The sequence below is a fragment of the Solwaraspora sp. WMMA2065 genome, assembly GCF_030345075.1.
Lineage (GTDB): Bacteria > Actinomycetota > Actinomycetes > Mycobacteriales > Micromonosporaceae > Micromonospora_E.
Window position 1 is genome coordinate 1,089,769 of the sequence record NZ_CP128361.1, and the last position, 56,308, is coordinate 1,146,076.

The 56,308-nt window shown below is 71.5% G+C and carries 58 protein-coding genes, 1 pseudogene and 1 riboswitch (2 of these 60 running past the window's edge); of the genes and pseudogenes, 36 read left to right on the plus strand and 23 right to left on the minus strand.

The window, feature by feature from the left end; all coding sequences use genetic code 11:
• On the plus strand, positions 1 to 226 hold the 3' end of the coding sequence (locus O7610_RS05025) for a hypothetical protein (RefSeq protein ID WP_281554573.1). 1,049 nt of this gene lie to the left of the window's left edge; only the last 226 of its 1,275 coding nucleotides appear in the window; its start codon lies off the left edge, out of view; the stop codon is at positions 224 to 226.
• Between the two features lie 45 nt (positions 227 to 271).
• Here O7610_RS05025 and O7610_RS05030 read toward each other — a convergent pair whose 3' ends face one another.
• Positions 272 to 760 carry a DUF5980 family protein gene (locus O7610_RS05030; RefSeq protein WP_289212738.1) on the minus strand — a complete coding sequence of 163 codons (489 nt, stop codon included), beginning with the start codon at positions 758 to 760 and terminating at the stop codon, positions 272 to 274.
• 202 nt (positions 761 to 962) lie between these two features.
• On the opposite strand from O7610_RS05030, the gene O7610_RS05035 reads away from it, so the two are divergent.
• A complete protein-coding gene (locus O7610_RS05035; protein ID WP_289212739.1) occupies positions 963 to 2,768 on the plus strand; it encodes a GNAT family N-acetyltransferase in 1,806 nt (601 codons plus the stop codon).
• A gap of 41 nt (positions 2,769 to 2,809) precedes the next feature.
• Here O7610_RS05035 and O7610_RS05040 read toward each other — a convergent pair whose 3' ends face one another.
• Both O7610_RS05040 and O7610_RS05045 read right to left on the minus strand, forming a co-directional pair.
• The gene (locus O7610_RS05040; protein ID WP_281554575.1) at positions 2,810 to 4,093 is read right to left on the minus strand and encodes a low temperature requirement protein A; all 1,284 of its coding nucleotides are present in this window, start codon (positions 4,091 to 4,093) and stop codon (positions 2,810 to 2,812) included.
• Positions 4,094 to 4,203: 110 nt separating this feature from the next.
• A complete protein-coding gene (locus O7610_RS05045; protein WP_281554576.1) occupies positions 4,204 to 5,082 on the minus strand; it encodes a LysR family transcriptional regulator in 879 nt (292 codons plus the stop codon).
• 132 nt (positions 5,083 to 5,214) lie between these two features.
• Between O7610_RS05045 and O7610_RS05050 the strand changes: the two genes are divergently transcribed.
• The 3 genes and pseudogenes from O7610_RS05050 to cas6 all read left to right on the plus strand — a co-directional run.
• Entirely contained in the window at positions 5,215 to 6,078 is an 864-nt protein-coding gene (locus O7610_RS05050; protein WP_289212740.1) for an aldo/keto reductase, read from the plus strand.
• 185 nt (positions 6,079 to 6,263) lie between these two features.
• A complete protein-coding gene (locus O7610_RS05055) occupies positions 6,264 to 6,521 on the plus strand; it encodes a hypothetical protein (protein ID WP_289212741.1) in 258 nt (85 codons plus the stop codon).
• Positions 6,522 to 6,560: 39 nt separating this feature from the next.
• Positions 6,561 to 6,926, plus strand: a pseudogene (gene cas6, locus O7610_RS30550) (CRISPR system precrRNA processing endoribonuclease RAMP protein Cas6); the annotation flags it as partial.
• 100 nt (positions 6,927 to 7,026) lie between these two features.
• Here the strand turns inward: cas6 and uppS are convergent.
• From uppS to O7610_RS30555, 5 genes are all read right to left on the minus strand, one after another.
• Positions 7,027 to 7,803 carry a polyprenyl diphosphate synthase gene (gene uppS, locus O7610_RS05065; RefSeq protein WP_289212742.1) on the minus strand — a complete coding sequence of 259 codons (777 nt, stop codon included), beginning with the start codon at positions 7,801 to 7,803 and terminating at the stop codon, positions 7,027 to 7,029.
• Between the two features lie 442 nt (positions 7,804 to 8,245).
• A complete protein-coding gene (locus O7610_RS05070) occupies positions 8,246 to 11,848 on the minus strand; it encodes an MMPL family transporter (RefSeq protein WP_281567360.1) in 3,603 nt (1,200 codons plus the stop codon).
• Positions 11,849 to 11,982: 134 nt separating this feature from the next.
• Positions 11,983 to 13,470 (minus strand): sensor histidine kinase, encoded by a 1,488-nt coding sequence (locus O7610_RS05075; RefSeq protein ID WP_281554582.1) that lies wholly within the window; start codon positions 13,468 to 13,470, stop codon positions 11,983 to 11,985.
• Positions 13,467 to 14,162 carry a response regulator transcription factor gene (locus tag O7610_RS05080; RefSeq protein ID WP_281554583.1) on the minus strand — a complete coding sequence of 232 codons (696 nt, stop codon included), beginning with the start codon at positions 14,160 to 14,162 and terminating at the stop codon, positions 13,467 to 13,469. The genes O7610_RS05075 and O7610_RS05080 overlap by 4 nt, the downstream gene beginning before the upstream one ends.
• Positions 14,163 to 14,703: 541 nt before the next feature.
• The gene (locus O7610_RS30555; RefSeq protein ID WP_353850370.1) at positions 14,704 to 15,105 is read right to left on the minus strand and encodes an SMI1/KNR4 family protein; all 402 of its coding nucleotides are present in this window, start codon (positions 15,103 to 15,105) and stop codon (positions 14,704 to 14,706) included.
• A 407-nt stretch (positions 15,106 to 15,512) separates the two neighbouring features.
• Between O7610_RS30555 and O7610_RS05085 the strand changes: the two genes are divergently transcribed.
• Both O7610_RS05085 and O7610_RS05090 read left to right on the plus strand, forming a co-directional pair.
• Entirely contained in the window at positions 15,513 to 16,133 is a 621-nt protein-coding gene (locus tag O7610_RS05085) for a DUF6518 family protein (protein ID WP_281554584.1), read from the plus strand.
• 90 nt (positions 16,134 to 16,223) lie between these two features.
• Positions 16,224 to 16,946 (plus strand): DJ-1/PfpI family protein, encoded by a 723-nt coding sequence (locus O7610_RS05090; protein ID WP_281554585.1) that lies wholly within the window; start codon positions 16,224 to 16,226, stop codon positions 16,944 to 16,946.
• A 29-nt stretch (positions 16,947 to 16,975) separates the two neighbouring features.
• Here the strand turns inward: O7610_RS05090 and O7610_RS05095 are convergent, their stop codons facing one another.
• The 3 genes from O7610_RS05095 to O7610_RS05105 all read right to left on the minus strand — a co-directional run bounded on the left by O7610_RS05095 (position 16,976) and on the right by O7610_RS05105 (position 18,629).
• Complete coding sequence (locus tag O7610_RS05095) at positions 16,976 to 17,533, minus strand: Uma2 family endonuclease (protein ID WP_281554586.1); 558 nt, start codon at positions 17,531 to 17,533, stop codon at positions 16,976 to 16,978.
• A 77-nt stretch (positions 17,534 to 17,610) separates the two neighbouring features.
• Complete coding sequence (locus O7610_RS05100; RefSeq protein ID WP_281554587.1) at positions 17,611 to 17,805, minus strand: DUF397 domain-containing protein; 195 nt, start codon at positions 17,803 to 17,805, stop codon at positions 17,611 to 17,613.
• On the minus strand, positions 17,802 to 18,629 hold the full coding sequence (locus O7610_RS05105) for a DUF5753 domain-containing protein (RefSeq protein WP_281554588.1): 828 nt from the start codon (positions 18,627 to 18,629) through the stop codon (positions 17,802 to 17,804). Before O7610_RS05105 ends, O7610_RS05100 begins: the two co-directional genes overlap by 4 nt.
• Positions 18,630 to 18,838: 209 nt before the next feature.
• On the opposite strand from O7610_RS05105, the gene O7610_RS05110 reads away from it, so the two are divergent.
• Complete coding sequence (locus O7610_RS05110; RefSeq protein WP_289212743.1) at positions 18,839 to 19,201, plus strand: hypothetical protein; 363 nt, start codon at positions 18,839 to 18,841, stop codon at positions 19,199 to 19,201.
• A gap of 66 nt (positions 19,202 to 19,267) precedes the next feature.
• Here the strand turns inward: O7610_RS05110 and O7610_RS05115 are convergent, their stop codons facing one another.
• From O7610_RS05115 to O7610_RS05160, 10 genes are all read right to left on the minus strand, one after another.
• Positions 19,268 to 19,900 (minus strand): ABC-2 membrane transporter-related protein, encoded by a 633-nt coding sequence (locus tag O7610_RS05115; protein ID WP_289212744.1) that lies wholly within the window; start codon positions 19,898 to 19,900, stop codon positions 19,268 to 19,270.
• Positions 19,897 to 20,847: an ABC transporter ATP-binding protein gene (locus tag O7610_RS05120; RefSeq protein WP_281554591.1), complete on the minus strand. Its 951-nt coding sequence runs from the start codon at positions 20,845 to 20,847 to the stop codon at positions 19,897 to 19,899. Before O7610_RS05120 ends, O7610_RS05115 begins: the two co-directional genes overlap by 4 nt.
• On the minus strand, positions 20,844 to 21,260 hold the full coding sequence (locus O7610_RS05125) for a GntR family transcriptional regulator (RefSeq protein ID WP_281554592.1): 417 nt from the start codon (positions 21,258 to 21,260) through the stop codon (positions 20,844 to 20,846). Before O7610_RS05125 ends, O7610_RS05120 begins: the two co-directional genes overlap by 4 nt.
• A gap of 81 nt (positions 21,261 to 21,341) precedes the next feature.
• Positions 21,342 to 22,247, minus strand: a complete 906-nt coding sequence (locus O7610_RS05130; RefSeq protein WP_281554593.1) for a septum formation family protein — start codon at positions 22,245 to 22,247, stop codon at positions 21,342 to 21,344.
• Positions 22,248 to 22,261: 14 nt separating this feature from the next.
• Entirely contained in the window at positions 22,262 to 23,188 is a 927-nt protein-coding gene (locus O7610_RS05135; RefSeq protein ID WP_281554594.1) for a septum formation family protein, read from the minus strand.
• A 96-nt stretch (positions 23,189 to 23,284) separates the two neighbouring features.
• Complete coding sequence (locus O7610_RS05140; RefSeq protein WP_281554595.1) at positions 23,285 to 24,307, minus strand: polyprenyl synthetase family protein; 1,023 nt, start codon at positions 24,305 to 24,307, stop codon at positions 23,285 to 23,287.
• Complete coding sequence (locus O7610_RS05145) at positions 24,304 to 25,362, minus strand: terpene synthase family protein (protein WP_281554596.1); 1,059 nt, start codon at positions 25,360 to 25,362, stop codon at positions 24,304 to 24,306. Before O7610_RS05145 ends, O7610_RS05140 begins: the two co-directional genes overlap by 4 nt.
• On the minus strand, positions 25,359 to 26,750 hold the full coding sequence (locus O7610_RS05150; protein WP_289212745.1) for a cytochrome P450: 1,392 nt from the start codon (positions 26,748 to 26,750) through the stop codon (positions 25,359 to 25,361). Before O7610_RS05150 ends, O7610_RS05145 begins: the two co-directional genes overlap by 4 nt.
• Positions 26,751 to 26,804: 54 nt before the next feature.
• Positions 26,805 to 28,202, minus strand: a complete 1,398-nt coding sequence (locus tag O7610_RS05155; RefSeq protein ID WP_348651193.1) for a cytochrome P450 — start codon at positions 28,200 to 28,202, stop codon at positions 26,805 to 26,807.
• 120 nt (positions 28,203 to 28,322) lie between these two features.
• Entirely contained in the window at positions 28,323 to 28,520 is a 198-nt protein-coding gene (locus tag O7610_RS05160; RefSeq protein ID WP_281554597.1) for a hypothetical protein, read from the minus strand.
• 17 nt (positions 28,521 to 28,537) lie between these two features.
• Between O7610_RS05160 and rpe the strand changes: the two genes are divergently transcribed.
• The 19 genes from rpe to O7610_RS05255 all read left to right on the plus strand — a co-directional run bounded on the left by rpe (position 28,538) and on the right by O7610_RS05255 (position 47,166).
• A complete protein-coding gene (gene rpe / locus O7610_RS05165; RefSeq protein ID WP_281554598.1) occupies positions 28,538 to 29,218 on the plus strand; it encodes a ribulose-phosphate 3-epimerase in 681 nt (226 codons plus the stop codon).
• Positions 29,212 to 30,177 (plus strand): GGDEF domain-containing response regulator, encoded by a 966-nt coding sequence (locus O7610_RS05170; protein WP_281554599.1) that lies wholly within the window; start codon positions 29,212 to 29,214, stop codon positions 30,175 to 30,177. Before rpe ends, O7610_RS05170 begins: the two co-directional genes overlap by 7 nt.
• A 115-nt stretch (positions 30,178 to 30,292) precedes the next feature.
• Positions 30,293 to 30,484, plus strand: a riboswitch (FMN riboswitch).
• 186 nt (positions 30,485 to 30,670) lie between these two features.
• Positions 30,671 to 31,732: a bifunctional diaminohydroxyphosphoribosylaminopyrimidine deaminase/5-amino-6-(5-phosphoribosylamino)uracil reductase RibD gene (gene ribD / locus O7610_RS05175; protein WP_281554600.1), complete on the plus strand. Its 1,062-nt coding sequence runs from the start codon at positions 30,671 to 30,673 to the stop codon at positions 31,730 to 31,732.
• A gap of 4 nt (positions 31,733 to 31,736) precedes the next feature.
• Positions 31,737 to 32,399 (plus strand): riboflavin synthase, encoded by a 663-nt coding sequence (locus O7610_RS05180; protein WP_281554601.1) that lies wholly within the window; start codon positions 31,737 to 31,739, stop codon positions 32,397 to 32,399.
• Positions 32,396 to 33,703: a bifunctional 3,4-dihydroxy-2-butanone-4-phosphate synthase/GTP cyclohydrolase II gene (locus tag O7610_RS05185; RefSeq protein ID WP_281554602.1), complete on the plus strand. Its 1,308-nt coding sequence runs from the start codon at positions 32,396 to 32,398 to the stop codon at positions 33,701 to 33,703. Before O7610_RS05180 ends, O7610_RS05185 begins: the two co-directional genes overlap by 4 nt.
• Positions 33,703 to 34,188 carry a 6,7-dimethyl-8-ribityllumazine synthase gene (gene ribH, locus O7610_RS05190; RefSeq protein ID WP_281554603.1) on the plus strand — a complete coding sequence of 162 codons (486 nt, stop codon included), beginning with the start codon at positions 33,703 to 33,705 and terminating at the stop codon, positions 34,186 to 34,188. Before O7610_RS05185 ends, ribH begins: the two co-directional genes overlap by 1 nt.
• Positions 34,189 to 34,278: 90 nt before the next feature.
• Entirely contained in the window at positions 34,279 to 34,845 is a 567-nt protein-coding gene (locus tag O7610_RS05195) for a SigE family RNA polymerase sigma factor (RefSeq protein WP_281554604.1), read from the plus strand.
• Complete coding sequence (locus O7610_RS05200) at positions 34,845 to 35,969, plus strand: Gmad2 immunoglobulin-like domain-containing protein (RefSeq protein WP_281554605.1); 1,125 nt, start codon at positions 34,845 to 34,847, stop codon at positions 35,967 to 35,969. The genes O7610_RS05195 and O7610_RS05200 overlap by 1 nt, the downstream gene beginning before the upstream one ends.
• A 67-nt stretch (positions 35,970 to 36,036) precedes the next feature.
• Positions 36,037 to 36,300 (plus strand): phosphoribosyl-ATP diphosphatase, encoded by a 264-nt coding sequence (locus O7610_RS05205; protein ID WP_281554606.1) that lies wholly within the window; start codon positions 36,037 to 36,039, stop codon positions 36,298 to 36,300.
• 67 nt (positions 36,301 to 36,367) lie between these two features.
• A complete protein-coding gene (hisG, locus tag O7610_RS05210; RefSeq protein ID WP_278168769.1) occupies positions 36,368 to 37,216 on the plus strand; it encodes an ATP phosphoribosyltransferase in 849 nt (282 codons plus the stop codon).
• 388 nt (positions 37,217 to 37,604) lie between these two features.
• Positions 37,605 to 39,065, plus strand: coding sequence for a benzaldehyde dehydrogenase (locus O7610_RS05215; protein ID WP_281554607.1), 1,461 nt, complete (start codon positions 37,605 to 37,607; stop codon positions 39,063 to 39,065).
• 96 nt (positions 39,066 to 39,161) lie between these two features.
• Positions 39,162 to 40,229 carry a DMT family transporter gene (locus tag O7610_RS05220; protein WP_281554608.1) on the plus strand — a complete coding sequence of 356 codons (1,068 nt, stop codon included), beginning with the start codon at positions 39,162 to 39,164 and terminating at the stop codon, positions 40,227 to 40,229.
• Between the two features lie 38 nt (positions 40,230 to 40,267).
• The gene (locus O7610_RS05225) at positions 40,268 to 40,681 is read left to right on the plus strand and encodes a PH domain-containing protein (RefSeq protein ID WP_281555563.1); all 414 of its coding nucleotides are present in this window, start codon (positions 40,268 to 40,270) and stop codon (positions 40,679 to 40,681) included.
• Positions 40,682 to 41,080: 399 nt separating this feature from the next.
• Positions 41,081 to 41,701 carry a translation initiation factor IF-3 gene (infC, locus tag O7610_RS05230; RefSeq protein ID WP_281554609.1) on the plus strand — a complete coding sequence of 207 codons (621 nt, stop codon included), beginning with the start codon at positions 41,081 to 41,083 and terminating at the stop codon, positions 41,699 to 41,701.
• Positions 41,702 to 41,720: 19 nt separating this feature from the next.
• Positions 41,721 to 41,915: a 50S ribosomal protein L35 gene (gene rpmI, locus O7610_RS05235; protein ID WP_123601271.1), complete on the plus strand. Its 195-nt coding sequence runs from the start codon at positions 41,721 to 41,723 to the stop codon at positions 41,913 to 41,915.
• A gap of 31 nt (positions 41,916 to 41,946) precedes the next feature.
• Entirely contained in the window at positions 41,947 to 42,339 is a 393-nt protein-coding gene (gene rplT, locus O7610_RS05240) for a 50S ribosomal protein L20 (RefSeq protein WP_123601272.1), read from the plus strand.
• Between the two features lie 47 nt (positions 42,340 to 42,386).
• Complete coding sequence (locus O7610_RS05245; protein WP_281554610.1) at positions 42,387 to 43,280, plus strand: TrmH family RNA methyltransferase; 894 nt, start codon at positions 42,387 to 42,389, stop codon at positions 43,278 to 43,280.
• A gap of 241 nt (positions 43,281 to 43,521) precedes the next feature.
• Positions 43,522 to 44,583: a phenylalanine--tRNA ligase subunit alpha gene (locus O7610_RS05250; protein WP_281554611.1), complete on the plus strand. Its 1,062-nt coding sequence runs from the start codon at positions 43,522 to 43,524 to the stop codon at positions 44,581 to 44,583.
• A 3-nt stretch (positions 44,584 to 44,586) separates the two neighbouring features.
• On the plus strand, positions 44,587 to 47,166 hold the full coding sequence (locus O7610_RS05255; protein ID WP_281554612.1) for a phenylalanine--tRNA ligase subunit beta: 2,580 nt from the start codon (positions 44,587 to 44,589) through the stop codon (positions 47,164 to 47,166).
• Positions 47,167 to 47,242: 76 nt separating this feature from the next.
• On the opposite strand, the gene O7610_RS05260 is transcribed toward O7610_RS05255, so the two are convergent.
• Positions 47,243 to 48,586, minus strand: coding sequence for an SGNH/GDSL hydrolase family protein (locus O7610_RS05260; protein ID WP_289212746.1), 1,344 nt, complete (start codon positions 48,584 to 48,586; stop codon positions 47,243 to 47,245).
• A 170-nt stretch (positions 48,587 to 48,756) separates the two neighbouring features.
• Here O7610_RS05260 and O7610_RS05265 point away from each other — a divergent pair, with 170 nt between their 5' ends.
• Positions 48,757 to 49,179: a hypothetical protein gene (locus tag O7610_RS05265; RefSeq protein ID WP_281554614.1), complete on the plus strand. Its 423-nt coding sequence runs from the start codon at positions 48,757 to 48,759 to the stop codon at positions 49,177 to 49,179.
• Positions 49,180 to 49,235: 56 nt separating this feature from the next.
• Here the strand turns inward: O7610_RS05265 and O7610_RS05270 are convergent, their stop codons facing one another.
• Positions 49,236 to 49,664 carry a hypothetical protein gene (locus O7610_RS05270; protein WP_281554615.1) on the minus strand — a complete coding sequence of 143 codons (429 nt, stop codon included), beginning with the start codon at positions 49,662 to 49,664 and terminating at the stop codon, positions 49,236 to 49,238.
• Between the two features lie 241 nt (positions 49,665 to 49,905).
• Between O7610_RS05270 and O7610_RS05275 the strand changes: the two genes are divergently transcribed.
• The 8 genes from O7610_RS05275 to O7610_RS05310 form a co-directional block, all read left to right on the plus strand.
• Positions 49,906 to 50,193: a DUF427 domain-containing protein gene (locus tag O7610_RS05275; RefSeq protein ID WP_281554616.1), complete on the plus strand. Its 288-nt coding sequence runs from the start codon at positions 49,906 to 49,908 to the stop codon at positions 50,191 to 50,193.
• 98 nt (positions 50,194 to 50,291) lie between these two features.
• Positions 50,292 to 51,308 carry an N-acetyl-gamma-glutamyl-phosphate reductase gene (gene argC / locus O7610_RS05280; RefSeq protein WP_281554617.1) on the plus strand — a complete coding sequence of 339 codons (1,017 nt, stop codon included), beginning with the start codon at positions 50,292 to 50,294 and terminating at the stop codon, positions 51,306 to 51,308.
• Positions 51,305 to 52,513: a bifunctional glutamate N-acetyltransferase/amino-acid acetyltransferase ArgJ gene (argJ, locus tag O7610_RS05285; protein ID WP_281554618.1), complete on the plus strand. Its 1,209-nt coding sequence runs from the start codon at positions 51,305 to 51,307 to the stop codon at positions 52,511 to 52,513. The genes argC and argJ overlap by 4 nt, the downstream gene beginning before the upstream one ends.
• The gene (gene argB / locus O7610_RS05290; RefSeq protein ID WP_281554619.1) at positions 52,510 to 53,448 is read left to right on the plus strand and encodes an acetylglutamate kinase; all 939 of its coding nucleotides are present in this window, start codon (positions 52,510 to 52,512) and stop codon (positions 53,446 to 53,448) included. Before argJ ends, argB begins: the two co-directional genes overlap by 4 nt.
• Positions 53,449 to 54,657, plus strand: coding sequence for an acetylornithine transaminase (locus tag O7610_RS05295; RefSeq protein WP_281554620.1), 1,209 nt, complete (start codon positions 53,449 to 53,451; stop codon positions 54,655 to 54,657).
• The gene (argF, locus tag O7610_RS05300) at positions 54,654 to 55,589 is read left to right on the plus strand and encodes an ornithine carbamoyltransferase (protein ID WP_281554621.1); all 936 of its coding nucleotides are present in this window, start codon (positions 54,654 to 54,656) and stop codon (positions 55,587 to 55,589) included. Before O7610_RS05295 ends, argF begins: the two co-directional genes overlap by 4 nt.
• Positions 55,586 to 56,095, plus strand: coding sequence for an arginine repressor (locus O7610_RS05305; protein ID WP_281554622.1), 510 nt, complete (start codon positions 55,586 to 55,588; stop codon positions 56,093 to 56,095). The genes argF and O7610_RS05305 overlap by 4 nt, the downstream gene beginning before the upstream one ends.
• Before the next feature lie 76 nt (positions 56,096 to 56,171).
• Positions 56,172 to 56,308, plus strand: the beginning of a protein-coding gene (locus O7610_RS05310; protein WP_281554623.1) for an argininosuccinate synthase. The gene runs 1,102 nt beyond the window's last position; 137 of the gene's 1,239 nt are visible here — the first part of the coding sequence; its start codon is at positions 56,172 to 56,174; the stop codon falls past the right edge of the window.

A 56,308-nucleotide genomic window follows, 5' to 3' on the forward strand; every position in this document is an offset into this window, starting at 1 on the left:
CTATCCGGCGATCGTCGCGGCGGCGGCCCAGTGGGTGGCGGATCAGGCCGCCGCCGCTCCGGAGGCGATCGTCCTGCTCGGCGCGCAGCTGCCGCAGGAGATCTCGGTCGGGCTCGGCATCTGGTCGGCCCGGCAGTACCGCTGGCCGCGGCATGTGTGGCCGATCTACTTCCAGCTCGGTGCGCAGTTCACGATCCCGCAGCTCGATCTGGGTCGCCCCACCTGACACCGGGTCCCGGCCGGTCCTTGCCGGTCGGTTGTCGCTCGTCGGTCAGAGGCGGAACCCGGTGCAGTCCTCGGTCACCACGATGTGGAACGCGACGCTCTGGGTGTGTACGCCGTCGGTGACCTCGAACTCGGCGGTGCGCTGTGTGCCGAGCGGCAGCGCCGGCAGCAGCACGTTGACCGCCGAGCTGATCTGGGTGGGGCTGTCGTTCGACCCCGGGTAAATGGGATACGTCGCGACCGACGACCCGGCGGGCAAGTGGTTGGTGTCCGTTGCCAACTGCGGCCAACTGCCGACGAGCCTGATCAGGACGAAACTGCGCTGCCCGACGGTCGGCCGGGTGCAGATGGTTTGACCCTCGTCCACCAGGCCGGCGGCCTTCCAGGTCGCCGGTCCGGCTGCGTCGGCCGTGGACGGTGCCGTCGACCAGGCGGTGCCGCTCGCGGCTGCGGCCGGCAGGCCACCGTACGTCACCGATGCCAGCGCGGCGGCCAGGCCGAGCGCGTACGCCGTCGCGCGGTGCTTGGATCTCATGGCTGATCTCCTCAGGTCAGCGGCCGACTGCACGCCGATCGCATCCTCCGACCGGATGGATCAGGTGATCGCTACGGCCGGACTGTAGTGGACCTTTAGTCCATAGCGGCCACCTGTCTGTGTCAACGGTCGACCGGGGGTATCCCCTTGGACGCGCCCCGGCCGACGGCAGCGGAGACATTTCTGACTATAGTCAGAGATTGTGCGCTTGGAATCCCGGATCCAGACCATCCGCGCGTTCAACCGCGACGTCACCGAACGACTCGGCGTGCTCGAGGACCGCTACCTGGCACGCGACCGACCGCTCAGCCTCGATCGTCTGCTGTGGGAGATCGGCACGGAGGGCATCGAGGTCCGTGAGCTGCGCAGCCGCCTCGGACTCGACTCCGGTTACACCAGCCGGCAGCTGCGCGCGCTCGAGCAGGAAGGGCTGGTCGTCGTGTCCCCTTCGGAACACGACAGCAGGGTCCGCCGGGCCACCCTCACCCCGTCGGGGTTGGCGGAGGTGGCGGTGCTGGACCAGCTCTCCGACGAACTCGTCGGGACGATCCTGGCGCCGCTGACCGAGCGCCAACGCGACGAGCTCGCCACCGCGACCGAGACCGTACGCCGCCTGTTCACCGCCTCCACGGTCGCGATCGCCGCTGCCGACCCGGCCTCGAAACCGGCACGACGGGCGGTCGACGCGTACCGCCGCACGCTCGACGACCGGTTCGACGGCGGGTTCCGACCGGACCGGGCCGTCCCCACCACCGACGACGCGCTGCGTCCCCCGTCCGGGCTGTTCCTGCTCGCGACGCTGAAGGACCGCCCCGTCGGCTGCGTCGCCGTCACCAGGGTCGACGACACGTCAGCGGAAATCCGCCGGCTCTGGGTGTCGTCCGAGCTGCGCGGGCTGGGGATCGGACGGCGGCTGCTCGCCGCGGCCGAAGAGGCTGCGGCGTCGCTCGGGGCGGGCGTCGTACGACTGGACACCAACCGGACCCTCACCGAGGCGATCGGCCTGTACCGGGCTGCCGGATACGACGAGGCCGCCCCGTTCAACGACCAGCCGTACGCGCACCACTGGTTCGTCAAGTCGCTGACCGGCGAGCCGCTGCGCGGCGGCGGCGCCGGCGCCCCACCGGGTCGGGTCGGGTTCGTCGGCCTGGGCATCATGGGGCTGCCCATGGCCCGTCGGCTCGCCCGCAGCGGCGTCGGGCTGACCGTGTGGAGCCGTACCCCGAAGTCCGACGACGAACTCAAGGCGGCCGGCGCCCGTACCGCCGCGAACGTCCCGGAGGTGTTCGCGCAGTGCGACACGGTCATCGTGATGCTGCGTAACGCGGACGCCGTCGACCAGGTCCTCCGTGACGTCCCCGGCGGACTCGCCCACCTCGTCGCCGGACGCACGATCGTCAACATGGGAACACTTCCCCCCGAGTACTCCAAGGCGCTGGCCGACGAGGTCGAAAGCGCTGGCGGACACTACGTCGAAGCCCCGGTCTCCGGCTCCCGCCGCCCGGCGGAGGACGGCAAACTGGTCGCGATGGTGGCGGGCCGCCCCGACGTCGTCCGGCGCACCGTCGCGCTGCTCGACCCGCTGTGCGCGCAGATCACCACCTGCGGGCCGGTGCCGTCCGGGATCACGATGAAGCTCGCCGCCAACGTGTTCCTGATCGCCCTCGTGGCCGGCCTCGCCGAGGCGTTCCACTTCGCCGACCGGCACGGTCTCGACCGGGACCTGCTACGCGGCGTCCTCGACGCGGGTCAGATGTCCTCGGCGATCTCCCGGGTCAAGACCGCGAAGCTGGTCGCCGACGACCTCTCCGCGCAGGCGGCCATCGCCGATGTGCAGATGAACGCCGAGCTCATTGTGGACGCGGCCGCCGCAGTGGGGGCAGGCGTCCCGCTCAGCGAGCTGTGCCTGGCGCTCTACGCCGACGCGGTCAGCCGCGGCGATGGGGACCTCGACATGGTCGGCGTCATCCGTACCATCGCCGGCGGACAGCAGGGTCACTGTCGGTGAGAGTATGGCCACGTGTGCGCCGCACTTGCGGGTTACGTCCGTCATCCGTGGCGGCGCCGCCAGTCACTCTCCTCCCGTTCCAGGGCCTGCTGCTCGGCGAGCCGGTGTTCGCGCAGGTGGTGCCGCCAGACCCCGGACCGCCGGCTGTCGGCGGCGACCCCGGTGACGGTGATTACGGTGAGAAGCAGCAGCGCCGCGAACGCCGGGATCCGGTCGACCACCGGCAGCAGCGCGGCGAGCAGCAGGGCGGGTACGGCCAGGCTGGCGGTGACGCTACGGACGGTCCGTAACTGGAAGGCCGACAACGCCACCAGGTAGAGCAGGACCCCGCCGTACAGCGCACGCAGGTGGATCGACTCGAGCGGGGCGTCATCACCGGTCGACGACGCCCCGGCCAGGAAGGCCAACGTCTGCTTCAACCCGAGGGAGAGCAGGATGATGCCGAACAGCATGGGCAGATGCAGCAGGGTGTAGGCGTCGCGGGCGAGCCGGTCGCGGCGTACCCCGTGAGTGTGGTGCAGCACCTGCTCGGCGGCGTACGACCGGGCGTCGAAGTACGCCCACCACATGGCGCAGATCAGGGCGATGCCGAGCAGCGTCGCGGTGATCACCGGGACGGTGCCCGGCGCCCCGATCGAGGCGCCGGAGCCGAGCCCGAGCGACAGCAGAGCCTCACCGAACCCGATGAGGATGAACTGCGCATGCCGCTCAGTCCAGTGCCCGGCGGAGACCACGGCGAACGGTTCGAGGCGGACGGTGGTCAGGTACGCGACGCCGACGCCGAGGGTCCAGAGCAGAAGGAGCGTGACGACGCCCTCGCTGGGCCACCCCAGGAGCGGTACCGCCGCGGCGACGAACAGCAACGCGGTGCTGGTGGCCAGCACCGGTGTGTCCCTCCACCAGGTGCCCAGTAGTTCGGGGTGCGTCCTCGCGGCGACGCGTAGCGCTGCGGCTTCCAGCAACCAGATCAGCAGGTAGCAGGTGGGGAAGATGAACTCGCCGGGAATGACCTGCGGGACGCCGGGCTGTGCCTGCGGCGGTTCGTCGCCGAGGCCGGGTAGCGTCGCCACGGAGATGAAGACGATCGCCATGATGGTGAAGCCGTGGATCGGCATGATTCCCCAGTCGGCCCGGAGATTGTTCCCCAGCAGGGCGAACCGGGACCAGACCAGCCAGAGCACCGACAGGAGCAGAAAGATCGCCACCAGTCCGAACGGCTTCAGATCCTCGACCGAGGCAGTGGTCACGTGGATGAAGGCGAACACGAAGACCAGGTCGTAGAACAACTCGAGGCGAGAGACTTTCATGCCTGGCGCGGCGGGCATGACCGAAAATGTCGGTTTCGTGGCTTCCACGACCGACAGTATGCGACGGAGGCTGGGGCTTCCGAGCCCGGAACGTTTGCTGCGCGAAGTCGAGGGAACCGCCGTCGTCGTCAGGATCGGGGGCGGAGACCGTCCAGGGACATCAGCGCGGTCGCGGCGGTGCTCGGGTGCCGGCCGCTCGCGGTCGCCACCGCGACGTTCCAGCATGGCGGGTCGGTGATCGGCGCGAAGCGCGCGGCGGTCCGCTTGGTGGTGAAAAACTGCGGTACGACGGCGACGCCCAGCCCGTGGCTGACCAGGTCGAGCAGCCAGTGCACGTCGTTGACCTCGAAGGCGACCCGGCGATCGACACCGGCGACGGCCATCGCCTGGTCGACGACGTCCCGGCTTATCCAGCCCGGGGAGAAGTCGACGAAGGTCTCACCGGCAAGCTCGCCCAGGTCGACCTCGGCACGTTCGCGCAGCGGATGGTCCGGCCCGCAGGCCAGCACCATCGGCTCGGTGCGGATCGGGGCCAGTGTCACACCGGTCGGCGAGCTGGCCGGCATCGACACGAAGGCGAGATCGAGGTCGCCGGTGCGGACCCGCTCGACCAGGTCCGCCGAACCGCCCTGCCGGAGCCGGATCTCGACGCCAGGATGGGCGGCGTGGAACCGGGCCAGCACCGCCGGCAGGTCGACCGCGCCCAGACACTGCAGGGTGCCGACCGCCAGCCGGCCGCGCAGCAGCCCTCGAACCGCGGCCACCGCGTCCTTGGCGGCGGCGACGTTGGACAGGGCATGTCGGGCCTCGGAGAGCAGCGCCCGCCCCTCGTTGGTCAGCTCGACGCTTCGGGTGTTGCGGACGAACAGGCTGGCCCCCAGCTCCCGTTCCAGCGAGCGGATGGACGCCGACAGGCCGGACTGCGCGACGTGCATCCGCTCGGCGGCCCGGGTGAAGTGCCGCTCCTCGGCGACCGCCACGAAGTACTCGAGCTGACGCAGCTCCACGATTCATCACCAAAACTGATCGCCGGGATCGGATCCTTCTGTTGGACAGCTTAACCGCAGGGTAAGAGGGTGGAACCCGGGCGCGTGGGGTACGACAACCGCGCCCACGGACCATCCCGTAGAGGAGACTTCATGCACACCCGTCACATCGGTGACGTCGCCGTCGGGGCGATCGGCCTCGGCGGCATGCCGATGTCCATCGAGGGCCGGCCCGACGAGCAGAGGTCGATCGCCACGATCCACGCCGCGCTGGACGCCGGTGTCACCCTGATCGACACCGCCGACGCCTATCACCTGTACGCCGACGACGTCGGCCACAACGAGTCGTTGATCGCCCACGCCGTGGCGACCTTCGGCGGTGACACGTCCGACGTGCTGATCGCCACCAAGGGCGGCCACCTGCGACCCGGCGACGGCTCGTGGACCAAGAACGGCTCGCCCGACTACCTGAAGAGCGCCTGCGAGGCGTCGCTGAAACGGCTCGGCGTCGAGGCGATCGGCCTCTACCAGTTCCACCGGCCCGACCCCACCGTGCCGTACGCGGACTCGATGGGCGCCATCCGGGACCTGCTCGACGCCGGGAAGATCCGGCTCGCCGGCATCTCCAACGCCGACCCGGAGCAGATCCGGCTCGCCAACGACATCCTCGGCGGCCGGCTGGTCAGCGTACAGAATCAGTTCTCCCCGGCCTTCCGCTCCAGCGAGCCGGAGCTGGAGCTCTGCGCCGAGCTGGGTATCGCCTTCCTGCCGTGGAGCCCGCTCGGCGGCATCGCCAGCGCCGCCGACCTGGGGTCGCGGTTCGCGGTGTTCGCCGAGGTCGCGAAGGAGTACGGGGTGAGTCCGCAGCAGGTCTGCCTGGCCTGGCTGCTGGTGAAGGCGCCGGTCGTGGTCCCGATCCCGGGGGCGTCGCGCCCGGAGACGATCCGTGACTCGGCCGCCGCCGCCGACCTGAAACTGTCGGCCGGACACCTGGCCCGCCTCGACCAACCCGCCTGACCGACCAGCCCGCCCGCACCATGCGCAAGATCAAGTGAAGGCCAGATACCTGACAACCGCCGGTTGAGGTATCTGGCCTTCACTTGATCTTGTCTCGACCCCCGCCCCCGACGACGATCCTGGCTTGTCGAAGGTGGACCGTCTGGCCTACGTTAGTGGGTTCGGCGGGCGGAGGGGAGTGCGTGATGCCGAGCAGGTGGCAGTTCGTGGTGCCGGGGGTCGATCCGGCCGGGGTGCGGCTCGAACACGTCCACGCGGTGGTTTCCCGCTGGTTCGATGTGGACGAGGCGGCGCACCGGTCGCATGCGAAGGCGTACAGCGTCAGCCTGCCGGTGGCGCACCCGGCCGGCACCCTGGTCGAGGTCGGCCTGCTCGACGACGCTCTGGTCGACAAGCTGCGAGCCGGGGCGGCGACGGGGGCGGTGATCCGGATCGGTGGTTAGCTCGGCGCGTTGGTCACCGGCGCACGGCAGGTGGCCGGGGTGTCGTGGCTGGAGCTGGGCCGGCCGTCCGGCAACGCGTCGTGGTCGCTGCGGTTCCTGACCCCGACGACGTTCCGGCGCGGCAACGGGTTCACGCCGTGGCCGGACCCATGGTCGGTGGTGGCCGGGCTGCGGGCGGTGTGGCGGGCGAGCGCGCCGGCCGGGCTGCCGGAGCTGGTGCTGCCGCTCCCGGGTGTCGGTGGGCCGGGCATCGGCGGGCCGGGGGAGCGGCCGGACCGGGACGCGCTGTGGGTGAGCGACATCGACGGCACCAGCGACGTGGTCAAGGTCAACGGGCGTACGGTGTCGGGCTTCCTCGGCCGGATCCGCTACGTCTGCGACGGGCCGGCGAGCCTGGTCGGAGCGGTGGACCGGTTGCTGCGGCTGGCCCCGTACAGCGGGGTCGGCGCGCAGCGCGGCCGGGACTTCGGCCTGGCCTGCCTGGAGCCCCGACCCGGTGGTGGCGTCAGGTTCTCCGCCTGCGATCGGCGTACGAACGCAGCGCCCGCAGTAGGTCGATCTTGCGGAAGCCGGGCCAGTAGACATCGCAGAAGTGCAGCTCGGAGTGGGCCGCCTGCCACAGCAGGAAGCCGGACACCCGGCGTTCCCCGCTGGTGCGGATGACGAGATCCGGGTCCGGTTGCCCGCTGGTGTACAGGTGGGCGGCGATCTGGTCGGCGGTCAGCCGCTGCGCGATGTCGTCGAGGGTCGCACCGCGCCGTGCCTGGTCTTCCAACAGCGACCGTACGGCATTGACGATCTCCTCTCGGCCGTCGTAGCCGATGGCCACGGACAAGTGGTGGCTGGTCTCCCGCTGCCGGGTCGCCTCCTCGGCGAGCTTCAGCGCGTGCCGGGTCGAGTCGGGCAGCACCTCCAACCGGCCGGCAAGGTGCAGCTGCCAGATGTTGTCGTCGCGGGTCAGCCGACCCGCGACGACGGTCTCGATCATGCCCATCAGGTTGTCGACCTCGTCTGAGGCGCGCTTGCGGACGTTGTCGACGGAAGCGACGAACACCGTGACGTGTTGGATGCCGATCTCGGCGCACCAGCTCAGCACCTGGTCGAGGTGCTCGGCACCGTGCCGGTGCCCGACCTTGGGGTCGTCGAAGCCCATCTGCCGGGCCCACCGCCGGTTGCCGTCCATCACCATCGCCAGGTGGCGGGGCAGCTCGGCGGCGGTGAGCTGGGCGCGTAGCCGGCGGGCGTAGAGCCGGTGTCCGGTATCGAGCAGCGGTCGCATCATCGCCTGATCTCACCACGCTTGCTCGCCCGGGCACAGCAGCGCAGGTGGTCTGCTGATCGGCCAACGACCGGGTATCGGCCCGTGCCGAGATCACTGAGCTGCTGGCCTGGTGGATGCCTGTTCGCCATGTGATGCCCCGGCGTTTCGGGCACATTAAGGCCCTTCAGAGCATCGGGACTGCCCGCAGACGCCATGACCTGGCCGGCGGCCTGCCCGCGGCAGTCCGAACGACTACCGCGGGCGCTCGCCGGCCAGGTCGTGACCCAACTCGACCAACCCGCCACCCTGAATCGATGGGCCATCCCGGATTACTGGCTGGTCACGGTCATTTTCGTACGCTTCGGTCTGCGGATCACCGACGAGCTGTGGCTGGCGCCGCGACCCGGGAACGGTGCGATCGCGTCAGCCGGTGCTGACCCGCAACGCGTGATCAGCACACGCCTCAGCAGGACCACCGGGCGATGCGCGGCGGCTGCCACTCGCCGGTCAGCACGTCGTCGGTGGGTAGGTAGACCCGCATGTAGACGTGGAAGACGCCGGCTGGGGCGGGCAGCCAGTTCGCCGTTCCGCCGGGTGGGGCAGTGGCGGACAGGAACAGGTCGAGTGATCCGTCCTGGTTCATCGTGAGAGCGGAACGATCGCCGAGGGCGTACCGGCTGAGCTCGTTGGGAACGAGGAAGTAGTTCTCGTCGTACATTGTCACCGACCAGAATCCGTCCGCGCTCGTCGGCGGGAGAGCGCCCGGCCGGAAGTGCAGTCGGTAGGAGCGTTCACCGCTGAGTGGCTGGCCGAGCAGATCGGACTGGGAGAAATAGTACGTCGACTCGGCGGGCACGTTGGCGCCCAGGCCGCCGGCGGCGATGCCGGCTCGGAGCAGGTAGTCGGTGCCGTAGGTGCCGGCGCTCAGGCTCGACCGCCACGTCCGCCCGGCGGCGGGGAACGCGGCTTCCGCGTGGCCGGCGACGAGGTACGCCTGCCCGTCGGTCACCGCCGCCTCCAGGGTGGCGACGGCCTGCGGATCCCCTTGGCTCGGGTTCCCGCCCGGCTCGACGCCGAGCGCGGCGAGACCGGCGAGTGCCGACGCGTCGGCGGCCGGGGGTGGGTCGGACGCGAGCACGGCGGCCAGTTCGTCGAAGAAGGCGGCGCCGGCGTCGTAGGGGGTCTGTGGCCGTGGCAGGTTCGCGCAGTCGGGCGTAGGCAGCGCCGGCGGCGTGTCGGTGGCGGGCGTTTCGAGGACGGCAAGCTGGTACCCGGCCATGACAGCCCTGGCGGCGGGCACGTCGTCGGGGTTCTTCACGAGCGTGCGGCCCAGCAGCCATACGTCCCAGGTCGGTCCGGACACCGACGTGACGCCACTCGGAAGTTCACCGGACCATCCGGGCGGAACGATTGCATACCTGCCGCCCGCAGGGTCCACGGTGCTGGTGCCGATGTTGGTGAACACGTTGGTGTACATGTCGAGGAACTGGAAGTTGTAGTACCGGTCGTCGATCGCCGGTACCGTCAGCACGACCGGTCCACGACGCAGGTCGAGCCACGCGATCGAGTAGAGGGTGTCGACGTTGGGTGCCACCACATCACGGCTGGCGGGAGTGGCGAGCTCAGGCGAGCTCACCAGCGTGTTGACGTTCCCGATGGCGCACAGTTGGTTGGCCCGGGTGCGGGCGGCGACGACCGGAGCGTAACCGTAGAGGTAGGCGTCGATGCCGGGCGTCGTTGTCGGCGCGGTGGCTTGGGCGCCTGACGGCACCGCGAGGCACCCGACGAGCGCTGCGATCACGGTCACCGGCATGGCTACCAGAAGGCGGTTACGCACGCGAATCTTTCTGATCGATTTGATCGAGGAATCGATGATCGGGATGGGATCCCGACCGCCCTCGCGGTCCACCTCGGTGGGGGTATGTCCCTCAACGGAGCCGGCGGCGTTCCCACCGGCCGGGCGGTCCAGTGCGACACCCTCCACGTCCATGGCGGGCAGCAGACGGTCGAGGCGGGGCGGCAGTGTCCAGGCGTGTGTGCCGAGCAGCCCGAGTGCGGCAGGGACCAGCGTCATCCGGACGAGGAAGGCATCCAGGAGCACGCCGAGGGCCAGCGCGAAGGCGATCGGGCGGACCGTTGCCGTCCCGCTGACCACGAAGCTGGCAAAGACCCCGATCATGATCAGTGCGGCGGCCGCGACGACTCTGCCGGCGTGCCGTGCTCCCTCGTGTACCGCGTCCCTCGGCTCACGGCCGTGAATGACCGCCTCGTGGATCCGGGAGACGAGGAAGACCTGGTAGTCCATTGCCAGACCGAACAGCACGGCCATCACGATGATCGGCATGAAGCTCACCAGCGAGCCGGTGGCGCCGTCGCTGAGGATGCCGCCGAACCAGCCCCACTGGAACAGCGCCACCGTGACGCCGAGGGTCGCGCCGAGGGTGAGTAGGTAGCCGACCGCGGCGATGAGGGGCACCAGCAGGGAGCGGAAGACCATCGTCAACAGCACCATCGACAGGCCGACGACGACCAGGGCGAACGGCAGGATAGCGGTAAGCAGCCGGGCGGAGACGTCGACGCCGAGCGCGGTCGTCCCGCTGACCTGGATGGTTGCGCCGGTCGTGGCGGTGATGTCCGCGGCCTCGTGCCGGATCGTCTGCACTACGTCGGCGGTCGCCGGGTCGGCGGGTCCGGTCGTGGGGATCACCTGGACCAGCGCGTACCGGGCGTCGGCGGAAATCCGCGGCGGCGCTACCGACGCTACACCGGGAATGTCGCTGAGACCTTCGGCGACGGCCGTGGCGGCCGTGTCCGGCTGGCTGGACCTGGAGAGGTCGGCGAGCACGAGGACCGGACCGTTGAGCCCGGGTCCGAACTCGTCGGAGACCGTGTCGTAGACCTGGCGCGCCTGGTCGCTGTTCGGCAGGCTCCCGTTGTCGGGCAGCGCCAGTCGCATGCCCGTCACCGGCACCGCCAGGACGAGTAGCGCGCCGACCCCGGCCGCGAGGATGACGACGGGCCGGCGCAGCACGCCCCGCACCCAGCGCTCGGCGCCGGGGACCGCGCGGCCCTCGGCGACGGCCGCGGCCCGCCTGCTGTCCCGCCCGCCCGGGCGCGGCGCCAGCCGCCGCCCGGCCACCGACAGTAGGGCCGGCAGCAACGTGATCGCCACCAGCACCGCGAGGAGCACGGTCGCCGCCGAGGACACCCCCATCACGGTGAGGAACGGCACCTGCGCCACGGCCAGGCCAAGGAGGGCGATGATCACGGTCGACCCGGCGAACACCACCGACGAGCCCGCAGCGGCGGTGGCCCGGACGACGGCCTGCGCGACGTCCGCCCCTGCGGCCAGTTCGGCGCGGTGGCGGACGACCAGCAGCAGGGCGTAGTCGATACCGACCGCGAGCCCGAGCATGAGCGCGAGCGTCGGGGCGGTCGTGGAGATCGTGGTCAGGGTCGAGGCCACCCAGATACCGACCAGCCCGGCGGCGACGCCGACGAGCGCGGTGAGCAGGGGCAGCCCGGCGGCGACCACCGACCCGAGAGTGACCGCGAGGACGACGACCGCCAGCAGGAGGCCGATCACCTCCGCCGCGTGCGAGGCGGAACTCGGCCCGCCGGAGAGTGCGTTGCCGCCGAGGAACACGGTCAGCCCGGCCTGCTCGGCCGGGGCCATCGCGGCCCGGACATCGTCGCCTGTCGAGTCGGGCAGTTCGCCCTTGAGTACGTCGAACTGCACGATGGCCAGCCCGGATCGGCCGTCGGCGCTGACCGTGCCCGGGGCCTGCGGTGGCGCGACGGCCCTCACGTGGTCGATTCCGGACACCGCCGTCAGCGACCGCTGGACGGCGGCGGTGTAGGCCGGGTCGCTCACCGTCCCGCCGTCGGGTGCCTCCAGCAGGATCTGCAGCGAGGTCCCGCCTGCACCGGGGAACTCCTCCTGCAGCACGTTCAGGGCCGCCTGGGACTCCGAACTGGGGATGGTGAACTCGTCGGTCAGGGCGCTCCCGCGCGCCGCGAGGCCTCCCACGAGGGCCAGGAGCAGCAGCACCCAGCCTCCGATCACGATGAATCTCTGCCGGTGCGCGAACCTGCCTACGCGCTGCAACAACCGGGCCATCAGTTCGTCATCCCTTCCGCTGTCCGGCGGGCCGGATGCCCGCTCGCCGTCCAGTCGACCGGCATGAGCTGACGGTGCGCCTATCCGGACCCTGACGAGCCCCTGCCGGGAACCTGACGGTTGGCTGACGGCAGCGCTGTGGGTGCCGCGACCGGGAGCCGGACGGTGATCGTGGTGCCCTCGCCGACCACGGACCGGCCGGTGACCTCGCCGCCCTGCGCGGTCACCAGGGCTCGGACGATGGACAACCCCAGCCCGGAGCCGGATCCGTCCCGGGACCGGCCGGCGTCGACCCGGTAGAACCGGTCGAACACCCGGGCCAGGTCGTGCTCGGCGATGCCCGGTCCGTGGTCGACGACCTCGACAGCGACCTCGCTGCGGGCGGCGGGGCCGACGGCCAGTTCGACGGGCGTGCCGGCCGGGGTGTGCTGGACGGCGTTGCCGACGAGGTTGCGGAACACCTGCTCCAGCCGCGGTGCGTCGCCGAGCACGGTGACCGGTCCGGCCGCATGTAGGGTGATCGCCCGGTCCGGCTTGATCACGCGCGCGTCCTCGATGACGCCTTCCAGCAGGGGCAGCAGGGGGACCGGTTCAGCGGCGAGCGGCCGCCCGGCGTCCATCCGGGCGAGCAGTGCCAGATCCTCGACGAGCAGGCGCATCCGGCCCACCCCGGCCTCCATTCGGCCCATCGCCCGGTCCAGGTCGTCGCGGTCCTCCAGGCCGCCCTGCACGTATAGGTCGAGCCAGCCGCTGATGCCGGTGAGTGGAGTGCGCAGTTCGTGCGAGGCGTCGGCCACGAACGAGCGCAGGGCCTGCTCGGCGCGGCGCCGGGCTTCGAACGCCTCGGTCAGGGCTGCGGCCAGCCGGACCGTCTCGGTACCGGAGCCGTGGGCGAGATCGCCGAAGTCGTGGTCCCCGGCGCCTCCGGCGATCTGGTCGGCGGCCTCAGCCATCCGTTCCAGCGGGCGCAGGCCGCGACGCAGGCTCAACGCGGCCACCGACCCCAGCACGATCAACGCGGCGACGGCGAACCCGAACCCGGTCCGCCGCAGGCGGACGATCACCGCCACGTCGTCGGTCCTGTCGACGGCGACGACAAGGAACCCGAGCGGGATCGACGTGCCGTCGCCGGACTCCACGACCAGTCCCGTGGCCCGGGCACGGGCCACCAGGAACGTACGGCCCCCGGCGGTCAGGTCGGCGGGTTCCCCGATCGGCAGGTCGCGGGTAGCTGCGACGAGGTCGCCCGCCGGTGGTGGTGGGCCATCTTGGAGGCGGTCGAAGGTGAACGCCGGCCGGCCGCTCGTGTCCAGACCGACCACGACCACGCCGGCGAAGGCGGGCAACGCGTCCGGCTCGATCACCACCCGGTCACGTCCGCTGAGGATCCCGCCGACGGAGGCGTTGATGTTCCACAGCCGCTCCTCGGCCCGCTCGGCGAGGTAGCGCTGCAGGAACAACGAGGTCAGGGCAGGACCGCCGACCAGCCCGACGAGCAGCAGGACGAGCAGATGGACCAGGAGCCGGCGACGGATCGACAGCGGCCGCACGGGCCGCCGCAGCCTCACCGGGGCTCCCTCACCGCGTACCCGAAACCACGCACGGTGTGGATCAGCGGCACGGACGCACCGTCATCGATCTTGCGGCGAAGATTGGCGACGAACCGCTCGACGACGTTGGCGTCCCCACCGAAGTCATACCCCCACACGTGCTGCAGGATCTGGCTCTTGGACAGCACCCGCCCCGCATTGTTGAGTAGAAAGACAAGCAGCCGGAACTCGGTCGGCGACAAGTGCACCGGCCGCCCCGCACGAGTAACCAGGTGAGCATCGAGGTCGACGGCCAGGTCGGCGAGCAGCAGCCGGTTGTCCTCGGACGGCACATCGGTGCCCGCCGTCCGTCGCACCAGCGCCTCCAGCCGGGCGACGACCTCGGCAACGCTGAACGGCTTGGTGACATAGTCGTCGGCGCCCAGCCGCAGCCCCTGGATCCGGTCCTCCACCTCCTGCCGCGCGGTCAGGAACAGCACCGGCGTGGTCTTGCCCCGGCCGCGCAGCAGCCGGACGGTCTCGAACCCATCCAGGCCAGGCATCATCACATCGAGCACGACAACATCGAACTCCTGGCCGGTCAGGCGCACCAACGCCGTAGCGGCGTCGGGCACGGCGTGCACCTCCCAGCCGGCGAACCGCAGGGTCGACTCGAGTAACTCGCGGATCTGCGCGTCGTCGTCGACGACCAGGACTCGTGGCACCGGCACCCGCACATCCTCCTCCACTACCGGCCCAAGGCGAAGCACACAGCTGAAGTGCGCAGGCACGCACGCATGCCGGCCCGCCCGGACGTCCGTGAACCTCCAAATCAGAGACTGCCGCAGGAGGACGCCTCGCCGCTATCCCGTTGCGTTCACGGAGCAATTGCGTCCGCGGTTGCTCATGGCTACTCAATCACCTCGGCCGAGCCGGCGAACACCGCATCCCTCCGGAGCATGGCGATGGCACCGTCCACGAACGTCACCATCTGGAGACACGCGGCGTTGGCGGCGTACGCCCTCGTGGTCAGCGGCCAGCACCCGCACCAGCTGCTCATCAAGTGCCGTCCAGTACCGCACGACAGCCACGAGACCACATCCGTAGAGACCCGCTGCCAGACGATCAACGGCCACGCCGCTACAACATCGCGCAACAGGTCGCCGGGCCCCGAGGTCGACCCAACAAACAGCTCAGACGGCTACATCGATGTACGCATCCTCGACCTCCAAACGGGTGGCGGACCGTTCGTACCGGCCCCCGCAGGGCAGGTCACAGTTGCCGGACACCGCAGCCCGGCGGTACGCCCGACCGGCAGCAGTTGAGGATGGGCGAATGGTTAGGCTCTGCACCCATGGCGCGCCACGAACTCAGGAAGTCAGCTGCGTCAAGTTCAGGTTTGCCGGCACCGTGGAAGCGGAACCAGACGTCGTCGTGACAACGGCTGCTGGTGACCGGGAAACCCTTGATCCCCGGTGCCGACGGAGGCGACGGCGATGAAGGTTCGGTCGGGGACTCGCGGTCGTTGACTGATCTGAGGTCCTCGTCGCCTAAGTCATGGCTCACGATCGGGAAGAGCTCGACGAACCCGAACCTCCCGCCGCCATAACGGACCATGAAGGCCTTGTGTAGCTCCGGGAGAATGACGTCCAGATGGGTCTCGACCTCGGAGATCTCCCTCTCGGTGACTGCCTACCCCTCGATGAGTGGGAAACCGTACTTGGCCAGCGAAGCGGCCGACTCCTGGCGCAGGGACTCGGCCAGCACGTCGAACCGCATGATGTCCATGCTGCTCAGCATATGTATCCGACGGCAGGTCGGCGGGGCGGGCGCACCGAATCGGCTGCACAGCTTGCCGCCCGGCTCTGCCGCCGACCAGCCTCTGGACGCAGACAGCGACAGAAGGGCGATGGAAGCTGCGAGTGAGTGGTCCCCGGCGCGGCCGAGCGATGGGTTCGAGGTGGTGTACGTTCCTCCCGCCCACGGGCGTGCAAGAACGTTGGAGTGGGGCAGGTGGCGGTGCGGTAGGTGCCCGCAGCGCGAGGAACGGCCTGGCCTGCGGCACGGTATGGTCCTACAGCATGTATCCGGACAATCGGCGCGTCGCGCTCGTCGCGGTGCTCGGCGGCTTCCTGCTGGGCTTCGTCGATTTCGTATGGATCAAGTTCATGCCCTGGTGGCCCCTTGCCGACCTGGGCAACTCGTCTGCGGTGTGGGCGGTCGCCGCGTTCTTCTTCGGGTACTGGGTCCGTACCGAATGGCTGCGGGCCGCTGCCGGTGCCGCCGCCGGACTGGTGATCGCCGTACCCGCCTACTACGTGGCGGCGGCGCTGGTCCAGGGCGACGACTGGTCGCTGCTGTGGGCGCCTACCTCTCTGCTCTGGATGGCCTTCGGGGTCCTCGCCGGAGTGGTCTTCGGCGTCGGCGGCATCTGGGCACGTGGCTCAGGCTGGCGGCAGACCATCGGTACGGCCCTGCCGGGCGCGGTGTGCTTCACCGAGGCGGCGTTGGAGGCGGCCCGAATCGGCGATCCGAGCTACGGCAGCGAGCGGATCCCGCATGTCGTGGTCCGAGCGGTGCTCGGCGTACTGGTGATCGTCCTGGCCGGTGGGACTACCCGTAACCGGCTCCTCAGCCTCGCCACGGCGCTGCCGTTGGCGCTGCTCGGCCTCGGAGCGTTCCTGGCGGCCGGCTTCCGCTGAACCAAAGGAACCTTCCCGTGCTTCGCCCGGAACCAGCATGCCTCTATCGCCGACTATCTATCTGCTGACGTTGGTGACGGAGGGACGTAGATGAAGCGACGGGCGATGTTGACGGGTGGGGCGGCGGTGGGCGTCGGAGCGCTGACCGGCGGACCGGTCGCGGCTGCGGCTGCGGCCGCGCCGCCGCGTGACACCAACAGACCCTTGCGGGTACGGATCGTAATGTTCGACGGTGTCGAGGAGCAGGACTTCATCGCCCCAAAGGAAGTGTTCTCGCTGGCCGGCTGGTACAGCGAACGGGAGATCGACGTCAACTACATGGTGCACGGTCGGCCACGCCTGGTCACCGCAGCGTTCGGCACCGAGGTACGGGTCAAGCATGGTTGGCAGCCCGAGACGGCCGACGTGATCATCGTTCCCGGTGGTGGTCGACCCGGCGAGCCCGGCATCTGGGCGGAGATCGAAAACGGGGCGCTGCCCAGCGCGCTGGCGGCGGCTCCCCGGCCGAGGCTCATCATGTCGTCGTTGTGCACCGGCGCGGTGCTCCTCGCCGTGGCCGGCCTGGTCGACGGCCGCCCCTGCACCACGCACACCGTCGCGAAGCAGCAGCTGACCTCGCGCGGCGGCATCGTCAAGAACGCCCGCGTGGTCGACGACGGCGACCTCGTCACCGCCGCCGGAATCACTTCCGGCCTGGACCTGGGGCTGCACCTGGTGAAGCGCCTGCTGGGTGCGGACGTCGCCATCCGGGTAGAGGAAGCCCTCGAATACCAGGCACGAGGCACCGTCTGGACCGATCCAGTCCGAACCTAGCCACAGCCATCGCTCGGCCGGCCGGGTGTCTACTCGTCGAGCAGTGCGGCCGTGTCGAGCGTGAACCGAAACGGTTGATCGGTGGTCAGCACGTCGCCCTTGGTCGCGGTCACGTGCTCGACGTAGTGCTCGTTGTCAAGCCGGAAGAGCCGGAGTGTCACTGCTGACGGACCCGGCAACTCGGGCTCAACCAGCAGATACCACGAGATTCGGGCGGCGGCGTACAACTGCATCTTGAGCAGTCGATCGGTGGCGGCGTTGCTCGGAGACGTGATCTCGCAGATCAGCACGACCTCGGTCGCATCGGTAACGGATCCTTCGCTGCTGGTGTCGGCGACGACAAGGTCTGGGATCACGATCCGATCGGTACGCAATCTGACGTTGATCGCCTCGTACGCCTTGAGACCGGCAGACCGGGCCGCCGGATACAGCGCGGACATCAGCAGGAACGAGAGCTGTCGATGACGCTTGCTCGGTGCCGGACTGATCCACAGACGACCGTCGACCAGCTCGGTCCGGTCAGGTGTCTGGCCCAGTGCGAAGTACTTCGCTTCGTCCCAGGTTCGGTTGAGATCAAGGACGTTCACGCGTCACCAGTGTCAGAAGGAGGACGAGCGTCCCCCACCCCAGGGATAGGGGTGGGGGACAGGGCGATCGGCGGTGGTCAGTGGGGGAGGGTGCCGGTCTGTAGGGCGGTGGTGAAGGTGCCCCACTGCCGGGTGGTGAAGGTCAGGGTGGGGCCGGTGCGGTCCTTGCTGTCGCGTACCTCGGCCTGTCCGGCGTGCCGACGGGCTTCGACGCACGCTCCGCCGTTGCCGGCGCTGCGGCTGGAGGTGAACCAGGGGGTGTCAGGCTTCATCGCAGATGCTCCTCGATCGGGACCGACTGCCCGCGGATCAGCCGGAAAATTCGACGGTACTCCGCCAACTCCTCTGGACGCTCCAGGTAACGAGCACCCATATGAGACTCGACGTAGGCGATGTCCGGGTCGTCCGGGTCGGCGAAGTCGAGCAAGATGAACTGGCCGGAGAACGCAGGGTGAGCGCCGACGGACCAGGGCAGGACGCGGACCTCCACCCGTACCCGTCGGCCCAGGCTGGCCAGGTGGGCGCGCTGTTCGGCCATCACCGCAGGGCCGCCGACCTCGCGGACGAGCGCACCGGCCCCGAGAATCGCGACGATCCGGGCCGGCTGCTCGCGGTCGTAGTAGGAAATCTGCCGGTCCAGCCGCAGCGATACCAGCCGCTCGATCTTTTCCTGCGGCGCATCCGGATAGGTGGCGCGGAACACCGCGCGCATGTAATCCGGCGTCTGCAGCAGACCGTGGATCACCTCGGGGTCATAGACCCCGATCTCGGTGGCGGCGGCTTCGAGGCCGACGTACAGGCGGAACCAGTCCGGTACGGCGTCGCCGTGCGACTCCCACCAGCCGTGCTCGTCGCTTGCCCCGGCGAGCCGGGTCAACGCGTCCGTCGTCTCCGGGTCGGCACCGTAGAACCAGCAGAGACCGCGAACGGTGTTCATCTTGACCGGGAACTTACCGTTCTCGATGCGCCACAACGTCGTACGCGAACAGACCTTCGCCCGCTCCACCTCCTGCTCGGTGCGGGACGACTCCTCCCGCAGTCGGCGCAGCCGTCGCCCCAGCTGACGGCGCACCACAGTCGGTCCGGTGACCGGCATCGCTTCACCTTCCTCTCATCCGACACACCCACCACCCGCGCCAATGTTTCAGAAAGCAACCGCTGGCCGGGCTGGTCGCCGAAATCGCCACATCACAGTGGAGACAAGCCAGCGTCCACGATTGAGTCTGCCGTACGCCGGCTGGAAATGTGGTCCGCCACAAGGGTGAATTCACGAAATCCGGTATCTCGTGACGGAGGTTTGCGAACATGAGTGAGCGCACCGCCAGCGGTGGACACGTACCGCCGACCGGCATGTCCCGCGTCGACCGCGCGGGTCGGTCCGAGTTTTCCCTCGACGGGCTGTTGACCTGTGCCGGCTGCGACCGTCGGCTGGTCTGCCTGCAGACGTTGAGCGGCCGGGCGTACGGCGCACCGTGCGGCTGCCGGCCCGGCCCGGTCAACGCCGAGAAGCTCGAACGCCTCGTGCTCGACGCCGTCGTCGCGCACGGACGCGGCATGCTGATCCAGATCGAGGACGCCGCCGACCCGGGCAGCCTGATGCGCCGATTCCTGGCCGAGGTCCACGTCGGCAACACCATCGACGAGTTGGAATTCAGCTGGATCTACTGACCTGTACTGACCGGTGTGCTCATCAGAGCCAGCGGGGCGCGGGGACCGGTGCGGGCGTCACGTGGGTCAGGGCCGGCGGTGGACGGCGAGGAACGTGACTGCGGTGAGTACGGCCGCCGCGCCCAGGTAGACGCCGGACTCGGCGACCTGCAACTGCCAGTACGTCCACGAGCTGGCCTCGCGCACCACGCGTGCACCGCCCAGTTGGACGATGCCCAGCACCGGCACGCTGAGCGCCATCGCGACGTGCGTGTTGCGGGTCACCGCGCCCAACGCCGCGCCGAGGGTGAGCGCGAACAGCACCCGGGCGAGCGGGATCAGATCGTGCGACTCGTAGGCGAACCAGCGCATCGGGTCGCCGTCGGTCGTCGGCAACCCCCAGGTGACGGCGGCGGTCACCACGGCGGCGGCGGTCAGCGACCCGGCCGCCGCGACCGCCAGCCGAGCCGCCAGCCAGTGGCCGCGCGGCCGGCTCCGCGTCCAGGCCAGCCGGTGGGTGCCCTGCTCCAGGTCGCGGGCCACCAGCGGCACGCCCCAGAACATGCAGACCCCGATGGTCAGGTAGCCGGCGAACAGCTGGGTGATGGTGACGAACTCGGCGTCGACGTGGGCGGCCGCCGTCAACCCGCCGTAAAGGCAGATCAGGATCGCAGCGGCGATGAACGGGAACCGCTGCTGACGCCAGGCGAGCCAGATCATCGGACGTCCTTCCCCGCCGGTTGACCGGCCGCGACGAGGGTGGGCGCGGGCAGGCAGACGGCGTCCGGGTTGCGCAGGTACGCCAGCACCAGCTCCTCCAGGCCGGGCACCTGCCCGTCGTCGTGGCTGGCCGGCTGCCCGCGTACCGTCGCCGGCTCTCCGCGTACCACTGTCGACGCCTGCCGGACCAGCGCGGTGGTCTGCCGGGCCGTGACGCTCAGGTGTACGGGCGGATGGTCCGCCGCCCGCAGCCGCTGCGCCAGCTCGGCCGGCCCGGTCAGCACCCGGTGCGCCTCGGTCAGCTCGTCGAATCCGCCGGCCACCTGCAGCCGGCCACGGTTGAGCAGCAGCAGGTAGTCGCAGGTGTCGACCAGGTCGGCCAGGATGTGCGAGGAGAGCACCACGGTGGCGCCGGTGTCGGCGACGGCGGCCATCAGCGCACCCATCACCTCGGTACGAGCCAACGGGTCCAGGTCGGCGAGCGGCTCGTCGAGCAGCAGCAGTTCGGCGCGTTTGCCCAGGGCGAGGGTCAACGCGACCAGGGTGCGCTGCCCACCGGAGAGGGTACGGATCCGTTGCCGCAGCGGGATGCCGTAGTCGTCGAGCCGGGCCAGCGCCCCGCCGGTGTCGAAGGCCGGGTTGGCGGCCTGGCCGAAGTGGAGCATCTCCGCGACGGTGAACCCGGCGAACAGGGGTTTGTCCTGGGCGACGAACGCGACCCGGGCCAGGTCGTGGCCGTGCCCGGTGAGTGGCCGCCCGCCGACCCGGACCTGCCCGGCGCTGGGGGTGAGCAGGCCGACCGCCAGGTGCAGCAGGGTGGTCTTGCCGGCACCGTTCGGGCCGACGAGCGCGGTGACCGTGCCGGCCGGTACGGCGAGCGTGCAGTCGCGCAGCGCCCAGCTGCGGCCGTACCGTTTGCCCAGGCCGGTGGTCTGCAACGTGGTCATCCGGTCCGCTCCGGCCGGTTGTCCGCCGCTCGGGGCGAGGCGTTCTCGGCCAGTTCGGCCGCGAGGATGGCGCGCAGGTCGTCGTCGTCCAGGCCCGCGGCGCGGGCGGTGGCGACCCAGGCCGCGAGCTGGGTGCGGATCGCCGGGTCCCAGGCCGCGCGGCGGGCCGACAGCGACGCCAGTATGAAGGTGCCGACGCCGGGCCGGGACTGCACCACGCCGTCGCGTTCCAGTTCGCGGTACGCCTTGTGCACCGTGTTCTGGTTGATCCCGAGTGCGGCGACGACCTCCCGGGCGGTCGGCAGCCGGTCGCCCTCCTGCAGCCAGCCGAGCCGCACCGCCTGGCGTACCTGCTGCACCAACTGCAGGTACGGGGTGACGCCGGACCGGCGGTCCAGCCTGAACTCGATCACGCCGACTCCTATTCTGCTAGGCCGCTAGCAGAATAGCACTATGCCTGGTCGGGGGTCGGGCGCGCCAGGGATCGTGAGCGGCTACCAGACCGGGAACAGGTCGGGCCCGCCGCCCTTGGCGGAGCGGACCAGCGGGGTGGTGAAGTCGGGTACGTACAGGAAGCAGCGGACCCGCAGGTCGCCTGCCCACACCGAAGGGTTCCCCGTCCGGAACCAGAACGTGGCCACCCGGTAGGGCAGGTCCTCGTCGACCGGCAGGTCCGCGTAGTCGGCGATCATCAGCAGGCAGCGCTCCTGAATCGCCTCGTCCCCGGGCCAGCTGCCGGGCAGGGTGCCGCCGTCGAAGACGCCGACGAACTCGCCGTGGTGCGGCCGGGCGCAGTCGACCGGCTCCAGCGCTTCGAGGTGGTCGTCGCCCCACCGCACGTCGTGGCAGCCCAGCCGCAGCGCGCCACCGTCGGCCAGCGTGCCGCGCAGACTTCCGGTCCGGGGCAGCACCTTGTCCCGGAACACACTGCTGATCTCGGTGAGGTCGCAGCGGAACCAGCGGGCCCCGGCGCTCCAGGCCGCCTGCGGCGGCACCAGCACGGTCATGTCGAGCAGGCCGTGCTGCCAGATGTCGCCGAGGAACTCGGCGGCCCGGGCATCGCACTCGACGCGGGCCGTCTCGCGGGCCGGGACATTGCCCACCGGGGCGGTCGTCCGTTGCGCGTCGGCACCGGTGAAGGTGCCGACGTGGACTGTCTCGACCAGGTGCAGTTCGTCGCAGTCGACCGGACGGTAGTACCTGCCGCTGCCCGAGGCAGCCTCGGCGCGGTGGCAGGTGCCGGCCTGCGGGACGAAGGTGGTCGGCTCGTCGAACCCGGCCCAACCGTCGGTGAGGGTGCCGTCGGTCCCCGGCGGCGGTGCCGCACAGCCGGCCGTAACGGCCAGCGACGCGGCGGCCAGCAGCGCGACCATCCTGGTCCGTAGCGGCTGCAAGATCATGAGAATTTGCCGATTCACTGGTACTGGATGGGCAGGGCGCTGGTGCCGCCGGCGCGCACCGAGCCGGTCAACAGCGGGTCGGCCCGCCAGGCGAAGCAGCGGATCGCCCTGTCGCCCTCCGCCCAGTCCAGGACGTCGGAGTAGGTGTAGATGGTGCCCACCCGGTACTGCAGGTCGCCGTTGTTCGGCACCTTCGCGTAGTCGGCCACCACCTTGCGGCACCGGGTGTGAACCCGATCGTCGTTCAACTCCACCTCGTCGTACCCCAGTTTGTCCTCCACGTACGTGCCGGCGAACTCGGCCTGGTGCGGGGTGTCGCAGTCCAGCGGCTCGGTCAGCGGCTCGTCGTCGACACCGACCGCCGCCGAGTCGTAGCACGTCAGAAGCAGCGGATGGCCGGGAGCGTGCAGCGCACCCTTGATGGTGCCGTACCAGTCGACCAGTGGGCCGCCAGGACTGTCCACGACCCCTACGTCGCAGCCGAACCAGCGGGCCCCGCCGGTCCAGGCGGCGTCGGACGGCGACACGACCGTCATCTGCAGCCGGGCGGTTTGCCAGGGACCGCCAAGGAACTCGTTCACCCTTCGGTCACACTCGGCCCGGGCGGCCCGCCGGGCCGGAATCAGACCGTCCGCCGCGCCGTCCTCGTCGAACGGCACCGCCGGCTCGTCGCCGAGCGTTCCGACGTGCACGGTCTCCACCAGGTGGTACCGGACGCAGCCAACTGGTCGATAGCTCTCCCAGTCAATGAAGCGCCGACTAGCGTTATGGCAGCTGCCGGCCTCGGGTGCGAAGTGGACGGGTTCGTCGAACGCGGCCCAGCCGTTGACCAGATCCCCGTCCACGCCCGGCGACAGCGGCACACAGCCGGCCATCGTGGTCAGTGACGCGGCGGTCAGCAGCGCTGCCAGCCTCGCCCGGACACCCCACCGTCGCGCCATGATCCTGCCGCCTCCCCGTTGTCCACTCAAGCCGACGAGGCTACGACACCGGGTCGACCGCCGACCGGCCGGGCCCCGGAGCACTGTCTAGCACGGTCAGTGGTCCCGATGGGTGGCCAGGTCGGCGAGCTGGGCGAGCGCCGTACCCGCGCCGGCTTCGGGCCGGGCCGTCGCCAGCCGGTCGAGCGCCGCCGCCCGGTGCCGGTCCGCCTCCCGCCTCGCCCAGTCCCGGCCGCCGGCCTGCTCGACGAGCAGCGCGGCCCGGGCCACCTGCCCGTCGGTGAACCCGCCCGGTATCGCGTACAGCAGGGTCAGCTCGGCGCCGGCCGGCGTGCCGCTGCCCATCGCGAACACCACCGGCAGCGACTTCTTGCGCTGCCGCAGGTCGGCGCCGACCGGTTTGCGGGTCACCGCCGGGTCGCCCCAGATGCCAAGCAGATCGTCGACCAGCTGGAACGCCATCCCCAGGTGGTGGCCGTACCCCTTCAGCCCGTCGATCCGGTCCGGGGCGGCGCCGCCGCTGATCGCGCCGACCGCGCAGGCGGCGCCAATCAGCGACGCCGTCTTGCCGGCCGCCATCGCCAGGCAGGCGTCCAACCCCACGGCGGTACGTGACTCGAACGCCACGTCGGCGCTCTGCCCGGCCACCAGATCCAGCAGCACCTGGCACAGCTCGGCGGCGGCTGGGGCGGCCTGCCCGCGTACCGTGTCGAAGGCCAGCGCGAGCAGCGCGTCACCGGCCAGGATGGCCTGCGCGTCGCCGAACGCGGCCCCGGCGGTGGGCCGGCCACGCCGGGTCCGGTCGCCGTCCATCACGTCGTCGTGCAGCAGGGTGAAGTTGTGCACCAGCTCCACCGCGACCGCCGCCGGCACCGCCCGGTCCGCCGGGGCACCGACCGCCTCGGCGCAGGCCAGTGCCAGGCCGCCGCGCAGCCCCTTGCCCCAGCCGGCTTCGGCCGGGCTGCCGTCGGCGGCGTACCAGCCGAAGTGGTAGCCGGCGACGGTGTGGATCGGGTCGGCGAGCCGGTCGACGGCGCGGCGCAGCTGCGGCTCGATCAACGTCCGCGCCGCCGCCAGTCGCGCCCAGGCGTCGCGTTGTGCGGTGGTCGTGGCGGTCAACCCTGGCTCCCGAGCAACGTGGCCTCCAGATACTCCTGTGGCGCCGGTTCGGTGGTCGCCGGCGTCGGCTGGTAGCGCTTTGTCCGGCTGGACCAGTCGACGTTGCCGCGCATCCAGCTGCGCATCCCGGCCAGGTACGGCTCCAGCACCGCCGGCCGGCCGGGGAAGGTCCGCCGCAGCTGCGCCTCCGCCGCCAGGTACAGGTCGGTCTCGGCGTCGATCGCCCGGGTCACCCGGTCGACCGCCGCGTCGCGGTCTAGCCCATGGTGGTAGCCGACGATGTACGCCAGGTTGTGTACCTCGCCGAGGGCGCGTTCCTTGTCCAGCGAGTAGATGTCGTTGGTCCAGCAGACCACGTTGCAGGCGGCGTCGAGCGCGGTGCGAAACGGCGCGCTGTCGTACACCTCGTCGGGCATGTCGATTCGTTCGACGACGTCGATGAAGTCCATGCAGACGTAGATCGCCCCGGTGTGCCGGCGTTTCTCGATGTAGGTGGCCTCGTCCGGCACGGTGCCGGACAGCCGGTTGCCGGCCTCCCAGGTGGCGGCGGTGGTCAGGCACTGCTCCAGGTGCCGTACGAACAGTTGCCGCCAGCGGGCGGTGGCGTCCGGCGCGGTACGCCGCCACAGGTCGGCCAGCGACGACACCGCCCGGGGCAGGTCCCGGCGCCGCGCGTCGGCGGCGCCGAAGTCGTCGGCGGACAGCACCCGCCGCATCGCGGCCATCACCTCGGCGAGGTGCTGCGGGCTGCGTCCGTCGGCACCGTCGTCCAACTGGTCGTCGACCAGGAACAGCCAGGCGAACCAGTCGGCCATCAGCTCGGCATGCGCCGCGTCGGCGGTCGGGTAGACCATCGACGCGAACCAGCCGAAGTCGGCGTGGTCGAATCGGGCGCGGGCCTGCTCACGCAGCACCAGTCCGGTATCGCGTACCCAACTGGTCAGGTGCGCGCGGGCCTGTTCGACGTGCGGGTTGAGCTGGTAGGGGAAGCGGTCGAGGGTCTGCTGGACCGGGTCGAGGCTCAGGTGGCTGGCCGTGTCGTCCGTGAAGGTCACCGGTACTCCAGGTTGAGGTGGACCCCGCCCTTGGGGTGCAGGGTGATCAGCGCCTCCGGCCGCACCTCGGGTGCGTCCGGTGGCAGTACGAGCCGGTGCCGACGGGCCACCGAGGCCAGCACCAGGACCAGCTCGGACAGCGCGAAGTGTTTGCCGATGCAGATCCGGTGGCCGCTGCCGAACGGCACGTAGACGTGCTTCGGGCGCCGCGCCACCTGCTCCGGGGTGAACCGCTCCGGGTCGAAGCGTTCCGGGTCGTCCCAGAAGTCGGGGTGCCGGTGCAGCAGGCAGCTGTTGATCAGCATGTTGGTGCCGGCCGGCACCCGGTAACCGTCGATCACGTCGGCCGAGCTGGCCCGGCGCATGAACTGGTACGCCGGTGAGTAGATGCGCAGCGTCTCGTCGGCGACCATCCGGGTGTACGGCAGCCGGGGCAGGTCCTCGAAGGTCGGCGTCCGGCCGGCGAGCACCGAGTCGACCTCGGCGTGCAGCTTCGCCTCCACCCTTGGGTGCCGGGCGAGCAGGTAGAACGCCCAGGACAGGGTGTTCGTGGTGGTCTCGTAGGCGCCGATGCAGATGTTGAGCACCTCGTGGTGCAGCTGTTCCAGGTCCATCCGCTGGCCGTCGGTCTCGTCGACGGTGTGCAGCAGCAGGGTGAGCAGGTCGGTCTCCTCGCCGGTGGGCACCTCCTCGTGCAGCCGGCGGTTGATGAACGTTGACACGAAGGTGTCCATGTCGGCGATCGCGGCCCGCAGCCGGCGGTGCCGGGGGGTCGGCACGCTCAGCGGCGGGAACGGGAATCGGAAGAACGCGCCGAGGATCGCGTTGGCCTCGCCGAATGCCCGTTCGAAGGCCTGCGCGATGTCGCCGACCTGCGCGCTGAACAGCGACCGGTTGACGATTCGTAGGGCGAGTTGGCCGATCTCGTCGGTGACGTCGAGGGTGCCGCCCCGGCCGTAATTCTGCTCCCACCGGACGAGCATTTGTTCGGCTTCGTCGGTCATGTTTCGGGTGAAAGAGCTGACCGTACGGGGTGTGAAGTGCGGTGCCATCATCCGCCGTTGCCGTCGCCACAGATCCATGTCCGGGTTGGCGATGAGCCCTTTGCGCAGCACCGGCCGGACGACCTTGAACAGGACGGCGTTCTTGTCGTACTTCTCGCCCTCGTCGACCAGCACATGCCGGATGTAGTCGGGATGGTTGACCAGCACCATTGGGATACCCAGGGGCCGGAACCGGAAAATGTCGCCGTAGCGGTCGACGCCCCGGCCGAGGAAGGCGAGCTGGTCGCGTTTGAAGGCCAAGGTGCCGCCGACGCCGCTGCCCGGCGTGACGGTGGGTATCTCCCGGGTGCCGCCCGGGGCTCGGCTGCGTACCTGCGGGGACATGCTCTTCTCACTTTCCACGGGTCGACGCGGTGGACCGGTCAGCGATGGTGCAGGTCAGCGACGGTGCAGTCGGAGCCACATGCCGCCCGCCGGGTGCAGCGTGACCAGCGGTGCGAAACCGACCGGCGGCGCGCCCTCGGGCAGGCTGACCGCGAACGTCTGGGCGAGCATCACGGTGATCAGGTGCAGCTCGGTACGGGCGAAGTGTTTGCCGATGCAGTGCCGCGGGCCGCTGCCGAACGGCTGGTAGACGTGCCGGGGCCGGGCGGCGACCGCTGCCGGGGTGAAGCGGTCGGGGTCGAAGCGGTCCGGGTCGGGCCAGAAGTCCGGGTACCGGTGCAGCAGGAGCAGGTTCATCAGCACCTCGGTGCCCTGCGGGATGCGGTAGCCGCCGACCACATCGTCGGTCGCCGCCCGCCGCATCGTCTGCCAGGCGGGGGTGAACAGCCGCAGCGTCTCGTCGATGACCATCCGGGTGTACGGCAGCCGGGGCAGGTCGTCGAAGGTCGGCACCCGCCCGTCGAGGGCGGTGTCGACCTCGTCGTGCACCCGTTGCTGCACCTGCGGGTGGCGGGCCAACTGGTAGTACACCCAGGAGATCGAGTTGCTGGTGGTCTCGTACCCGGCGATGATCATCGCCAGGATCTCGTTGGAGAGCTGGTCCGGGGTGAGCCTGGTGCCGGTGACCGGGTCCACCGCGTGCCGTAGCAGGCTGAACAGGTCCCGGTGGTCGCTGTCGCGCTCGTGCTGGCGGGTGTCGATCAGGTAGCGGACGAAGCCGTCCAGCTTCCGGGTCAGTGCACGGATCCGGTTGCGGGACGGGGTGCGCCAGCTCAGCGGCGGGAAGGGGAACCGGAGGAAGTCGCCGAGCCGGCGGTTGACTTCCAGGAAGTCGCGTTCGAACTGGTGGCTGCGCTCGTCGGGCTCGACGCCGAACAGCGACCGCAGGACGATCTTCAGCGCCAGGTCGGTGAGCGGTCCGACGACGTCGACCGGCGCACCGGAGGCAGCCTCCGGCGCCCATCGGTGGATCATGTCCGCGGTCAGGCCGGTCATGTTCGGGGCGAAGCGGGCGACGCTGGCGTGGTTGAACGTCGGCTGCATCAGCCGGCGGTTACGTTGCCAGGTCTCGTCGCCCCGGTTGCCGATCAGTCCTTCCCGGAGGATCGCCCGGACCGTACGCCAGAGAAAGCTTTCCTTGTCGTAGTTGGCGTGTTTGTCGACCAGGACATGGTGGATGTGCTCCGGGTTGGTCAGTACCACCATCGGTATACCACCGAGACGTATCCTGAAGATGTCACCGTGGTTACGGACCGCGTCCTGCAGGAATGCAAGCTGATCCCGGCGCATAGCCCGCATCCCGACGAGATTTTCCCGCAGGCTGAGCCGTGGAACTGGCCTGGATCTGCTGCGGGCAGCCGGATCTGCGTCGACGCGACGCGGGTCGGTCATGGCGGCCACCTTACCGAAGGTGCTGTCGTGGCTACAATCGGAAATTTTGCATTGCCGGTGGTGGATCTTGGAGCTATTCGAGCCACCACCGGCGCCGTTGCGTATGTCGGTAAATGGCAGTCAATAACGCATTCGCGCGGATTGTTGGGCCGGCGTACCCGCCTGCGACGCCCGGTCGCGGGCCCGGTGCCGACCGCCCCGCCGACCGCCCCGGCTACCCGCCCGCCGACCGCCGGGTCGGCCGTCCATCGGCGGGTCGGCCGTCGGGTCCGCCGTCGGGCGGGCGATCGTCGTGGCGGGTGTGGAACGCTTGCTCACGTTCGTAGACTGGCGCGGTGACCGCACCAGCGCCGCTCATCGCGCCCAGCATCCTGGCCGCCGACTTCTCCCGTCTGGCCGACGAGGCCCGCGCGGTCGAGGGGACGGCGGACTGGCTGCACGTCGACGTGATGGACAACCACTTCGTGCCGAACCTGACCATCGGGTTGCCGGTGGTGCAGAGCCTGCTGCCGGCCACCTCACTACCGTTCGACGTGCACCTGATGATCACCGACCCGCGCCGCTGGGCACCGGGCTACGCCGACGCCGGCGCGTACAACGTCACCTTCCACGCCGAGGCGTGCGACGACCCGGTGGCGCTGGCCAAGGAGCTGCGGTCGGCCGGGGCCAAGGCCGGCCTGGCGGTCGACCGGGACACCCCGGTGGAGGACTACCTGGAGCTGCTACCCAGCTTCGACACCCTGCTGGTCATGACGATCAAGGCCGGGTTCGGCGGCCAGCGGTTCATCCCCGAGATGCTGGAGAAGGTCCGCGCCGCCCGCCGGCACGCCGCCAGCGGCCATCTTGAGCTGCGGATTGAGGTCGACGGCGGGATCGCCGCGGACACCATCGAGCAGGCCGCCGCGGCCGGCGCGGACGCGTTCGTCGCCGGCACCGCCGTGTACGGCGCCGAGGACCCCGCCGAGGCGGTCCGCAGACTGCGGCAGATCGCCGAGCGGACCGCGCCACGGTGGTGAGCCCGGAAGGGGCCGAGTCCCGGCCGGACCTGATCCTTGTCGTCGACGACGATGTCGACATCGCCCGGTTCGTCGAGGTCAACCTGCGGTTGCACGGCTTCGACGTGATGCTCGCCCATGATGGTCAGGAGGCTCTGGAGATCATCGAACGGCACCGCCCGGACCTGGCCGTGGTCGATCTGATGATGCCCCGTATCGGCGGGTTGGACCTGACCCGGCGGCTGCGGGCCGACCCGATGACCGCCGCATTGCCGATCATCATGCTGACCGCCAAGGGGATGACCGTCGACAAGGTCGTCGGGCTGACCGCCGGCGCCGACGACTACCTGGTCAAGCCCTTCGACACCTCGGAGCTGATCGCCCGGGTCAGCTCCACGCTGCGGCGCAACCGCGAGTACCGCGAGGTGTCCCCGCTGACCGGGCTGCCTGGCAACACCCGGGTCAGCCGGGAGATCACCGACCGGGTCCGCAGCGGCGCCGACTACGCCGTCGGCTACGTCGACATCGACCGGTTCAAGAGCGTCAACGACGTGTACGGCTTCGCCCGCGGCGACGAGTTCATCTCCGCGTTGGCCCGCTGCATGCACCGGGCGGTGGTGTCGATCGGGTTGCCGCCGGCGTTCCTCGGCCACATCGGCGGCGACGACTTCGTGGTGGTCTGCGCGCCCGAACAGGTGCGGCCGATCATCGAGCAGGCGATCCTCGACTTCGAGAAGGCCGCCGACGAGCTGTACGACCCGTCCGACGCCCGGCGCGGCTACGTGGAGGTCAAGGACCGGCGCGGCAAACTGCAGAAGGCTGCCCTGGTCACCCTCTCGGTCGGGGTGGCGGTGTCGGCGGGCAGCCGCCGGTTCAGCGACCCCCGCGAGATCATTACGGTGGCCAACGAGATGAAGTCGGTTGCCAAGAGCCAACCCGGCTCGTACATCGCGGTCGACCGCCGGCTGTCCACCAACTGACCTGCCAGAACAGGCCGACGACCGACCTTCTGTCGGGTATCCGACAGCTGTGAGGTCGGTCGCGTCTCTGGCGATGATCCCCGTGCACTGTGTAACACTCGGAGAAGCACCCACCACGCGCTGGCGGGACTCGGTGAAATTCCGAACCGGCGGTGATCCACGGCGCGAGCCGTGGCCAGCCCGCGACCCGGTCGTAGTCGCAGACGACGCCCGGTGGATCCGGTGAGACTCCGGAGCCGACGGTTGGGCCAGACCGTGCCGACGTGGCACGGACCGGCCCAGACAGTCCGGATGGGAGACAGCGCGCGGAACGGACGCTCAGGTGTGGCGTGCCGACTGGCACCGCCGTACCCGTGCAGCGCCCCGGGGCCGGTCCGTCGTGGCCGGGCGCCGAGGCGTTCCGCCGCCGCCATGCTGTCGCCGGCCACCCCCACCGGGCCCGGCACCTCCCGCCCGCCGCGCACCCCGGCAGGCGAGGAGAAGAGAAACGGCCATGGCGATCCTCTCCGAAGACGAGGCGATGCGGCGCGCCATCGACCTCGCGGTCCGTGGCCTCGGCTCGGTCAGCCCCAACCCCATCGTCGGCTGCGTCCTGCTGGACACCGCCGGCCACGTCGTCGGCGAAGGCTTCCACGCCTACGCCGGCGGGGCGCACGCCGAGATCGCCGCCCTCGCCCAGGCCGGCGACCGGGCCCGTGGCGGCACCGCCGTCGTCACCCTCGAACCGTGCAACCACGTCGGACGCACCGGACCCTGCTCCACCGCCCTGGTCGACGCCGGGCTCGCCCGCGTCGTGCTGGCCGTACCCGACCCCAACCCGATCGCCGCCGGTGGCACCGAGACGCTGCGCGCCGCCGGCATCGACGTCGAGGTCGGGCTGCGCGCCGCCGAGGCCGAGAACGCCAACATCGCCTGGCTGACCGCCGTCCGTCGGCGCCGCCCCTACATCACCTGGAAGTACGCCGCCACGCTCGACGGCCGCTCCGCCGCCGCCGACGGCACCAGCATGTGGATCACCTCGGAGGCGGCCCGCGCCGACGTCCACACGCTGCGCGGCACCGCCGACGCGATCATCGCCGGCGTCGGCACCGTACTCGCCGACGACCCTCGGCTCACCGTCCGGACCCCGGGCACCGGCGGACCCGCCGTCCGGCAGCCGCTCCGGGTGATCGTGGACAGCTCCGGGCGTACCCCGGCCGACGCCCGGGTCCGGGACGCTGCCGCCGGCACCTGGATCGCCACCACCGCGGACGTCGGCGCCGACCACCGCGGCCGGGTCGACCTCACCGCCCTGCTGACCGCCCTCTACGACCGGGGCATCCGCTCCGCGCTGCTGGAAGGCGGCCCGGTGCTCGCCGGAGCGTTCCTGCGCGCCGGCCTGGTCGACCGGGTGGTCGGCTACCTCGCCCTGAGGCTGCTCGGCGCCGGCCCCGCCGCGCTCGGCGACGCCGGAGTGCACACCATCGCCGACGCCATCGACCTGACCATCGTCGACGTCACCCAGGTCGGCCCCGACCTGCGGATCACCGCCGTACCCCGGCAGAAAGAGGGCTGAGTCGATGTTCACCGGCATCATTGAGGAGCTGGGCGAGGCCGGCCCGCTCGACTGGCACGGCGACAGCGGCGTGCTCACCGTCCACGGCCCACTGGTCGCCGCCGACGCCCGGCACGGCGATTCCATCGCGGTCAACGGCGTCTGCCTCACCGTCGTCTCCGTCGACGGGCAACGGTTCGTCGTCGACGTGATGAAGGAGACCTTCGACCGTAGCTCACTGGGGACACTGCGGCCCGGTGACCCGGTCAACCTGGAACGCGCCGCCACCCTCGCCACCCGCCTCGGTGGACACCTGGTGCAGGGCCACGTCGACGGGGTCGCCACCGTCGTCGGGCGCACCCCCGGCGACCGCTGGGAGCAGGTCCGGTTCAGCCTGCCCACCGGCCTGCACCGGTACGTCGTGGAGAAAGGTTCAATCGCGGTCGACGGCGTCTCGTTGACCGTCATGGAGGTGTCCGACGGCGACACCACGGCGGCGGTCACGGCCGCGACCGGGTCCGGCACGGCCGGCTGGTTCGGCGTCGGGCTGATTCCCACCACTGTGCAACTCACCACCCTCGGCCGGAAACCGGTCGGGGCCCTGGTCAACCTGGAGGTCGACGTGATCGCGAAGTACGTGGCGAAGCAACTGGACGGGGCACGGTCCGTCGGCGGAGTCCGCCCGTGACCGCCGCCGGGTTCGGCACCGTCGAACAGGCCCTCGACGACCTGGCCGCCGGCCGGGCCGTGGTGGTCGTCGACGACGCCGACCGGGAGAACGAAGGCGACCTGATCTTCGCCGCCGAACACGCCACCGCCGAACTCGTCGCGTTCATGGTGCGCCACACCTCCGGCTACATCTGCGCGCCGTTGCCCGAGGCCGAGTGCGACCGGCTCGACCTGCCGCCGATGTACCACACCAACCAGGACCGGCGGGGCACCGCGTACACCGTCACCGTCGACGCCCGCGACTGCGTCAGCACCGGCATCTCCGCCGTTGACCGGGCACACACCCTGCGGCTGCTCGCCGACCCCGCCGCCGGCCCGACCGACCTGTCCCGGCCCGGCCACGTCGTGCCGCTGCGCGCCCGCGCCGGCGGTGTCCTGCACCGGCCCGGTCACACCGAGGCCGCCGTGGACCTGGCCCGGCTCGCCGGGTTGCGCCCCGCCGGGGTGCTCTGCGAACTGGTCAACGACGACGGCACCATGATGCGCCTGCCCGACCTGGAGAAGTTCTCCGCCGACCACGGGCTCACCCTGATCACCATCGCCGACCTTATCGCCCACCGGCGGCGGAACGAGACCCACGTCGAGCGGGTCGCGCAGGCCCGGCTGCCGATGCCGTACGGGGTGTTCCGCGCCGTCGGCTACCGGGTCGCCCACGACCCGGCCGAACACATCGCCCTGGTCCACGGTGACCTCGACGACGGTCGTGACGTGCTGGTCCGGGTGCACTCCGAGTGCCTCACCGGGGACGTTTTCGGCTCGCTGCGCTGCGACTGCGGCCCGCAGCTGGACGCCGCCCTGGCCCGGGTCGTCGCCGAGGGCCGCGGCGTGGTGCTCTACCTGCGCGGCCACGAGGGCCGGGGCATCGGTCTGGCCCACAAGCTGCGCGCCTACCAGTTGCAGGACCAGGGACGGGACACTGTCGACGCCAACCTGGAACTCGGCCTGCCCGCCGACGCCCGCGACTACGGCACCGGTGCGCAGATCCTGCACGACCTCGGGGTCCGATCGATCCGGCTGCTCACCAACAACCCGGACAAGGTGTCCGGGCTGACCGGGTACGGCCTGAACGTCGTCGGGCGGGAACCGTTGACCGTCCATCCGCATCCGGAGAACGTGCGCTACCTGCGTACCAAACGGGACCGGATGGGCCACCTGCTCGACGGACTCGATCAGCCGGCCGGCACAGCACCGGCCGACCTTGACGGCGTCGACGGCGCGGCCGACCTCGACCCGGTCGGCGAACTATCCGGAGGGCGGGCCTGATGGCCGGATTCGGCGAACCCGGAGTCTCCACCGTCGACGCCGCCGGGCTTGCCGTCGGCGTCGCCGCCGCCCGCTGGCACACCGACCTGGTCGACGCGATGCTCACCCGGGCGCTCGCCGCCGCCGACGCCTGCGGCGTCGCCGCCGTGCAGGTGGTCCGGGTCGCCGGCTCCGTCGAACTGCCCGTCGTCGCCCAGGCCCTGGCCCGGCGCTGTGACGCGGTGGTCGCCCTCGGCGTGGTGGTACGCGGCGCCACCGCCCACTTCGACTACGTGTGCCGGTCGGTCACCGACGGCCTGACCCGGGTGTCACTCGACGAGTCCACCCCGGTCGGGCACGGCGTGCTCACCGTCGAGACCATCGACCAGGCCCGCGACCGGGCCGGGCTGCCCGGCTCGGCCGAGGACAAGGGCTGGTCGTCGATGGTCGCCGTGCTCGACGCCGCGCTTGCCCTGCGGGCCGTCCACGCCGTACCGGTGGGCTGAACCTGACCTCTCGAACCGCGGTACCCCGACCCGTCACGTTCCCGCCGCTCGCGCGGTAAACCAGATGCGCTGGTGACACGTCGTAGTGGCGTGACACCCGAACTGGTCACCGACCTGGGCTCGGGGAGGACGATGCCACGACAGCGGGCACAGACGACGACGTGGGCGGCGGACGAGGCGGTCACCCGCCTGTTCGCCGCGCACTACCGCCCGCTGGTGCGCCTCGCCACCCTGCTGCTGCGGGAACCGGGCATGGCGGAAGAGATCGTGCAGGATGCCTACGTGGCCCTGCACAGCCGCTGGTGGCGGCTCCGCGACGCCGACAAGGCACTCGGCTACCTGCGGGTCACCGTGGTCAACCGGTGCCGGTCGGCGATCCGGCACCGACGGGTCGTGCAAGCCCACCTGGCCGCCGCCCGGCCCGACCCCGACGCACCCAGCGCCGAAGCCGGCGCCCTCGACCAGCTCCGCCACGCCGACGTGATCACCGCGCTGCGCGCCCTACCGCCCCGCCAGCGGGAGGCGATCGTGCTGCGCTACTACGCCGACCTGTCCGAGGCGCAGATCGCCGACGCGATGGGGGTCAGCCGAGGCGCGGTGAAGAGCCACACCGCACGCGGCATCGCCGCACTGCGAACCAGCCTGGACGGCCTGTGATGGACACCGACCACGACAACCTGCCCGGCGACGCCGGTACCGCCGACCTGCTGCGCCGGGCGCTGCACACCGAAGCCGACCGGGTCGACGTACGGCCCGACGGGCTGACCGCGATCCGCGGCAAGATCGACGCCCGCCGACGGCGCCGGATGCCGGCGGTGCTGCTCGGCGCCGCCGCCACGACCGTCGCCGCCAGCCTGGTCGGCGTGGTCGGCTGCTTGCCGCCGGTGTCACAGCCCGGCCCGCCGTCCGGGGCGGTCAGCGCCGGCCCGGCCCCGCCCGGCGCGGCACCGACCGGCGGGCCGACCGACCAGCCGACCGACCGCGACGCCCCGGTCGCCGGCCCGGCGACCGGCGGTCCGCCGACCGCCGGCGCCGCCGGACAGCAGGCCGGCACCCCGGTGTCGACCCTGCCGGTCTACTACGTCGGTACGGCCGACGGCGAGGGGCTGCGGCTCTACCGCGAGTTCCACCGGTTCCAGCTGACCGACACCGGTGTCGTCGCCGAACTGCGGGCCACGCTCGGCGAGATGCTCACCGCCGCCCGGCTCGCCGATCCCGACTACCGCACCCTGTGGCCGTCCGGGGCCACGGTGGCGACCGTGTGGACCCAGTACGACATCGTCGGCGTCAACATCACCGGAGCCGGGGTCGCCAACCTCGACGCCGCCGGGGCCGCCGCTGCGGTGCAGCAGCTCGCCTGGACCGTCGCCGGCGTCACCGGCGGCGACCCCAGGATCCGGCTGCTGCTCGACGGCGAGCCGGTGGACCGGCTGTGGGGTCACGTCGACACCGGCGACGAGATCACCAAGGGGGCCGCGCTGGACACCCTGGCCATGCTCTGGCTGATCGACCCGCAGCACGGCGACACCGTCGGGTCGACCTTCACCGTGCACCTCGCTGGCAGCGTCCACGAGGCCACCGCCCAGCTGCGGATCCGCCAGGGCGGACAGGTCGTGCACCGGCGGTACGTCACGCTCGACGCGGGCGCACCCGGCCGGGGGGAGGCGTTCGTCGAGTTGAGCCTGCCGCCCGGCGACTACACCATCGAGGCGTACGAGGAGTCGATGGTCGCCGACGAAGGGCCCCGGTACCTCGTCGACGCCGCGATCACCGTACGGTGATCAGCAGGTGGACCGGTGCGGACCCGGTGCCGACCCGCCCGGTGCCGGGCTGCCACAATCGGGCACCGTGAAGACGTTCGAGGAGTTGTTCGCCGAGCTGCAGGCCAAGGCGGCGGCCGGGACCCCGGGCTCGTCGACGGTGGCCGCGCTGGAACGCGGCGTACACGCCATCGGCAAGAAGGTCGTCGAGGAGGCGGCCGAAGCGTGGATGGCCGCCGAGCACGAAGGGCCGCAACGGGCCGCCGAGGAGATCTCTCAGCTGCTCTACCAGGCGCAGGTGCTGATGCTGGCCACCGGACTGGAGCTCGAGGACGTCTACCGACATCTCTGACCCGCCCTTGCGACCGTGACCCGCACCCTCGTGTGACCCTCACACCCTCGACAGGAGCGAGACCGAGATGCTGCGCATCGCCGTACCGAACAAAGGCACCCTCTCCGGACCGGCCGCCGACATGCTGCGCGAAGCCGGCTACCGCCAGCGCACCGACCCCAAGGACCTGGTCTGCCGCGACGAGGCCAACGACGTCGAGTTCTTCTACCTGCGGCCCCGTGACATCGCCACCTACGTCGGCAGCGGTGAGCTGGAGCTCGGCATCACCGGCCGGGACCTGCTGATCGACTCCGGCAGCCCGGCCGAGGAGCTGCTCGACCTCGACTTCGCCGGGGCGACGTTCCGGTTCGCCGCCCGCCCGGAGACCCTGACCCGGGTGCCGGAGCAGATCGCCGGGCGACGCATCGCCACCGCGTACCCCGGGGTGGTCGAGAGCTACCTCGGCGAACACGGGCTGAAGGCCGAGGTGGTCCGCCTCGACGGCGCGGTCGAGAACGCCATCCGGCTCGGCGTCGCCGACGTCATCGCCGACGTGGTGGAAACCGGCGCCACGCTGCGCCAGGCGGGCCTGGTCACCGTCGGCGAGCCGATCCTGCGCTCCTCGGCGGTGCTGGTGCACCCGGCCGGCACCGCCACCACCGGCCAGGCCGACCAGCTGATCCGCCGGCTGCAGGGGGTCCTGGTCGCCCACCGGTACGTGATGCTCGCCTACGACGTGCGCGCCGACCTGCTGGAACAGGCCACCGCGCTGACCCCGGGCATCGAGTCGCCGACCATCTCGCCGCTGCACCGCGAAGGCTGGGTGGCGGTGCAGGCCATGGTCCGCCGTGCCGAGGTGCACCGGATCATGGACGAGCTGTACGACCTGGGCGCCCGCGCCATCCTGGTCACCGACATCCACGCCTGCCGCCTCTGACTCACCGGCCGCCACGCCCTTACCCGGCTGGCGGACAAGCGGGCGCGGATCGGGCGTAGGTACTTGGCGGAAAACGCCATTCGGTTGGTAGCGGGACGATCTATGACGCGATTACGTCATGCGTCCTGGCGGACACGTTCCGTCAATTGGGTTGGGCTTGGGTTCGCGTCCGCCGAGGAGGTCACGTGGCGCCGGAGCGGATCGGCGGCTACCGCATAGTCGAGCTGATCGCACCCGGTTCCTCTACCTGGGTGGCGTGTTCGGGGTCATGGTGATGATCGGTCGCGGCTCAACTCCTCGTACGGGTGACGCCGGTTCCTGAGGTGGATCCGGTGCCGGTGCGGGAAGGTAGGGAGGATTCGGATTCCCGACCGGCCGGAGGTTCCTCATGGCACTACTCGACACGACGACGTGGCACGGCATGATTTTCAGCGACGGCTGGACCGAGGCGGCCGGCGGCACGATGGCCGTCATGTCACCGGCCACCCGGCAGGAGATCGGTCGGGTCGGTGTCGGCAACGCCGACGACGTGACGCGGGCCTGCGTCCGGGCCGCGCAGGCGCAGCGCGACTGGGCCGCCACCAGCTACCTGGAGCGGGCCGCCGTGCTGCGCCGGGCCGGTCAGCTGTTCGAGCAGTACGCCGACGACATCGGTGGCTGGCTGATCCGCGAGGCCGGGTCGGTGCCGCCGAAGGCCGAGGTGGAGACCACCACCGCCGCCCAGGAGTGCTACGAGGCGGCCACCCTGCCGTCGCACCCGACCGGCGAGATCCTGGCCACCGGCCAGCCCCGGCTGAGTCTGGCGCGTCGGCTGCCGGTCGGGGTGGTCGGCGTCGTCGCGCCGTTCAACTTCCCGCTGATCCTGTCCATCCGGTCGGTCGCGCCGGCGCTGGCGTTGGGCAACGCGGTGGTGTTCAAACCGGACCCGCGTACGGCGGTCTGCGGCGGGGTGTCGATCGCCCGGATCTTCCAGGAGGCGGGTCTGCCCGACGGGCTGCTGCACGTGCTGCCCGGCGGGGCGGACGTCGGCGAGGCGCTGATCGCCGACCCCCGGGTCCGGGTGGTCAGCTTCACCGGTTCCACCGCCGCCGGGCGCAAGGTGGGCGAGGCCGCCGCCCGCCATCTCAAGCGGGCCCACCTGGAGTTGGGTGGCAACTCGGCGCTGATCGTGCTCGACGACGCCGACCTGGATCTCGCGGTCTCGGCCGGCGCCTGGGGGTCGTTCCTGCACCAGGGGCAGATCTGCATGGCCACCGGCCGGCACCTGGTGCACGAGCGGATCGCCGACCGGTACGTCGAGCAGTTGGCGGCCAAGGCCGACCACCTGCCGGTCGGGGATCCGGCGGCCGGGCAGGTGGCGCTCGGCCCGATCATCGACGAACATCAGCGGGACAAGATCCACTCGCTGGTCACGGCCAGCGTCGACGCCGGGGCCCGGCTGGCGGCCGGCGGCACCTACGAGGAGCTGTTCTACCGGCCGACGGTGCTGGCCGACGCCACCCCGACTACACCGGCGTTCGCTCAGGAGGTGTTCGGCCCGGTCGCGCCGGTCGCCACCTTCGCCGACCTGGACGAGGCGGTCGCGTTGGCCGGCGACACCGAGTACGGCCTTTCGCTCGGCATTCTGAGCCGGGACGTGATGAAGGCGATGGCGCTGGCCGACCGGATCCCCAGCGGCATCGTGCACATCAACGACCAGACCGTCGACGACGAGGCGGTGGCGCCGTTCGGCGGGGTTGGTGTCTCCGGCACCGGCAGCCGGTTCGGTGGGCCGGCCGCCAACATCGAGGCATTCACCGAGACCCAGTGGCTCACCATGCAGGGCGACATCAGCCGGTTCCCGTTCTGACCCGGCGGACCGGCAGCTGCTGGACGGACGTCGATCCGCCGACGGTACGCGATGTCCGTCACAGACATCGTCGCGGCCGGCTGTGACAGTGGCCGGGTGACACCACCGGACCCTACGCCGGCCACCACGTCGCCCCAGCCGGCGCGGCGGAGGCCGGCCCAGCGCCGCCTTGCCGGGGTGCTGCCGCCCTGGCTGGCGCTGGCCGTCGCCGGGCTCGGCGGGGTGGCGTCCGCGTCGCAGAGCGCGGTCAACGCCGAACTCGGTGCCCGGATGGGCAGCGCCGCCATCGGGGCGGTGGTCAACAACATCGGCGGATCGCTGCTGGTCGCCCTCGGGCTGCTGCTCCTGCCGTCGATGCGCGCCGGGCTGCGGACCCTGCGGGACGCCCGGCTGCCCTGGTGGACCTACCTCGGCGGGGTCGGTGGGGCGTTCTTTGTCACCGTCGCCGCCTACGCGGTGCCGGTGCTCGGGGTGGCGGTGCTGACCATCGCCCAGGTCGCCGGCAACAGTCTCGGCGGCCTGGCGGTGGACCGGGTCGGGCTGGCCCCGGCCGGCCGGCTCGCCGTCACGATTCCCCGGCTGGTCGGGGCGCTGCTCGGCATCGGCGCGGTGGTGGTGGCCCAGGTCGGCCGGCCGGTCGGGCAGCTCGCGGTCGGGGTGATCGCGCTGGCGGTGGCCGGCGGGCTGGCGGTGTCGGTGCAGTCCGCGCTCAACGGGCGGGTCTCGGCGGCCAGCACCACCGCGATGGGCACGGTGGCGAACTTCGTGGTCAGTACGCCGCTGGTGCTGATCGCGGCCGGCCTGCTCGGCGGTTACCAGGCGGCGGCCGGCCGGGCGTGGCCGGGCGAGTGGTTCCTCTACCTGGGCGGGCTGTTCGGCGTCTGCATCGTGGTGGCGCTGCTGGTCGGGGTCCGGTCGGTCGGGGTGCTGCGGACCGGGCTCGGGGTGGTCGCCGGTCAGCTCGTCGGGGCGCTGCTTATCGACGTCCTGGTCCCCGGCGGTGCCGGCGTCAGCCCGGGTCTCATCGCCGGCGCCGCGCTGATCATCGTCGCGGTGCTGGTGTCCGGTCGGGGTGCCCGTCGGTCCCGGCCGGTCGGCCGCGACGGTGCGGTGGCAGACTTGACCGGGTGGCAGACGAGCCGACCGACCCGACCACCGAGCTGACCGGCGCGCTGGTGGTGCGTGCCCGCCGGTTGCGGGTGATGTGCTGGTCGCTGGCTGCCGCGCTGCTGCTGGTCTTCACTGCGGTCAGCTTCGGCCTGCAGGGGTCCACCGGCGCGAACCTGGGCAGCTTCCAGCGTGGCGACCAGGCCGCCATGGTCGGTCTCGGCCTGGTCGGGGCCGCCGTGATCCTGTTGTTCACCCGGCCCCGGGTCGAAGCCGACGCCGCCGGGGTGCGGGTGCGAAACGTGTTGCGCTCGTACCAACTGCCGTGGTCGCTGGTCGCGGCGGTCCGCTTCGACCGGGACGCCGCCTGGGCCAGTTTGGAACTGGCCGATGACGAGCTGGTGCCGATGCTGGCGCTGCAGTCCGTCGACCGGGAGCACGCCGTCGAGGCTGTCCGGGCGTTGCGCCGGCTGCACGCTGCGAGCCGCACGGCGACCGCCGCCGGCTGATGCTGCCGGGTCGACCGCCGCTGGCTGGCACTGGTTGTTGACACCGGACCGGACATACGGCTATGGCCGGAGCCTGGTAGTCTTGTCATGTCGACCACGCTGCCCTCGACCGGCGGCGCCGGCGCGAGCCGGCAGCCGGGCGGAGGTAGTCGCGAAAGCGGAGCGCCTGCTCCCACCCGTACCGCGGACCACCATCCAGCGGGCGGGTCCGGTCTTCCGACGGCGGTCCGTCCGCCGTTGGGTCGACGCCGTCGACGGCGTCACCGACCGGTCGAGCAGGCCCTGGCATGTGCCAGGGCCTTCTGCTTTCCCGGGGCGTCCCCAACCGGGGGCCGGCCCGGGGTGACGGCACCATGGAGATTACCGACTCGAGGAGGCCCCATCAGCGTCGAACCACGCGTGAACGAGCAGATCCGGGCACGTGAGGTCCGACTGGTCGGCCCTGAGGGTGAGCAGGTGGGCATCGTCCCGCTGGAGCGCGCCCTGCAGCTGGCCGCGGACGTCGACCTGGACCTGGTTGAGGTTGCGCCGATGGCGCGCCCGCCGGTGTGCAAGCTCATGGACTTCGGCAAGTTCAAGTACGAGAGCGCACTCAAGGCGCGCGAAGCGCGGCGTAACCAGCAGCAGACCGTCATCAAGGAAATGAAGCTTCGGCCTAAGATCGACCCGCACGACTACGAGACCAAGAAGGGTCACGTGGTGCGGTTCCTCAAGGCCGGAGACAAGGTCAAGGTCACGATCATGTTCCGGGGCCGGGAACAGAGCCGGCCGGAGCTGGGCTACCGGCTGCTGCGCCGGCTCGAATCGGAGATCTCCGACCTGGGGTACGTCGAGGCCGCACCGAAGCAGGACGGCCGGAACATGATCATGGTGTTGGCCCCGCACCGGGCCACCAAGGCCGCTGCGGCCGCCGCGACGGCGGCCCGGGGCGGCGGAGCCTCCCGGGACCGGGATTCCGGCGCCGTCGAGGCACCACCACCGGCCGCCACGGCCGGACCCGCCGGGAACACCGGCGAGTGACAGGGGAGAGACGCGACACATGCCAAAGATGAAGAGCCACACCGGTATGGGCAAGCGGGTCAAGGTGACCGGCCGTGGCAAGATCCTGGCCGAGCAGGCGGGTAAGCGCCACCTGCTGGAGGGCAAGCCCTCCACTCGGACCCGCCGGCTCACCGGCACCGTCGAGGTGTCCCCGGCCGACGTCAAGCGCATCAAGAAGCTGCTCGGCCGCTGACGCGCGCCACTGACCTGAAGGAGTAGGTGAAATGGCACGCGTCAAGCGGTCCGTAAACGCTCAGAAGAAGCGCCGTACCCTGCTGGAGGACGCCAGCGGCTACCGGGGCCAGCGGTCCCGGCTGTACCGCAAGGCCAAGGAGCAGGTGCTGCACTCGATGCAGTACGCCTACCGGGACCGTCGCGACCGCAAGGGCGACTTCCGGCAGCTGTGGATCACCCGGATCAACGCGGCGGCCCGCGCCAACGGGATGACCTACAACCGCCTCATCCAGGGCCTCAAGCTGGCCGGCGTCGAGGTCGACCGCAAGGTCCTCGCGGACCTGGCGGTCAACGACGCCACCGCGTTCGCCGCCCTGGTGGAGGTGGCCCGCACGGCGGTCGCCGCCGAAGGCACCGGCGGCGCGGCGGCCCAGGCCGCCTGAACCGGCGCGACCCTGACCCGCACGTGGCACGAATCGAGGCGTCCGGCATGACCGCACCACGGCCAGCCGGGCGCCTCGACCGTGTCCCGGCCACCACCACCGGCGGCGGGGCCGACCACCGGCAGCCGACGTTCACCACCCGTACCCCCAGGATCGTGGCCGCCCGGCGGCTGCACCGGCGCCGCGACCGCGACGCGACGCGGCGCTTCCTCGCCGAAGGCCCGCAGGCCGTCCGGGAAGCGCTCGCCGTGCCCGGCCTGGTCCGCGAACTGTTCACCACCGCCGCCGGGCGTACCCGGCACACCGACCTGACCGTCGCGGCGGCCAGCGCCGGCATCGACGTCTCCATCGTCGACGACGCCGCGCTCACCGCGCTGGCCGAGACCGTCAACCCGCAGGGCGTCGTCGCCGTCTGCGACCACCTCGACGTCACCCTCGACAGCGCGCTGCACCGCCGGCCCGCGCTGGCCGCCGTGCTGGTCGAGATCCGCGACCCGGGCAACGCCGGCACCGTGCTGCGCACCACCGACGCCGCCGGTGCCGGCGCCGTCGTCTTCGCCGGCGCCGCCGTCGACCCGTACAACGGAAAGTGCGTCCGGGCCAGCGCCGGCAGCCTGTTCCACGTCGATGTGGTCCGCCACGACGACCCGGCACACGTCGTCGACGAGCTGCGCGCCGCCGGCCTGCGGGTGCTCGCCACCACCGGCCATGGCGACACCGACCTCGACGACCTCGCCGACTCGGGCGCGCTGGCCGCGCCGACCGCCTGGCTCTTCGGCACCGAGGCGCACGGCCTGCCGGCCGAGCTGGCCGACCGGGCCGACGCCCGGGTGCGGGTGCCGCTGCACGGCCGCGCCGAGAGCCTGAACCTGGCTGCCGCCGCAGCCGTCTGCCTGTACACTTCGGCCAGAGCACAGCGCCCAGGAAGGCCCACGCGATGAGCGTCCGCAGCTACCCGGCGCGCGTCGACGACCATCCGACGCGCCGCGACCGGCGGCCCGGCTGTGGTGTGCCACCTCATCGGCTGTTTACCCGGCCCGCCGGTTCCGGCGGGCGGCAGGGCTGACCGACCCTTCCTGCCTGCGCACCCTACCGGCGGGCTGCGGCAGCGCCGCGCGTCCGTAGACTCTTGCCGGTCATCGGCCCCGGTGACCGCACGCCGCGAGGGAGTGCCCGCACGTCATGACCTACCGCAACGACCCATACGATCCGAAGCAGGTCGCGTTGCTCGACCCGGCCGCGCTCACCGGCGCGGTCGCTGACGCCGAGAAGGCGTTCGCCGCCGCCGCCGACCTGGACGCGTTGACCGCACTGCGACCCCAGCACCTCGGCGACCGCGCCCCGATCTCGCTGGCCCGCCGGGAAATCGGCGCGCTGCCGCCGGCCGCCAAGGCCGACGCCGGCAAGCGGGTCAACGAGGCGCGCACCGCGGTGCAGACCGCGTACGACGCCCGGCGCGGCGAACTCGAAGCCGAGCGGGCTCGGCGGGTGCTTGCCGAGGAACGCGTCGACGTCACCCTGCCGTACGACCGCCGCCCGCGCGGCGGCCGGCACCCGCTGACCACCCTGATGGAACGCATCGCTGACCTGTTCGTCGGGATGGGCTACGAGATCGCCGAAGGCCCCGAGGCTGAGCTGGAGTGGACCAACTTCGACGCGCTCAACATCAGCCCCGACCACCCGGCACGCGGGCTGATGGACACCTTCCACCTTGACCTGCCCGGCCTGGTGCTGCGCACCCACACCTCACCGGTGCAGGCCCGGACCATGCTGACCCGCACCCCGCCGATCCACGTGGTCTGCCCGGGGCGGGTCTACCGCACCGACGAACTCGACGCCACCCACACCCCGGTGTTCCACCAGGTCGAAGGGCTCGTCGTCGACCGGGGTATCACCATGGCGCACCTCAAGGGCACCCTGGACCACTTCGCCCGGGCGATGTTCGGCGCCGACGCCCGGACCCGCTGGCGGCCGCACTACTTCCCGTTCACCGAGCCGTCCGCCGAGTTCGACGTCTGGTTCCCACAGCACCGCGACGGGCCACGGTGGGTCGAATGGGGCGGCTGCGGCATGGTCAACCCCCGGGTGCTGCGAGCCTGCGGCATCGACCCGGAGGTCTACTCCGGATTCGCGTTCGGCATGGGCATCGAACGCACCCTGATGTTCCGGCACGGCATCAGCGACATGCGCGACATGGTGGAAGGCGACGTGCGGTTCACCCGCGCGTTCGGGATGGAGGTCTGAGACATGCGGATCGCACTTTCCTGGCTGCGCGAGCACGTCGACCTGCCGGCCGACCTCGCCCCGCAGCAGCTCGAAGACGCCCTGGTCGGCCTCGGCCTGGAAGTCGAGTCCATCGTCGACCTGGCCGGCACCGTCACCGGCCCACTCGTCGTCGGCGAGGTCCGCGAAGTCGAGGAACTCACCGGCTTCAAGAAGCCGATCCGGTTCTGCCGGGTCGACGTCGGCACCGCCAACGGCACCGGTGAGCCGCAGGAAATCGTCTGCGGCGCCACCAACTTCGCCCCCGGCGACAAGGTCGTCGTCATCCTGCCCGGCGGGGTGCTGCCCGGCGGATTCGCCATCGGCGCCCGGAGAACCTACGGGCGCAACTCCAACGGCATGATCTGCTCCGCCCGCGAGTTGGGCGTCAGCGACGACCACGCCGGCATCATCGTGCTGCCCCCGGACGTCACCGCCGCGCCCGGCGACGACGCCCGACCCGTCGTCGGCCTCGACGACGTCGTGGTCGACGTCGAGATCACCCCCGACCGGGGGTACGCCATGTCGGTACGCGGCATCGCCCGCGAACTCGCCCAGGCGCTCGGCGTACCGTGGCGGGACCCGGCGGCGATCGACGCGCCCGGCGCCACCGACACCCCGGCCTACCCGGTCGAGGTCCGCGACACCGTCGGCTGCGACCGGTTCACCGCCCGGATGGTCCGCGGCATCGACCCGACCGCGCCGACGCCGGCCTGGATGGCCCGCCGGCTGACCACCGCCGGGGTACGCAGCATCAGCCTCGCCGTGGACATCACCAACTACCTGATGCTCGAACTCGGCCAGCCGATGCATGCCTTCGACGCCGACCGGCTCGCCGGGCCGCTGGTGGTCCGACGTGCCGTCGCGGGGGAGAAGCTGACCACCCTGGACGGGGTGGCCCGAATCCTCGACGCCGAGGACATGGTGATCTGCGACGACACCGGACCGATCTCGCTCGCCGCAGTGATGGGCGGCGAGACCAGCGAGGTGGTGCCCGGCACCCGCAACGTGCTGTTCGAGGCCGCGCACTGGGATCCGGTGATGGTCGGGCGTACCGCCCGTCGGCACAAGCTGTTCAGCGAGGCCGCCAAACGGTGGGAACGCGGCGTCGACCCGGCGCTGCCGCTGGTCGCCATCGACCGCGCCGTCGCACTGCTCACCGAACACGCCGGCGGCTCCGCCGGCGCGGAGATCCTGGACATCGACCACGTCGCCCCGCCGGCCCCGATCGTCCTCGACGCCGGGCTGCCCAGCCGCCGGGTCGGGGTGACGTACCCGCCGCAGCGGGTCGTCGACCTGCTGGAGGCGGTCGGCTGCACCGTCGCCACCGGGTTGACCGCCGGGGCGGCCAGCGCCAGCGCCGTCGCCACCGGCGTGGCCACCGCCACCTCGGCGGCGTCGGCAGCCGACGACGGTACGGCGCCGCTGGTCGTCGGCCCGCCGAGCTGGCGGCCCGACCTGACCGACCCGGCCGACCTGGTTGAGGAGGTGGTCCGGCTGGACGGCTTCGACAACGTGCCCAGCGCCCTGCCGCCCGCCCCGGCCGGCCGAGGGCTCACCGCCGACCAACGCCGCCGCCGGTCGGTGGCGCGGGCGCTGGCCGAGACCGGTCACATCGAGGCGCTCTGCTACCCGTTCGTCTCCCCGCAGGTCGCCGACGACCTGGGGCTGCCTGCCGACGACCCGCGCCGCGCCGCGGTCCGGCTGGCCAACCCGCTGGCTGACACCGACCCGCTGCTGCGGACCAGCCTGCTGCCGCCGCTGCTGGCGACGCTGCGGCGCAACATCGGCCGGGGGCAGCGCGACGTCGCCCTCTACGAGATCGGCGTGGTGTTCCAACCTCGGCCGGGTGCCGCCGCACCGCCGCCGATGGGGGTCGACGACCGGCCCGCCGACGAGGTGTTCGCGGCCGCCGACGCCGCCGTGCCGCACCAGCCGTGGCACGTCGCGGTGGTGCTGGCCGGTGAGCTTGAGCCCGGTGGCTGGTGGGGCGCGGGCCGGCCGGCCAGCTGGGCCGACGCCGTCGAGGCCGGTCGGACCGTGCTCGACGCCGCCGGCGTTCCGGCCGATCGGGTCGAGGTCCGCGCCGACGAGCACGCGCCCTGGCATCCCGGCCGCTGCGCCGAACTGCTCGTCGACGGGGTGGTGGTCGGCCACGCCGGGGAGCTGCATCCGGCGGCGGTCACCGCGCTGGAACTGCCCCGGCGTACCTGTGCGATGGAGCTGGACCTGGACGCGGTGCCGGCGGCTCCGGTGGTGCCGGCACCGGACTTCTCCAGCTTCCCGCCGGCGTTGATCGACGTGGCGCTGGTCGTCGACGATGCCATCCCGGCGGCGCAGGTCCGCGCCGCGCTGGTGGCCGGGGCGGGCAAGCTGCTCGAATCGGTCCGGTTGTTCGACGTGTACGCGGGGGAGCAGCTCGGTGCCGGGCGCAAGTCCCTGGCGTACAAGCTGGTGTTCCGGGCCGCAGACCGGACGCTGACCGTCGAGGAGGCGGTGGCGGCCCGCGACGGCGCGGTCGCCGAGGCCGCCTCCCGGCTCGGCGCCACCCTGCGCGGTGCCTGACCGACCGACAAGGGTCCCGGCCCCGGTCCGCCGCGACGACGGGCGGACCGGGTCGGGAAACGCCGGTGACCGTCGGTCAGCGTCGTAGCAGCGAGCCGAGGTCGACGGCGTCGGCCATCGCGGCGCAGCCGGCGTCGTTGGGATGCAGGTGGTCACCGCTGTCGTACGCGGTCGCCAGCCGGGTCGGGTCGGCCGGGTCGGCCAGCGCCGCCGCGAAGTCGATCACCCCGTCGAAGGCACCGCTGGTGCGGATCCAGCGGTTGACGTCGCGCCAGATCTCCTGCCGCTCGGGGGTGTCCAAAAAGGAGCCACCGAACGGTGGCACAGTGCCGCCGAGGATCGGCAGTCCCTGGGCCCGGGTCTGCGCGATCACCTGCCGGTAGCCGGCGATGATGTCGGCGGCCGGGGCGCTGTAGCCGATGTCGTTGGTGCCTTCCAGCAGGATCACCGCCCGGACTCCGGTCTGCGCGTAGACGTCGCGTTCCAGCCGGGCCAGCGCCGGCACCCCCCAGTACGGTTCCCCGTCACGTGGGGCGAGCAGCCGGTTGCCGCCGAGTCCGGCGTTGACCACCGACAGGGTGGGCCCGCGCTGGTCGTGCAGGCGACGGGCCAGGTAATCGGGCCAGCGCCGGTTGGCGTTGCCGGTGGTGTTGCCGGTGTCGGTGATCGAGTCGCCGAGCGCGACCACGGAGCCGACGACCCGGGGATCGGCCTGCACGTCGATCCCGTCGACGAGCATCCAGCATGGCGTGTCGGCGTACCCGTCGGCGGTCGGCGCGGCGGCCCGGTCGCCCGCCGCCAGATGGTTGCCCTGGGCGGTGAACGGATGGTTGGTCACCGGTCCGGTCGGCTCCGGTACGTACACACTGACCAGCAGGGTGCTCAGCGCGGCGACCCGCAGCGGGACCGGGTCGCTCAGCGCCCGACCGCCAGCGGCGACGGTGACCTCGTGGCTGCCGCCGAAGGCCAGCTCCCGCATCGAGCCGGGCACGGCGGTCGCGCCGTCGTGCTGCACGGCGACCGAGGCCCGGCCGACGGTCAGCTCCCGGGTGCCGAACGTGTTGGTGATCCGTACCCGGACGGCCCGGCCACCGGCGCTGACGAAGGCGACGTTGCGCACCGTCTGGTCGGCCAGACCGTCTCCGGCCGGGCAGTCCGACCAGGGGATGGTGCTGCCCTCGACCGGGCTGGGCGCCCAGGCGGCGACCCAGGTGGCCGGGTGCCGGGCGGGGCCGGCCGGGCCGGTGGTCGCAGCGGGAGCCGGCGGTGCGGCGCCGCCGCTGGTCGCGGCGAGCGCGGCCGCGACCGTGATGGCCAGGACAGCACCCCCGCTGAACGCCGCCGTCCGTCCCGCTGATCGGGTACGCCGGTCCGGGACAGCTGAGTTGGACGAGCCGGTGTGATTGTCGCTGGGACGCACGCCACCCTCCTTGTCGGTCGGCCCGACCGGACGTCGGGCCGACCGATAATAATAGAGGCTCGTCGATATCTGTGGTGGGCCGCTGGGCCGCGCGGGGCGCAGGTCCCGAGGTCGGACCCGGGCTCCGATGTGGTCGTCGGGCCGGTCGACCCTCCGACTAGGATGCGGGCATGCCCGAATGGCGGACGAAGCGACTGGCCGTCGGCGCGTCGATCGCCGCGCTGGCGCTGGCGGCGTTCGCCAGCGGCCAGCCGCACTGGGGCTGGTTCCTCACGCTCACCGTCGGGCTGCCGTACGCGGTCCTCGCCATCCCCGCCCGGTGCGGCGAGCCGCTGTGGCGCGACGGCGACTGCCCGTACCTTGGGTATGGCCTGCTCCTCGGCTGTGACCTGCACCGCCTGGACAAGATCGAGCGGCTACTGGGTGCGCAACCACGTAATCCGGTCGGCGACCGCCAGAGCGCTTCGGTCGTGGCGGTGCCGCCGGGTCGCGGTCCGACACTCACCCGTCACACCTGGGAGGGTCTTGGCTTGGTTGCCGCGCTGCTGGGGGCCGTGGCGGGTTTGCTGATCCTGCTGGGATCGGTCCCGTGATCAGCGATCGGTTCCGTGATCAGCGGTCGGTTCCGTGACCCGCACCGGCCGGTCGCTCAGCAGAGGTGCGTGCCGCAGAACTGTCTGATGACGGCGGTGGCTGAGCTAGTAGCGCTCTGGCCGGCTAGCGTATAGGTCACAGTGACCTGAACGGCGCCGTCCGCGTTGGGCATTGCCAGGGCGCAGTCGGAGGACGTCGTGGTGCAGCCGGTGATCACGTACAAGTACGAGCCGCTGATGCTCCAAGAGTAGGTGTATCCGGTGCCGGAGGCGTTCCGCACTGCGAAGCCAGCGTTGTAGGCGCCCGCCGGTTGATTGTTGTAGCAGATCGATCGCCAGACGAGGTCGGCCCCGGGAGCGACGCGGCAGCCGAACGTCTCGCCGCCGAATGCCCGCGCTGGTGGTGCTGAAATGAAGGTCAGCCCGCCTGCGGTCAGTAGTGCCACGGCGATGTACGTCGCGATCCGTCGGAGGTGTCGTGTCAACGGAACTTCCTCTTGCTCGGAGGCCGGCCGTTGTCCGCTTGATTGAGGTGGGGCGGGCACCGGTGGGTGTGGATGAGGACCCAGTGAACGTCGAGACGGTGACGGAGCCGGTCCGGCACGGTTCGACAACATAATACCGACGCGAAGCCCTGCGGTCTACAGTGTTCGCGGGTGCGGGGTTTCTGGTCACCGGCATCCGACGGATGGGCGGGATAACGATCGACGGCCTACGCTGGGTCTCATGCCGAAGGCAATCTGGAACGGACTTGTGATCGCCGAGAGCGACGACACGGTCGTCGTCGAGGGAAACCACTACTTTCCCCGGTCGTCGCTGCGTGACGACCTGGTACGTGAGTCGAACACCCACACCCACTGTCCATGGAAGGGCGACGCGTCCTACTACTCGCTGGAGCGCGATGGTCAACGCAGCGCCGACGCGGTCTGGTACTACCCGGCACCGCTGCCGGCGGCCGACATGGTCCGGGACCGGGTCGCCTTCTGGCGCGACGTGGAGGTCGTCGACACCTGACGGGCGGCGCGGCGGGCACCTGGCAGGCAGGTGGAAAGGGTCTTGTCGGCCCGGATGCATCCTGATACCGTCCTCTGCATAGAAATGCGGAGGTGGGTATGGGCATCCGGGTCGCCGTCGCCGGCGCAAGCGGGTACGCCGGGGGAGAGCTGCTGCGGCTGATCGCCGGGCACCCCGAGCTGGACCTGGTCGCCGCCACGGCGCACAGCCAGGCCGGGGCGCCGGTCGCCGCCGTGCATCCGCATCTGGCCGGCCTCGACCTGGTGTTCGTCGCCACCGATCCGGCCGACCTGGCCGCAGCGGACCTGGTGTTTCTGGCTCTGCCGCACGGCGAGTCGGCCGCGCTCGCCGCCACCCTGCCGTCCGACGTCAAGGTCGTCGACCTCGGTGCCGACCACCGGCTCAGCGACGCCGCCGCCTGGTCCCGCTACTACGGCGGCCAGCACGCCGGCACCTGGACGTACGGGCTTCCGGAGCTGCCCGGCCAGCGGGACCGGATCGCCGCCGCCGACCGGGTCGCCGCCACCGGTTGCTACGCCGTCGCCACCACCCTGGCGCTCGCGCCGCTGATCGCCGCCGGAGTGGTCGCCCCCGACGACGTCGTGGTGGTCGCCGCCAGCGGCACGTCCGGTGCCGGTCGGTCCGCCAAGACCCACCTGCTGGCCAGCGAGGTGATGGGCAGCCTGTCACCGTACAAGGTCGGCGCCCACCAGCACGTCCCGGAGATCAAGCAGGCCACCGGCGCGACCAGCCTGTCCTTCACCCCGGTGCTGGCTCCGATGCCGCGCGGCATCCTGGCCACGGTCACCGCCCGCCCGACCGACGCCGCCGCCGACCCGGCCGACGCCGCGCGCGAGGCGCTGACCGCCGCGTACGCCGACGAGCCGTTCGTGCGCCTGTTGCCTGCCGGCAGTTGGCCGGCCACCGCCGCGACCCTCGGATCCAACGCCTGCCAACTGCAGGTGACCACCGACGTCGACTCGGGACGGGTGATCGTGACCAGCGCCATCGACAACCTCGGCAAGGGTGCCGCCGGTCAGGCAGTACAGTGCGCCAACCTGATGCTCGGTCTGCCGGAGAGCACCGGCCTGACTACTCTGGGGATCGCGCCATGACGGTGACCGCGCCGAACGGGTTCCGGGCGGCCGGGGTGGCCGCCGGGCTGAAGAGCGGAGGCGCCGTCGACGTCGCCCTGGTCGTCAACGACGGACCGGCCACGGCCGCCGCCGGGGTCTTCACCGCCAACCGGGTGCAGGCCGCACCGGTGTTGTGGAGCCGGCAGGTGCTGCGGGCCGGTGCGCTGCGGGCGGTGGTGCTCAACTCCGGCGGCGCCAACGCCTGCACCGGGCCGGCCGGATTCCAGGACACTCACGCCACCGCCGAACACGTCGCCGCGACGCTCACCGAAGCGGGCGGCACAGGGGCCGGCACCGGCCTGGACGTCGGGGCCGGTGAGGTCGCGGTCTGCTCCACCGGGCTGATCGGCGAACGGCTGCCGGTGGACAAGCTGCTCGCCGGAGTGACCGCGGCCGCCGCCGGGCTCTCCGCCGACGGAGGACCGGCCGCCGCCGAGGCGATCATGACGACCGACACCCGGCCGAAGACCACCGTCGTCGACGCCGGCCCCGCCAGCACCGGCGGACCGGCCTGGCGGGTCGGTGGGATGGCCAAGGGCGCGGGCATGCTCGCCCCGGCCATGGCCACCATGCTCTGCGTACTGACCACCGACGCGCTCGTCGACGCCGCCGACCTCGACGCCGCGCTGCGCGAAGCCTGCCGCACCACCTTCGACCGGATCGACTCCGACGGCTGCCTGTCCACCAACGACACGGTGCTGCTGCTGGCCAGCGGCGCCTCCGGGGTCACCCCGTCGGCCGGGGAGCTGACCGCTGCGGTCACCGCCGCCTGCGCCGACCTGGCCCGGCAGCTGATCGCCGACGCCGAAGGCGCCAGCAAGGAGGTCGCCATCGAGGTGGTCAGCGCGGCCAGCGAGACCGACGCGGTGCAGGTCGGCCGGGCGGTGGCCCGCAACAGTCTGGTCAAGACGGCGCTGTTCGGCAACGACCCCAACTGGGGGCGGATCCTCGCGGCGGTCGGCACCACCAGCGCGGTGTTCGACCCCGACCAGCTCGACGTGGCGATCAACGACGTGTGGATCTGCCGGGACGGGGCCGCCGCCGCACCCCGCGACCAGGTCGACCTCACCGGCCGGCAGGTGCACATCCGGATCGACCTGCACGCCGGTGCCGCCACCGCGACCATCTGGACCAACGACCTGTCGCACGCGTACGTGCACGAGAACTCGGCGTACTCGACATGACCGACACCGCCCGGCCGCCCGCGCCGCACGACGCGCTGAGCCGCGATCTCAGCCTCGCCCAGACCAAGGCCGCCACCCTGATCGAGGCGCTGCCCTGGCTGGCCCGCTTCCACGGGGCCACCGTGGTCGTCAAGTACGGCGGCAACGCCATGATCGACCCGCAGCTGCAGCGGGCCTTCGCCGCCGACATGGTCTTCCTGCGCTACGCCGGTATCCGACCTGTCGTGGTGCACGGCGGCGGGCCGCAGATCTCCAGCATGCTGCGCCGGCTCGGCATCGCCAGCGAGTTCAAGGGCGGGCTGCGGGTCACCACCCCGGAGGCGATGGACGTCGTCCGGATGGTACTCGTCGGCCAGGTCGGCCGGGAACTCGTCGGTCTGATCAACGAGCACGGACCCTACGCCGTCGGGCTGTCCGGCGAGGACGCCCACCTGTTCACCGCCATCCGCCGCCCCGCGTACGTCGACGGCGAACCGGTCGATGTCGGCCAGGTCGGCGACGTCGACACGGTCAACCCGTCGGCGGTCGCCGACATCATCTCGGCCGGCCGAATTCCGGTGATCTCCACGGTGGCGCCGGACGTGGACGGCGTATTGCACAACCTCAACGCCGACACGGCCGCCGCCGCGCTGGCCGTCGCACTGCAGGCCCGCAAGCTGGTCGTGCTCACCGACGTGCCCGGCCTGTACGCCGCCTGGCCTGACACCGCCAGCCTGATCAGCCGGATCACCGCCGACGACCTGGCCGACCTGCTGCCCACCCTCGCCGCCGGCATGGTGCCGAAGATGGAGGCGTGCCTGCGGGCGGTACGCGGCGGGGTACCCGCCGCGCACGTCGTCGACGGCCGGGTGGCCCACTCGACGCTGCTGGAGGTCTTCACCTCGGAGGGCTTCGGCACCATGGTCACTGACCCGACGAACGACGGGGAGTCCTGAATGGCCTCGCTGCGGGACCGCTGGTCCGCATCGTTGATGGACAACTACGGCACACCACCGCTGGCGCTGGTGCACGGCGAGGGCGCGACCGTCGTCGCCGAGGACGGCCGACGCTACCTCGACCTGTTGGGCGGCATCGCGGTCAACTCGCTCGGGCACGCCCACCCGGCGGTCGTCGAGGCGGTCACCCGGCAGATCGGCACCCTCGGACACGTCTCCAACCTCTACGTCGCCGAGCCGCCGGTGGCCCTGGCCGAACTGCTGCTCGCCCTCACCGGACGCCCCGGCGCGGTGTTCTTCTGCAACTCCGGGGCCGAGGCGGTCGAGGCCGCGTTCAAACTGTCCCGGCGTACCGGTCGGACCCACGTCGTCGCCACCCACGACGGCTTCCACGGCCGGACCATGGGGGCCCTGGCCTTGACCGGGCAACCGGCCAAAGCCGACCCGTTCCGGCCGCTGCCCGGCGAGGTCACCCATGTGCCGTACGGCGACACCGAGGCGCTTGCCGCCGCCGTCACCGACCGCACCGCGATGGTGATCCTGGAGCCGATCCAGGGCGAGGCCGGCGTGGTGGTGCCGCCGCCCGGCTACCTGGCCGCCGCCCGGGAGATCACCAGCCGGCACGGTGCCCTGTTCACCCTCGACGAGGTGCAGACCGGGGTCGGGCGGACCGGTCACTGGTTCGCCCACCAGGCCGACGGCGTCGTCCCGGACGTCGTCACCCTCGCCAAAGGGCTGGGCGGCGGGCTACCGATCGGTGCCTGCATCGCCTTCGCTGACACCCAGGTCGCCGACGTGGGCACGCCAGCCGCGCTGCTGACCCCGGGCAGTCACGGCAGCACCTTCGGCGGCAATCCGGTCTGCTGCGCCGCCGCGCTCGCCGTGCTACGTACCATCGCCGCCGAAGGGCTGCTCGACCACGTCAAGCGGGTCGGTGAGCAACTGCGCCGGGGCGTCGAATCGCTCGGCCACCCGCTGGTCGCCTCGGTACGTGGTGCCGGTTTGCTGCTCGGTGTGGTGCTCACCGCGCCGGTCGCGCCGGCGGCTGCGGTCGCCCTGCGGGACGCCGGCTTCCTGGTCAACCCGGCCCAGCCGGACGTGATCCGGCTGGCTCCGCCGCTGATCCTCACCGGTGAGGAGGCCGACGGGTTCCTCGCCGCGCTGCCGGCCGCACTGGACGCCGCCACCACTACAGGAGAAGGCTCGTGACCCGGCATCTGCTGCGCGACGACGACCTCAGCCCCGCCGAGCAGGCGGCGGTGCTGGACCTTGCCGCCGCGATGAAGGCCGACCGCTACGGCCACCGGCCGCTGGCCGGCCCCCGCTCGGTGGCGGTGCTGTTCGACAAGCAGAGCCTGCGGACCCGGCTGTCGTTCGACGTCGGCATCGCCGAGCTGGGCGGCAACCCGATCGTGGTGGACACCCAGGCCACCCACTTCGGCCGGGGCGAGACCCTGGCCGACGCGGGTCGGGTGCTGTCGCGGTACGTGTCGGCGATCGTGATGCGCACCTTCGGTGACGACCGCCTCGCCGAGGTCGCGGCAGGGGCGAGCGTGCCGGTGGTCAACGCGCTCACCGACGGGTTCCACCCCTGCCAACTGCTCGCCGACCTGCTGACCGTGCGGGAACACTGTGGCGGCACCACCGGGCGGACCCTGGCGTACGTCGGCGACGCGGCGAACAACATGGCCAGTTCCTACCTGCTTGCCGGGGTAACCGCCGGGATGCACGTGCGGGTGTCCGGGCCGACCGGGTACGACCCGTCCCCGTCGGTGGTCTCCCGGGCCGGGGAGATCGCCGCCTGGACCGGCGGTTCGGTGCAGGTCATCCGGGACCCGAAGGAGGCGGTCGATGGCGCCGACGTGGTGGCCACCGACACCTGGACGTCGATGGGTCAGGAAGCCGACGGTCGGGACCGGCGTACCCCGTTCTGGCTGTACCAGGTCAACCTGGACCTGCTCGACGCCGCCGCGCCGGAGGCGATCGTGCTGCACTGCCTGCCCGCCCACCGGGGCGAGGAGATCACCGACGAGGTGCTCGACGGCCCGCGCAGCGCCGTGTTCGACCAGGCGGAGAACCGGCTGCACGCGCAGAAGGCGCTGCTCGCCTGGCTGCTGGGCCAGCCGGGCGGGCCGTCGTGACCGGGCCTGCGACCCGGACCGCCCGGCACGCCCGGATCACCGAGCTGATCCGGGCCAGGACGGTCCGGTCCCAGACCGAGCTGGCCGAGCTGCTCGCCAGCGACGGCATGCAGGTCACCCAGGCGACCCTGTCGCGGGACCTGGAGGAACTCGGCGCGGTGAAGGTACGTGGCCGCGACGGAGGTCCGGCGGTCTACCTCATCCCGGAGGACGGCAACCCGACGCTGCGCCCCGCCGAGCAGGCCCCGGCCCGCCTGGTCCGGCTGCTGCACGAGCTGCTCACCGGAGTCGACGCCAGTGGCAACATCTGCGTGCTGCGTACCCCGCCGGGTGCGGCGCAGTTCCTGGCCAGCGCGCTGGACCGGTCCGGGCTGCCGGACGTGGTCGGCACCATCGCCGGTGACGACACGATCCTGGTCGTCGCCCGCGACCCGGTCGGCGGCGCTGACCTGGCCGGCAAGCTCTCCACCTGGGCCGCCACCCCGCCCGGCCCGACCACTCCCTGATCCGCCCCACCGCCTGACCGACCCGACCACCATCTGATCTACCCGATACGCACATTCAACCGAGGAGCACGACATCATGACTGAGCGGGTGGTACTCGCCTACTCCGGCGGCCTGGACACCTCGGTCGCCATCCCGTACCTCGCCGGGGAACTCGGCGCCGAGGTGATCGCCGTCGCGGTCGACGTCGGCCAGGGTGGCGAGGACATGGACGT

Bases quoted from the DNA above. Each gene is read 5' to 3' on its own strand.
- O7610_RS05295 (WP_281554620.1), top strand. From the start codon at position 53,449: ATGGCCTCGCTGCGGGACCGCTGGTCCGCATCGTTGATGGACAACTAC.
- rpmI (WP_123601271.1), top strand. From the start codon at position 41,721: ATGCCAAAGATGAAGAGCCACACCGGTATGGGCAAGCGGGTCAAGGTG.
- O7610_RS05050 (WP_289212740.1), top strand. From the start codon at position 5,215: ATGCACACCCGTCACATCGGTGACGTCGCCGTCGGGGCGATCGGCCTC.
- O7610_RS05245 (WP_281554610.1), top strand. From the start codon at position 42,387: ATGACCGCACCACGGCCAGCCGGGCGCCTCGACCGTGTCCCGGCCACC.
- argC (WP_281554617.1), top strand. From the start codon at position 50,292: ATGGGCATCCGGGTCGCCGTCGCCGGCGCAAGCGGGTACGCCGGGGGA.
- O7610_RS05055 (WP_289212741.1), top strand. From the start codon at position 6,264: ATGCCGAGCAGGTGGCAGTTCGTGGTGCCGGGGGTCGATCCGGCCGGG.
- O7610_RS05130 (WP_281554593.1), bottom strand. From the start codon at position 22,247: ATGATCTTGCAGCCGCTACGGACCAGGATGGTCGCGCTGCTGGCCGCC.
- O7610_RS05255 (WP_281554612.1), top strand. From the start codon at position 44,587: ATGCGGATCGCACTTTCCTGGCTGCGCGAGCACGTCGACCTGCCGGCC.
- O7610_RS05030 (WP_289212738.1), bottom strand. From the start codon at position 760: ATGAGATCCAAGCACCGCGCGACGGCGTACGCGCTCGGCCTGGCCGCC.
- O7610_RS05265 (WP_281554614.1), top strand. From the start codon at position 48,757: ATGCCCGAATGGCGGACGAAGCGACTGGCCGTCGGCGCGTCGATCGCC.
- ribH (WP_281554603.1), top strand. From the start codon at position 33,703: ATGGCCGGATTCGGCGAACCCGGAGTCTCCACCGTCGACGCCGCCGGG.
- O7610_RS05200 (WP_281554605.1), top strand. From the start codon at position 34,845: ATGGACACCGACCACGACAACCTGCCCGGCGACGCCGGTACCGCCGAC.
- O7610_RS05120 (WP_281554591.1), bottom strand. From the start codon at position 20,847: ATGACCACGTTGCAGACCACCGGCCTGGGCAAACGGTACGGCCGCAGC.
- ribD (WP_281554600.1), top strand. From the start codon at position 30,671: ATGGCGATCCTCTCCGAAGACGAGGCGATGCGGCGCGCCATCGACCTC.
- O7610_RS05135 (WP_281554594.1), bottom strand. From the start codon at position 23,188: ATGGCGCGACGGTGGGGTGTCCGGGCGAGGCTGGCAGCGCTGCTGACC.
- O7610_RS05040 (WP_281554575.1), bottom strand. From the start codon at position 4,093: ATGCCCGCCGCGCCAGGCATGAAAGTCTCTCGCCTCGAGTTGTTCTAC.
- O7610_RS05115 (WP_289212744.1), bottom strand. From the start codon at position 19,900: ATGATCTGGCTCGCCTGGCGTCAGCAGCGGTTCCCGTTCATCGCCGCT.
- O7610_RS05150 (WP_289212745.1), bottom strand. From the start codon at position 26,750: ATGTCCCCGCAGGTACGCAGCCGAGCCCCGGGCGGCACCCGGGAGATA.
- O7610_RS05100 (WP_281554587.1), bottom strand. From the start codon at position 17,805: ATGAAGCCTGACACCCCCTGGTTCACCTCCAGCCGCAGCGCCGGCAAC.
- O7610_RS05155 (WP_348651193.1), bottom strand. From the start codon at position 28,202: ATGACCGACCCGCGTCGCGTCGACGCAGATCCGGCTGCCCGCAGCAGA.
- rplT (WP_123601272.1), top strand. From the start codon at position 41,947: ATGGCACGCGTCAAGCGGTCCGTAAACGCTCAGAAGAAGCGCCGTACC.
- O7610_RS05090 (WP_281554585.1), top strand. From the start codon at position 16,224: ATGAAGCGACGGGCGATGTTGACGGGTGGGGCGGCGGTGGGCGTCGGA.
- O7610_RS05105 (WP_281554588.1), bottom strand. From the start codon at position 18,629: ATGCCGGTCACCGGACCGACTGTGGTGCGCCGTCAGCTGGGGCGACGG.
- O7610_RS05215 (WP_281554607.1), top strand. From the start codon at position 37,605: ATGGCACTACTCGACACGACGACGTGGCACGGCATGATTTTCAGCGAC.
- O7610_RS05225 (WP_281555563.1), top strand. From the start codon at position 40,268: ATGTGCTGGTCGCTGGCTGCCGCGCTGCTGCTGGTCTTCACTGCGGTC.
- argB (WP_281554619.1), top strand. From the start codon at position 52,510: ATGACCGACACCGCCCGGCCGCCCGCGCCGCACGACGCGCTGAGCCGC.
- uppS (WP_289212742.1), bottom strand. From the start codon at position 7,803: ATGATGCGACCGCTGCTCGATACCGGACACCGGCTCTACGCCCGCCGG.
- hisG (WP_278168769.1), top strand. From the start codon at position 36,368: ATGCTGCGCATCGCCGTACCGAACAAAGGCACCCTCTCCGGACCGGCC.
- O7610_RS05180 (WP_281554601.1), top strand. From the start codon at position 31,737: ATGTTCACCGGCATCATTGAGGAGCTGGGCGAGGCCGGCCCGCTCGAC.
- O7610_RS05250 (WP_281554611.1), top strand. From the start codon at position 43,522: ATGACCTACCGCAACGACCCATACGATCCGAAGCAGGTCGCGTTGCTC.
- argJ (WP_281554618.1), top strand. From the start codon at position 51,305: ATGACGGTGACCGCGCCGAACGGGTTCCGGGCGGCCGGGGTGGCCGCC.
- O7610_RS05085 (WP_281554584.1), top strand. From the start codon at position 15,513: ATGTATCCGGACAATCGGCGCGTCGCGCTCGTCGCGGTGCTCGGCGGC.
- O7610_RS05110 (WP_289212743.1), top strand. From the start codon at position 18,839: ATGAGTGAGCGCACCGCCAGCGGTGGACACGTACCGCCGACCGGCATG.
- O7610_RS05275 (WP_281554616.1), top strand. From the start codon at position 49,906: ATGCCGAAGGCAATCTGGAACGGACTTGTGATCGCCGAGAGCGACGAC.